A 57,671-nucleotide genomic window follows, 5' to 3' on the forward strand; every position below is an offset into this window, starting at 1 on the left:
TCGTCCAGTGATACCGGAAACAAACTGTCCTGATTGCGCGCCTCGCCTTGGATGTAATGCATAACCAAAAATGCCCATATCTCACGATATGGGCATTTTCTACATCTCCAGCTCAGACCGCCAGGTTTTCACACAGTCTGATTGAATGCCGGTTTTTTTATGGGCGTTGCGGTTAGGTCTTTTTCGGTAGCTGCACCATGCAGCTGCCGGAGTAGATGTCATGCCAGCTGCGTTTTTGTTTGTCGAACAGCATCCAGATAAAGCCCAGGCCGAAACACAGGAACGAGATGATCGCCAGCAGAAAGCGCAGCAGCGCCTGCCACAGATCGATCGCGCTGCCATTGGCGTTTTGCACGCGCACGCCCCACACCTGCATGCCCAGGGTTTGGCCGTTATGGGTCCAGAACTTGGCAAAAAAAGCGAACAGGCTGAACAGCAGCAAGGTCGACAGCAGTGGATCGCCATTCAGGGCGCCGGCATCGGTCATGGCCTTGAGTTGCGTCTCGCCATAAATCAGCTTGAGGCACATCAGGTAGGCGAAGGTCACCACCATCAGCAGAGCCAGGCTGAGCAGCGTGTCATAGGCCATGGCGGCCAGGCGTCGTGGCAGGCCGGCGTAGGGGAAATCGCCTTGCGGGCGCAGTAAGTGAGTGGGCATGACGGACTCGCGGCGAGGTAAAAGCGGCAATTCTACGGGCTCGGGTCGACAAAATCATGCGCAAAAAAAAGAGCCGGCGCAGGCTCTATGCCCTGCGCCGGCTCTTGCTTATGGCACTAAACCAGCTTCATCAGGGCTTCGCGGCTGAACGGCAGGATGTCCCCCTGGCGACCATCGCGCACTTTCACCGCCCAATCCGGGTCAACCAGCAGGGCGCGGCCAACCGCTACCAGGTCGAACTCCTGGTTGTTCAGGCGAGTCAGCAGGGCGCCAAGATCCGCCGGTTGGGCGACCTTGTCGGTGTTGACCATAAACTGCAGAAACTCGCCATCCAGGCCGACGCTGCCGACGGTGATGGTCGGTTTGCCGGTCAGTTGACGGGTCCAGCCGGCCAGATTTAGCTCGGAACCTTCGAACTCAGGCTCCCAGAAACGGCGGGTCGAACAGTGGAAAATATCCACACCAGCGTCTGACAGCGGCTGCAGAAACTCGCCGAGCGCCTCTGGGCTTTCTACCAGGCGGGCGCTGTAGTCCTGCTGCTTCCACTGGGAAAATCGCAGGATGATCGGGAAGTCCGCCCCTACGGCGGCGCGCACGGCCTGGATCAGTTCGATGGCAAAGCGCGAGCGGTTGGCCAGGCTGCCACCGTAGCCGTCGGTGCGCTGATTGCTGCCTTCCCAGAAGAACTGGTCGACCAAGTAACCATGGGCGCCGTGGATTTCCACGCCGTCCATGCCGATGGCCTTGGCGTCGCGGGCGGCCTGGGCGAAGGCGGCGATGACTTCGTCGATGTCGGTCTGGGTCATGCCATGGACGAGCACTTTGCCGTCCTTGATTTTTTCCATCGGGCCATAGGCCGGGACTTCGCCATCAGGCTCGGTGCCGAGTTTGCGTACGCTGCCGACGTGCCAGAGCTGCGGGACTATCTTGCCGCCTTCGGCGTGCACGGCATCGACCACTTTCTTCCAGCCGGCCAGGGCGTCTTCAGCGTAGAAGCGTGGCACGTTGGGGTAGCCGTTGGAGGCCTGGTGGCCGACCGTGGTGCCCTCGGTGATGATCAGGCCTACGCCTGCGGCGGCGCGGCGGCGGTAGTACTCGATCACTTTGCTGTTGGGCACGCCGCCCGGGGAGAAGGAGCGGGTCATGGGCGCCATCACCACGCGGGTCGGCAGGGTCAGGTTGCCCAGATGAAAGGGCTTGAACAGGGCTGCGGTTGGGGCGGTCATACATGCTCCTCTTGCCGGCCAGGCGACCGGTCGTCTCGTTAAATGGGTAAGTGGGAAAGTAGGTAGTAGGTAGTGGGTAAGTAGGTAGTGGGTCAGGCCTTGAGTAGGTGCTCAAGGCGTTGCACGAAATTTTCGATGGGTTGGGTCTGACTGCCAACTTTTAAGCGGGTCAGTACCCCTTGCCAGGCATTAGCGATAAAGCTGGCCAGGTTGCTGCAATCCTCATCGACGGGCAGTTCACCGGCCACCTGAGCTTGCTCCAGGCAGCGCTGCAGAATCAGCGCCGACTGTTGCAAAATCGCCTCAACCTGCTCGCCAATGGCCGGCAATAACTCGCTCATCTCAAAACTCAGGCTGCCGATGAAGCAGTGGTATTCCAGCCGTTGTTGCTGGCGAAAGTGCAGCAGCAATTCGCCGTAGTAGGCCAGGATTCGCGCCCGTGGGCTGAGCGCGGGGTTGCTCAAGGCTTCGCTATAACGGGCTAGGCGCGGCTGATAAATAAAGCTCAGGGCCTGCAGGGCGAAGTCTTCCTTGCTGGCGAAGTAGTGGTAGAAGGAGCCTTTGGGGATGCCTGCCGCCTGGACTATCTCCTGCACCCCGGTGCCGTGGTAGCCGCGACGGGTCATTACCGCGGCGCCTTTGGCGAGGATCAGGTCACGCTTGTCGAGTCGAATGCTATTCATGGGCTAAGCATATGACCGGTCGTCTCGCTTTACCCAGTACTATAAATACGCGTGATAGAGCGCTATGTAGCGGCAGGGTGGATGGAGTCTGGCGATAGCCGTCGAGGCGTTACAGCCAGGTGACGTGTTGCTCCAGCGGGAAGCGCAGGCGTGGGTTGTACACGCCTTTGTCGGTGGCTCGGCCGACGGCCAGCAGCATGATCGGCAGGGCGTGGCGCGGGATCTTCAGCACTTTGCGCAAGCGCACTTCGTCAAAGCCCTCCATCGGGCAGGTGGCGTAGCCGTGGCTCTGAAAGCTGAGCATCAGGTTTTCCGCCGCCAGGGCCGTGGACTTCACCGCCCATAAACGCATTTGCCCGTGGCTGTTGGGGCTGCGCATCAGCGGTTTGCGCAAGGCCGCCAGCCGCAGCAGTTGGCGTTTGCAAAACCCCAGCAGGCCGAGCGGGCCTTGGTTGTACTGAAAGGGCGCGGTCTTGCTGTAGAAGTGCCGGATGCGCTGCGGCACTTCGGCCTCGGGCCAGTAGCGGATGACGTTCGCGCAGGCCTGGCGCCAGGTGTCCGGGCGCGCCAGCACGGCGATGATCAGCGGCGCCTTAGCGGCATTTTGCTGCATGCACACGCCGTGCAGTCGTTCGAGCAACTGCGGGTCGCGGATCACCTGAAAACTCCAGGGCTGCAGGTTGCAGGAGTTGGGCGCCAGTACCGCCAGCTCCAGGCAGTCGCGAATCACCGCCTCGGGCACCGGCTCGCGGCTGAAACGCCGCACCGCCCGACGGCTTTCGATCAGCTCGCGCAGGGCGGCCGGGCTGACGGCAGGAGCAGGGGCGGAATTGACGGTGGCGCTGGTCATGGTCGGCATCCTGGGATAATTACGCGGCTCACTGCTCGAGGGAGTCGAGCAGTTGGCGAATGCCCTTGTCGTTGGGTGACAGTGCCAGCAGGGTCTGCGCCCAGCGCTTGGCGGCGCGCTTGTCGCCGAGGTCGCGGTTGAAAGTAATCAGCCCGAGCAGCACTTCCTGATCCTGCGGGAAGTCTTTATGGGCGGCTTCTAGCACCTTGATCGCTGCCGCCGCTTGACCGCTGCTGTTCAGCGCGACGGCGTAGACATAGCGATAACGCAAGTGCTCGGGCGCCAGTTGGCTGGCCAGGGCGAGTTCGCTGACGGCCTCGGGTAGGCGTTGTTGTCGCGCCAGGGCCAGGCCGAGTGTGTGATGCAAGGTCGGCTCTTGTGGGCTGCGGATCAGCGCATCACGCAGTACGCGTTCGGCCTGCGGTTCTTGGCTTTGGCTTTGATAGAGACTGGCCAGATTGACCGCGGCCGGGGTAAAGGGGTCCAGAGCCAGCGCTTGGCGGAAGTAGGCTTCGGCTTGGGCGACGTCACCGCGCTCGGCATACAGCGCGCCGAGATTGGTCAGCGACTCCGGGCGGTCGGCATTGAACAGTTGGGCGGCAATGTATTCATCCAGCGCCTGTTTGAATGCTTGGCGATTGGCCGGTTTGAGGCTGGCCTCGTGGGCGCCGGCCAAGGCGCGGGCGGCGGCCATGCGCACGCCGCGCACCGGGTCGGCGAGCAGCGGCGGTAGGGCTTGTGAGCTCATAGTGGGGGCAATGCGTACGACGGTTTCGACGGCGGCTTGGCGGACCATTTCATTGTCGTCATACAGGCCATCGACCAGCAGACTGAAGCTTTGCTGATCGCGGCTGGCGCTGAGCCGTGAAAGCGCGCCGGCACGGGCAATGGCCGGTTGCGTTACGTCCGCGATCACCGCTAACAAGCCGGCATCGGCGCCGGGCAAGCCCTGGCTGGCGGCGGCAAAGGCTTCGGCAAACCGCTGATGGCCGGCGGGCGGGTGGGGAAACCATTGTTGGACCTTGGCCGCCGCCCACTGTGGTTTTTTATCGGTGTGGCAACTGTTGCAGGCGTTCGGCGTGCCCAGGCTCACCGATAAATCGGGACGCGGGATACGCAGCGAGTGGTCGTTGCGCGGGTCAACCTGCATGTAGGTGGTGGTCGGCATATGGCAGCTCACGCACTGCGCGCCCGTTGAGCCTTGCGGGTGAAAGCTGTGTTTGGGGCTGTCGTATTTGTTCGGTAGATGACACTGGGCGCACACGCCATTGCCCTCGGCGCGCAGTTTCAGTGAGTGGGGTTCGTGGCAGTCGCTGCAGGTCACGCCCTTGGCGAACATTTTGCTCTGCAGGAAGGAACCGTGGTTGAACACTTCGTCGCGCTGCTGGCCGTCGGGCCAGTACAGGCCGTCGTCCAAGAGTGATGGGCGGTAGTTGTCGGCCAAACGTTGGCCGTGGACGAAAGTGTCGCTGGTCTGTCCGCGCCTCGAGTGACAGGTGGCGCAGGTTTCGATCTCTTTGCTGCTTTTACGCGGCTCGCTGCGGCTGGCATTGCCGGTTTTCAACTCGCTCAGCCAGCTGACGCCGCGGCGCTCATCGAGGACTGCCGCCAAACCTTTGCCGGCGCCGCTGAAATGTTCGCTGCCAGGTTCATGCTTGGCCCAACTCAGGTGGTTGGAGGCCGGGCCGTGGCAGGCTTCGCAGCCGACATTCAGCTCTGACCATTGGGTATTGAAGGTCTTGCTGGTGGCGTCGTAGTTCTTTTGCAGGTTGGTGGAGTGGCAGTCGGCGCACTGGTAATTCCAGTTCTGGTCGATGCTGGTCCAGTGTAGGGGGTTGCCGGCTTGGAGTTTTTGCTCGGGGTAAAGGTGAAACCAGCGTTGTCCGCCTTGAGCTTTGCTGCGGCTGTCCCAGGCGATGCCAAAGGCTTGCAGGCGGCCACCGGGAAACTCCACCAGGTATTGCTGCAGCGGGGTGACGCCGAAGGTGTATTTGATCTCGAAGTCCGCCAGCTTGCCGTCCGCTCCATCGGTGTTGACGAAGAATTTGCCGTCACGGGTGAAGAAGGTGCTGGTGATGCCGTTGTAGCTGAAAGTCGCGCGGTTGAAGTCGCCCAGCACGGTTTTATCTGTGGCGACTTGCATGGCCATGTCGTGGTGCGAGCCTTTCCATAGAACGTGCTGCTGGCTGTGGCAGCCGCTGCAAGTCTCGGTGCCGACGTAGCTTGGGGCGGCCTGGTCGGTGGTGGCTGTTATTGCTGGTGACTCTGTTGGCACCGGCGGTTTGCTGCTGGCGATAACTGTCTTGGGCGCCGGTGGCGGCTGCTGGAGGGCGAGATAGCCGGCGCTGGCGCCGATCAGCAGCACAGTGGCAGCTAGCAACCACCAACCCCAGCGTCGGCTGCTACCTGTTGAAGCTGAAGTGTTGCTGGTTGGCTGGGTTGCCGGGCTGACGGTGTTTGCGGGTGGGCTTTTTTTATTCTTGCGCAAAATTTGATCTGCCGACGGATAAGCGGGAAGGGCGCAGCCCTTACGGATGGCCCGAGTATTTCAGCTTGCCGTAACTGGCGTCTAGCGCGCGTGTAGGGGTGTTTCTGCGGGCGAAAAAAAACCGGAGCGAGTCCGGTTTTTTTTGACCTGTGCGGCTTAGCGTTTAAGCGCGGCCGACAGGTGTGGCTGGATGGCGGTCAGTACCGCCTTGAAGCACTTGGTGTTGCCGGTAACCAGATGACCTTTTTCGAGGAATTCGTGACCACCGTTGAAGTCGCTGATCAGGCCGCCAGCTTCTTGAATCAGCAGTACGCCGGCGGCCATGTCCCATTCGGTCAGGCCAAAAGCCCAGGCAGCATCGAAGCGGCCGGCGGCAATGTAGGCCAGGTCGAGGCTGGTGGAGCCGGCGCTGCGGATGCCGGCAACTTCGCCGCTCAAATCGCGCAACATGCCCAAGTGGCTGTCGAGGTTATCCAGTTGGCTGGGGCTGAACGGGAAGCTGTTGGCCAGCAGTGCGCCTTCCAGCCCTTTGCGAGCACTAACGCGCATGCGGCGGCCATTGAGCGCGGCGCCACGGCCACGGCTGGCGGTGAATTCTTCTTGGCGAACCGGGTCGAGAATGACTGCGTGCTCGAGGCGATCACGGTATTTGCAGGCGATGCTGGCGGAGAAGTTCGGTACACCACGCAGGAAATTGCCGGTGCCGTCCAGTGGGTCGATGATCCACAGGTAGTCGGTGCCTTCGCCTTTGCCTGCGGTCAAGCCGGTTTTTTCACCGAGAAAGCCGTGGGTCGGGTGGGCCTTGCTGAGTGCTTGAATGATGCTTTTTTCGACAGTGAGTTCAAGCTCGGCAACGAAATCCTTGGCATCTTTCTCGTCAGCCGAGATTACATCCAGGCGCTCGATGGAGCGGAAAATCAGTTCACTGGCGCTGCGGGCTGCGCGCAGTGCGACATTCAGCATTGGCTGCATGGAGGTTTCACCTGGTTGTATAAAGATAGCCGGCCATTCTAGCAGAAAAGCCTCGGGTAAAAAGAGTGGCGCGATAGCTTGCATGGTATTAGCGGGGGGGCTTCTGTAAGATTTCCTCCCTTTTAGCGTCTGCGTGGGCCTGCTTGTGCTGCAAAATATTCGTGTGGTGTTGGTCAATACCAGTCATCCCGGCAATATCGGTGGCGCCGCGCGGGCCATGAAAAATATGGGCGTGAGCCGCTTGGTGTTGGTTGCCCCGCGGGACTTTCCCAGCGTCGAGGCGGTGGCGCGGGCGGCAGGGGCAGTTGATATTCTCGACGGCGCCCGCATTGTTAGTACGCTGGAGGAGGCGTTGGAGGGTTGCAGTTTGGTGCTCGGCACCAGTGCGCGTGATCGGCATATTCCCTGGCCGCTGCTGGATCCGCGCGAGTGCGCGACGACCTGCATGGAGCAAATCGACCAGGGTTGTGAGGTGGCGCTGGTGTTCGGTCGTGAGGATTCCGGCCTGACTAATGACGAGCTGCAGCGTTGTCATTTTCATGTGCATATACCGTCGGATCCAGAGTTCAGTTCGCTGAATCTGGCCACTGCCGTGCAAGTGCTCACCTATGAGGTGCGCATGGCTTGGCTGGCGGCGCAGGGGCAGCCAACCAAAATGGCCAAGCTGGAAACCCATGCCGAGCAGAGTTCATTGCCGGTAACAGCGGATGAGTTGGAGCGGTTTTACACCCACTTGGAAAGCACCTTGGTGCAGATCGGCTTTCATGATCCGGACAATCCCCGCCATCTGATGCCGCGCTTACGTCGCCTGTATGGGCGCAGCAATATCAGTAAGCTGGAGATGAATATTCTGCGCGGCATCCTGACTGAAACCCAGAAGGTCGCCCGTGGTGAAGTTTATAAACGGAGAGATAACTAATGTTTGATCGTGTGCGCGAAGACATTCAAGGCGTATTTCACCGTGATCCGGCGGCGCGTAACACCTTTGAGGTGTTGACCTGCTATCCCGGCCTGCATGCCGTGTGGATGCATCGCTTAACCCATTTTCTATGGCTGGCTGGCTGGAAATGGCTGGCGCGCATGCTCTCCAGTTTTGCCCGTTGGGTGACCGGGATTGAGATCCATCCCGGGGCCAAAATTGGCCGGCGCTTTTTTATCGACCACGGCATGGGCATAGTTATTGGTGAAACCGCCGAGATTGGTAATGACGTCACCCTCTATCAAGGCGTGACCTTGGGCGGTACCAGCTGGAACAAAGGCAAGCGCCATCCGACTCTGGAAGATGGTGTGGTGGTCGGTGCTGGCGCCAAAGTATTGGGGCCTTTTACCGTCGGTGCTGGCGCCAAGATTGGCTCCAACGCGGTGGTGACCAAGGCGGTGCCGGCGGGGGCGACGGCGGTGGGGATTCCGGCGCGGATCATCGCCAAGCGCGATGCTCAGGACGATGAACAAGAGGCCAAGCGCCAAGCACTGGCGGACAAAATTGGCTTCGATGCTTACGGCATGAGTGAAGACATGCCGGACCCGATCGCTCGCGCCATTGGTCAGTTGCTCGATCATCTGCAGGCGGTCGATGGTCGCCTGGAAGGCATGTGTGGCGCGCTGAAGGCACTCGGCAGTGATTATTGCGCCAAGGACTTGCCGAGCCTGCGTGATGAGGATTTTGCCGAGGTCAAGGATGAGGCTGCTAAGTCAGCGCCTTAATGCGCGGATGGCGGTGCTTTGCTACCATGCGCGTCCACGTTGGCGCTAATCCCGAGTAAATTGATAGGTCTTATAGTTGACTTAAATACTCGGGAATCGGATAATTGGCGCAAATCAGCGATCCTGTGGGACCTGTTCATGCGCCTGACCACCAAAGGCCGTTACGCCGTTACTGCCATGCTTGACTTGGCGCTGCATGCACAGCGCAGCCCGGTGTCCTTGGCCGACATTTCTGAACGCCAGGGCATCTCCTTGTCTTATTTGGAGCAATTATTCGCCAAGTTACGGCGCGGTAATCTGGTCTCCAGCGTGCGCGGTCCCGGTGGCGGCTATCAGTTGGCTCGCGAGATGGCGGCTATTCAAGTGGCGCAGGTGATTGATGCGGTCAATGAATCAGTGGATGCCACGCGCTGCCAGGGGCAAGGTGATTGCCACGGCGGTGACACCTGCTTGACCCATCATTTGTGGTGCGATCTAAGTCTGCAGATCCATCAGTTTCTCAGCGGCATCAGCTTGGCTGACTTGGTCAGTCGACATGAAGTTCAGGAAGTTGCATCGCGCCAGGATCAGCGCCGCTGTAGCACTGGCGCTGCACGCTTGGACAAGATTGAAGCGGCCGCTATCGATTAAGTTGCACGTTTGCCTGAATACGGAGAAACGCTATGAAATTACCGATTTATCTCGACTACTCAGCGACTACGCCGGTAGATCCGCGCGTTGCGCAAAAAATGAGCGAATGCCTGCTGGTGGACGGTAACTTCGGTAATCCGGCGTCCCGTTCCCATGTCTTTGGCTGGAAGGCTGAAGAGGCGGTCGAGAATGGTCGTCGCCAAGTGGCTGATCTGGTTAATGCCGATCCGCGCGAAATCGTTTGGACCTCCGGCGCCACTGAATCGAACAACTTGGCTATTAAAGGTGCTGCGCACTTTTACTCGACCAAGGGTAAGCATCTAGTTACCACCCGTATTGAGCACAAAGCCGTGCTCGACACCATGCGTCAGCTTGAGCGTGAAGGCTTTGAAGTAACTTACATCGAGCCCGGCGAAGACGGCCTGATCACCCCGGCGATGGTTGAAGCGGCGCTGCGTGATGACACCATTCTGGTTTCGGTGATGCACGTCAATAATGAGATCGGCACCATCAACGATATTGCTGCCATTGGTGAGTTGACCCGTTCCCGTGGTGTGTTGTTTCACGTCGATGCGGCGCAGTCGACCGGCAAAGTAGTCATCGATCTGGCTGCGTTGAAAGTCGATCTGATGTCGTTTTCGGCGCACAAGACCTACGGCCCGAAAGGCGTCGGTGCACTCTATGTGGGCCGCAAGCCTCGCGTGCGTCTGGAAGCCCAGACCCACGGCGGCGGTCATGAGCGCGGCATGCGCTCCGGCACCTTGGCGACCCACCAGATTGTTGGCATGGGCGAAGCGTTCCGGATTGCTAAAGAAGAAATGCAGCAAGAAGGCGCGCGTATTACCGCCTTGCGTGAGCGTTTCTATAAGCAGGTCGAGAATCTCGAAGAGCTGTACTTGAACGGCAGCCTGACCTCGCGGGTGCCGCACAATCTCAACCTCAGCTTCAACTATGTTGAGGGTGAGTCGCTGATTATGGCGCTCAAGGATTTGGCGGTTTCTTCGGGTTCGGCGTGTACCTCGGCATCGCTTGAGCCGTCTTACGTGCTGCGCGCCTTGGGGCGTAATGATGAGCTGGCGCACAGCTCGATTCGTTTCACCTTCGGTCGTTTTACCACCGATGAAGAAGTTGACTACGCGGCGCAGAAAGTTTGCGAAGCGGTAACCAAGCTGCGCGAATTGTCGCCGCTGTGGGATATGTTCAAAGAGGGTGTCGATCTGTCCAAGGTTGAATGGGCGGCACATTAATAAGGCTTTCAGACTGCGTGGAGGCGTGCGAACGCAGCAGTTTTCACACAGTCTGAAAATGGCACCCGATTGAGAGAGGAGCACCAGCATGGCTTACAGTGAAAAGGTCATTGACCACTACGAGAACCCGCGCAACGTCGGCAAGATGGATGCAGAAGATCCAGATGTCGGCACCGGCATGGTCGGCGCTCCGGCGTGCGGTGACGTGATGCGTTTGCAGATCAAGGTTAACGAGCAGGGCATCATCGAAGATGCCAAGTTCAAGACCTACGGCTGCGGTTCGGCGATCGCTTCCAGCTCCTTGGCCACCGAGTGGATGAAGGGTAAGACCCTGGATGAAGCCGAAACCATCAAAAACACCCACTTGGCTGAAGAATTGGCCTTGCCGCCAGTGAAAATTCACTGCTCGGTACTGGCGGAAGACGCTATCAAGGCGGCCGTTCGCGATTACAAGCAGAAGAAAGGCTTGCTCTAAGGAGATTGTCGATGGCTATCAGCATGACTGTCGCGGCGGCTGAACATGTGCGTCGTTCGCTGGATGGGCGCGGCAAGGGTGACGGTATTCGCTTGGCGGTACGCACCACCGGCTGTTCCGGCTTGGCTTACGTGTTGGAGTTTGTTGACGAGTTCGGCGGTGAAGATCAGGTGTTCGAGAGTCACGGAGTTAAAGTGATTATCGATCCAAAAAGCCTGGCTTACCTGGATGGCACCGAGCTCGACTTCGTCAAGGAAGGTCTTAACGAAGGCTTCAAGTTCAATAACCCCAATGTGCGTGGCGAATGCGGCTGCGGCGAAAGCTTTAACGTCTGAGGCGCTTGTGGGTAGTCCTTGTCATTTTGCCCTGTTTGAGCTCAAACCTGCCTTTGTGCTGGATCTTGCACAGTTGGCCGCGCGTTATCGTGAGCTGGCGCGCAGTGTTCACCCCGACCGTTTTGCCGATGGCACTGAGCGCGAGCAGCGCCTGGCGTTGGAGCATTCGGCAAGCCTGAATGAGGCCTATCAGGTGCTGAAAAACACCTCGGCCCGCGCCCGTTACTTGCTGAGTTTGAATGGCGGTGAGTTGCCGCTGGAAGTGACGGTGCAGGATCCGGCGTTTCTCTTGCAGCAAATGCAGCTGCGCGAAGAGCTGGAAGATCTGCAGGACAGTGCCGATCTGGCTGGTGTCGAGGCTTTTAAGCAGCGGCTGAAACTGGCCCAGAATGAATTGAACCAACAGTTTGCGGGCTGCTGGGATGCGCCGGCCAGTCGTGAGCAGGCTGAGCGTCTAGTGCGGCGCATGCAGTTTCTCGACAAACTCTCCTATGAAGTGCGCCAGCTAGAAGAGCGCCTCGACGATTAACCTGCCCGTCGCTTATGCGGCGCGCCTAATAGTCAGACAAGCATGGCCTTACTACAGATCGCTGAACCCGGACAAAGCCCGCAACCGCACCAGCGCCGTCTGGCGGTGGGGATTGATTTAGGCACCACCAATTCGCTGGTCGCTGCTGTGCGCAGTGGTTTGGCTGAGGCGTTACCAGACGCCGAAGGGCGGTTGCTGATGCCATCGGCGGTGCGCTATCACGCCGAGCGAATCGAAGTGGGCCAAAGCGCCAAACAAGCCGCCGCCCAAGACCCGCTGAATACCGTGTTGTCGGTTAAGCGTCTGATGGGCCGTGGCCTTGCCGATGTTAAACAGCTCGGTGAGCAGCTGCCGTATCGCTTTGTCGGCGGCGAATCCCATATGCCGTTTATCGACACGGTGCAGGGCCCGAAAAGCCCGGTAGAAGTGTCTGCCGATATCCTCAAGGTGTTGCGCCAGCGTGCCGAAGCGACCCTGGGGGGTGAGCTGGTCGGTGCGGTAATTACCGTGCCGGCCTATTTTGACGAAGCTCAGCGTCAGGCTACTAAGGATGCCGCACGGCTGGCCGGTTTAAATGTGCTGCGTCTGCTCAACGAGCCCACCGCAGCGGCCGTTGCCTATGGTTTGGATCAGCAGGCCGAAGGCTTGGTAGCTATCTATGACTTGGGTGGCGGCACCTTCGATATTTCCATTCTGCGCCTGACTGGTGGCGTCTTTGAAGTGCTGGCCACTGGCGGCGACAGCGCGCTGGGTGGCGATGATTTCGATCACGCCATCGCCGGTTGGATCATCGCCGAAGCCGGCCTGTCGACCGATATTGCCCCGGGCCAGCAGCGTAGTTTGCTGCACAGCGCCTGCGTCGCTAAAGAAGCGTTGAGTGGCGCTGAGTCGGTGACGGTCAAGCATGGCGATTGGAGTGGCGAGCTCAGCCGCCAGCAATTTGTCGGGCTGATTGAGCCGATGGTGGCCCGCAGCCTCAAAGCTTGTCGGCGCGCGGTGCGCGATGCCGGGATTGAATTGCTGGAGGTCGAGGCGGTGGTCATGGTCGGCGGCTCGACGCGGGTGCCGCGGGTGCGTGAGGCGGTGGCGGAGTTATTTGCCCGTCAGCCGTTGACCGATATCGACCCGGATCAGGTGGTCGCCATTGGTGCGGCGATTCAGGCCGACACCTTGGCGGGCAATAAGCGTGATGGCGAAGAATTACTGCTATTGGATGTGATTCCGCTGTCGCTGGGCCTGGAGACCATGGGTGGCCTGCTGGAAAAAGTCATTCCGCGCAACACCACTATCCCGGTGGCGCGCGCCCAGGATTTCACCACCTATAAAGACGGCCAGACGGCCATGATGATTCATGTGCTGCAAGGCGAGCGCGAGCTGATCAGCGATTGCCGCTCGCTGGCGCGTTTTGAGTTGCGTGGCATTCCGCCGATGGTGGCCGGCTCGGCGAAAATTCGCGTGACCTTTCAGGTGGACGCCGATGGCTTGCTCAGCGTCGCGGCGCGCGAGCTGGGTTCGGGTGTCGAGGCGACTATTCAGGTCAAGCCATCCTACGGCCTGACCGATGGCGAAGTTGCCCGTATGTTGCAGGACTCGTTTAAGTTTGCCGGTGACGACAAAGTCGCCCGCGTGCTGCGTGAGCAGCAAGTCGATGCTGAGCGTTTGTTGGTCGCCGTGCAGGCGGCGCTGCAGATGGATGGCGAGCGTTTGTTGGAAGCGTGCGAGCGGGCTGAAATCGAGTTGCAGATGCGCTTGCTGAGTGAATTGATGGTGGGTAGCGATGGTGCGGCAATTGAATTGCAGACCAAGCGCGTAACTCAAGTAACTGACGCCTTTGCTGCACGTCGACTGGATGCCACGGTAAAAGCCGGGCTGGCCGGTCGTCGTCTGAATGAAATTGACGACTGATTTAGGAGTAACAGGATGCCGCAGATCATTTTTCTGCCCAATGCTGAACATTGTCCCGACGGTTTAGTGGTCGAGGGTGTGCCGGGTGAGACCATCATTGCTGCGGCGATGCGCAACGGTCTGGAGATCGAGCACGCCTGCGAGATGTCCTGCGCCTGCACCACTTGTCATGTGATAGTGCGTGAGGGCTTCGCCACGCTGGAGCCTTCCGATGAATTGGAAGATGACATGCTCGACAAAGCCTGGGGTTTAGAGGCTGAGTCGCGGTTGTCCTGTCAGGCGCTGGTGGGCTCGGCTGATCTGGTGGTGGAAATTCCCCGCTACACCCTTAATCAGGTTTCTGAAAAGCATTGAGGAGTCAGTCATGAGTCTGCAATGGAGTGATGTGCTGGATATCGCCATCGAACTGGCTGAAAGCAAGCCGGAGGTTGACCCGCGTTACGTCAATTTCGTCGATTTGCATCGCTGGGTGCTGGCCTTGCCGGATTTTGCCGATGATCCGCAGCGCGGCGGTGAGAAAGTTCTCGAGGCGATTCAGGCGGCTTGGATCGAAGAGCGCGACTGAGAGCCATCGCGCTAACTGATTCAGCGCTGCTGAGTCAGCGCTACGCATTTAACTGGAACCCGCGTATAATTTGCGGGTTTATTTTTCGCTGTAATTCTTAGAATTTGGAGTTTCACATGGCTGTTGAACGTACTTTTTCCATCATCAAACCCGACGCAGTTGCCAAGAACGTGGTTGGTGAGATCGTTAGCCGTTTTGAAAAGGCTGGCCTGAGCGTTGTTGCCTCGAAGATGGTTCAGCTGTCTGAGCGTGAAGCTGGCGGTTTCTACGCTGAGCACAGCGCTCGTGGCTTCTTCAAAGACCTGGTAGCTTTCATGGTTTCCGGTCCAGTGGTTCTGCAGGTTCTGGAAGGTGAAGGCGCCATCCTAAAAAACCGTGAACTGATGGGCGCTACCAACCCTAAAGAAGCGGCTGCCGGCACCATTCGTGCTGACTTCGCCGTTTCCATCGACGAAAACGCCGTGCACGGTTCGGATTCCGAAGCTTCCGCTGCTCGCGAAATTTCGTACTTCTTCGCCGCCACTGAGGTGTGCGCTCGCATTCGCTAAGCGAATCCAGCGAGGGTGAAACCATGACTGTATCTGTAGGCGCTGCCGTGACTGCAAAAGTCAACCTGCTGGGGTTGACTCAGCAGCAAATGGAAAACTTCTTCGACTCTATTGGGGAGAAGCGTTTTCGCGCCGGTCAGATCATGAAGTGGATTCATCACTTTGGCGTCGATGACTTCGACGCCATGAGCAATGTCAGCAAGGCTTTGCGCGAAAAGCTCAAAGACCTTGCTGAGATTCGCGGTCCGGAAATTGTCAGTCAGGATATCTCCGTCGATGGCACCCGTAAGTGGGTGGTGCGCGTGGCCTCTGGCAGTTGCGTCGAGACCGTCTATATCCCCCAAGGCAATCGCGGCACCCTGTGCGTTTCTTCGCAAGCAGGCTGTGCGTTGGATTGCAGTTTTTGCTCCACCGGCAAACAAGGTTTTAATAGCGATCTGACCGCTGCAGAAGTCATAGGTCAGGTCTGGCTCGCGAATAAGTCATTTAGCAGCGTCCCGGCCAAAATCGACCGTGCCGTCACCAACGTGGTGATGATGGGCATGGGTGAGCCGCTGCTGAACTTCGATAACGTAGTCGCCGCCATGAGCATCATGATGGATGATCTGGGCTACGGTATTTCCAAGCGCAAGGTAACCCTGTCGACCTCCGGTGTAGTGCCGATGATCGACAAGCTGGGCGAAGTACTGGATGTGTCCTTGGCGCTGTCGCTGCACGCACCCAATGATGAGTTGCGTAATCAGTTGGTGCCAATCAACAAGAAATACCCGCTGGAAATGCTGCTAGCGGCTTGCCGGCGCTATGTGTCGCGGCTTGGCGAGAAGCGTGTACTGACCATCGAATACACCTTGCTGAAAGATGTGAATGATCAGCCCGAGCATGCCGAGCAGATGATCGCGCTGCTGGCGGATTTCCCCTGCAAGATCAACCTGATCCCGTTTAATCCGTTCCCCTTCTCCGGTTATGAGCGGCCGAGCAACAATGCCATTCGCCGTTTTCAGGATTTGTTGTACAAGGCCGGGCACAATGTCACTGTGCGCACCACGCGCGGTGAGGATATCGATGCCGCCTGTGGGCAGTTGGTCGGTCAGGTAATGGATCGCACCCGCCGCAGCGAGCGCTATATTGCCGTGCGTGAGCTCAGTGCCGAGGCCGTTCAGCCGCTGGCCTCCACCAAACCCATCTGAAGGGATGTTCTCGATGACTCTGCGCGCTGTCTTGCTGCTGTTTATGTCCACGCTGCTGACTGCGTGTGTGACCACGGGGGATGTTAATCCGCTGAAAACTGACAAAGGTCAAGACGAGGCGAGGGATGCCTATATTCAACTTGGTATTGGTTATTTGCAGCAGGGCAACACGGGAAGTGCAAAAATACCGCTGAAGCAAGCCCTCGAGTTGGATCCCTCGAATGCAGATGCTCATGTGGCGTTAGCCGTAGTGTTCCAGTCGGAACTTGAAACAGAACTGGCCGATGAGCACTTTCGCAAGGCGCTTTCGTCGCGCAGTGACGACACGCGAATTCTGAATAATTACGGCGGCTTCTTGTACGAGCAAAAGCGTTATCCCGAGGCCATGGAGCGTTTCCAGCAAGCCTCAGTGGACAACCTCTATCAAGAGCGCTCACGGGTTTTTGAAAATATGGGTTTGACCGCGCTAATGCTGAAGCAGCGCGAACAGGCCAAGACTTATTTTGAGCGAGCCTTACGTTTGAATTCGCGGCAACCCACGGCGCTGTTAGAAATGTCGGTCCTCACCTATGAGGATAAAAACTATGTGCAAGCTAAGGGCTACTACGAAAATTATATCGTAGTGTCGGAGCACAACTCGCGCAGCTTGTTGCTTGGCAGTCGTCTTGCCGGGATTTTTGAAGATCGTGATAAGGCCGCCAGCCTTGGCCTGCAATTGAAGCGCCTGTATCCAGGTAGTCCTGAATATCAGCAATATGTGCTGGAGCAACGATGAAAGTGCTGGACCCTGAAATTCTTGCGTTCGCCGGTATCAACCCAGGCGAGACGCTGCGTAATGCGCGCGAAAATAAAAATTGGTCGCAGGCGGATGTCGCCGTCAAGCTCAATCTGACGGTGCAGGCGCTGGGGCACTTGGAGTCTGGCGATTTTGCCAAGTTGCCGGGAAATACCTTTGCTCGGGGGTACATTCGCACTTATGCAAAGCTGCTTGGTATTGATCAAGAACCTTTGGTTGTGGCTTTTGATCAGCTAACCGGCAGCAACGCTGCGGGCAGCAGTGTGCATGCGTTGGGGCGAATAGAAGAGCCAGCGCACGTTGCGCAAAATCTGTTGCGGGTGGTTAGTTTTCTATTGTTGTTGGCGTTGGCGTTGGCGAGCTATTTTTGGTGGCAAGACCGCTCCCAGGGTCAGCGTGCGGATACCTCGATTAGCAATGTACTGGAGCATATTGAGGTCGAGGGCGCCGATGGCAGTACGCAAATACACCCCCTCGATGAGCCTGAAGATCAGGCCGTAACCGCCGGGCAAGAAAGCCTTGAGTTAGCATTGCCTGAAGTTGCGCCTGAAGTGGCGGCGCAACCAGAGATCACGCCTGTTACTCCTCCCCCAAGTGCGGTTGCCAGTGGCCCAGCATCTAGCGCTGCTGTGCCGCTGTCGGCACTTCCGGCCGTCCCTGTGGTGGCACCTCAAGCGACTGCGGGTGATGGTTTGGTCAGTGTGCAGTTCACTGCCAACTGCTGGGCGCAGTTGACCGATGCCAATGGCAAGGTACTGTTTAGCGCCCTGAAACGCGCCGGTGAAACCCTTGAACTGGCCGGTAAACCCCCGCTCGAGTTGCGGTTGGGTTTCGCCCGGGGCGCACAGGTTAGCTATAACGGGCAGGTAGTCGACGTGGCGCCTTATACCAGCGGTGAGACAGCCCGCATGAAATTAGGTCAGTAATTGATGCAGTGCGAATCCCCTATTATTCGACGTGTCTCCCGCAAAATTTGGGTCGGCTCGGTACCGGTCGGTGGTGATGCGCCTATTGCCGTGCAGAGCATGACCAATACCGATACCTGTGATGTGGCCGCGACCGTCGCCCAGGTGCGGCGCCTCGAAGATGCCGGCGCCGATATCGTGCGTATTTCCGTACCGGACATGGACGCCGCCGAAGCCTTCGGCAAAATCAAGCAGCAGGTACGGGTACCGTTGGTGGCCGATATCCACTTCGACTACCGCATCGCGTTGCGCGTGGCCGAGCTTGGGGTAGATTGTTTGCGCATTAACCCGGGCAATATTGGTCGGGAAGACCGCGTCAGAGCCGTGGTCGATGCCGCCCGTGATCGCGGTATCTCGATTCGCATCGGCGTCAATGCCGGTTCGCTGGAAAAAGATCTGCAAAAGAAATACGGTGAGCCAACGCCTGCTGCTCTGGTCGAGTCGGCCTTGCGCCACGTCGAGCACCTGCAGCGGCTGAATTTTCAAGAGTTTAAAGTCAGCGTTAAAGCCTCCGACGTATTTATGGCGGTTGAGGCTTATCGTTTGCTCGCCAAGCAAATTGACCAGCCACTGCACTTGGGGATTACCGAAGCCGGTGGTTTGCGCTCGGGCACGGTGAAGTCGGCGGTTGGTTTGGGCATGCTGCTGGCCGACGGTATCGGCGATACTATCCGTATCTCGCTGGCGGCCGATCCGGTCGAAGAGATCAAAGTGGGTTTCGATATTCTTCGTTCGTTGCGCTTGCGCTCGCGCGGCATCAACTTTATTGCTTGCCCAAGTTGCTCGCGGCAGAACTTCGATGTGGTGAAAACCATGAACGAACTCGAAGGTCGGCTGGAAGATTTGCTGGTGCCGTTGGATGTAGCGGTAATTGGCTGTGTGGTTAACGGCCCAGGCGAAGCTAAAGAAGCCCATATTGGCTTGACCGGCGGCTCACCGAGTAACCTGGTGTATATCGATGGCAAGCCGGCCCTGAAGTTTACTAATGACAACCTGGTGGATCAGCTAGAAGCGCTAATTCGCCAGAAAGCGGCCGAAAAGGTCGCGGCCGACGCGGCTGTGATTGCCCGTGGCTAAGCCGCTAATGGCCCGTATTTGTAAGGATTTTTTGTGAGCAAGACGCTGCAAGCCATTCGTGGCATGAACGATATTTTGCCCGAGCAAACACCGCTCTGGCGCTATTTTGAAAGCACCGTGGCCAGCTTGTTAGATGGCTACGGCTATCGGCAGATGCGCATGCCGATCGTTGAGGCCACCGAGCTATTCAAGCGCTCGATTGGCGAAGTCACCGACATCGTCGAAAAAGAGATGTACACCTTCGACGATCGTAACGGCGACTCCCTGACGCTGCGCCCGGAAGGCACCGCCAGCTGCGTGCGCGCGGTGCTTGAGCATGGCATCACCGGCGGTGGCCAGGTGCAAAAGCTCTGGTACATAGGCCCGATGTTTCGCCACGAACGGCCGCAGAAAGGCCGTTATCGGCAGTTTCATCAGATTGGCGTCGAAGTGTTTAACCTCGATGGCCCGGACATCGATGCTGAGCTAATCATCATGACCTGGCGGCTGTGGGGTTTGCTCGGCATTCGACCAGCGCTAACTTTGGAGCTGAACAGCTTGGGCAGCAGTGCGGCGCGGGCTAATTACCGCGAAGCTTTGGTCGAGTTCTTATCGGCGCGCCTCAATCAGTTGGATGAAGACAGTAAACGTCGGCTGGCCACTAATCCGCTGCGGATTCTCGACAGCAAGGTGCCAGAAACTCAAGCCTTGCTGATTGATGCACCGAAACTGGTCGATCATCTCGACGACGATTCGGTCACGCACTTTGCCGGGCTGACTGCGCGCTTGGATGCTGCGGGTATTCCTTATGTGCTCAACCCCAAGCTGGTACGTGGCCTGGATTACTACGGCAAAACCGTATTCGAGTGGGTGACTGATCAACTCGGTGCTCAGGGTACGGTGTGCGCCGGTGGCCGTTATGATGGCCTGGTTGAGCAGATGGGCGGCAAGCCTACTGCGGGTGTTGGTTTTGCCATGGGTATCGAGCGCTTGGTCTTGCTGCTCGAAGCCTTGGAGCAGGTGCCAGCCGCACTGGCCCGACAGGTTGATGTGTATTTCTGCGCCTTGGGTGCGCCTGCCGAGCTTGCCGCGTTAGTCTTGGCAGAGCGCTTGCGCGATCAGCTGCCGAATTTGCGTTTACAGGTCAATGCCGGTGCTGGCAGCTTCAAGAGTCAGTTTAAAAAAGCCGACAAGAGTGGTGCGCTGTTTGCGCTGATTTTGGCGGAAGACGAGTTAGCCCAACAGACCGTCGCGCTCAAGCCACTGCGTGGTAATGGCGAACAACAACATATCAGCTGGACTGCTCTTGCCGAGCAGCTAGCGGCCTGCTTACAGGCTTGAGCATTCAGCGAAGTAAACTGGAGTATTTTGAGCATGGGTAGATGTTTAGTGACTTCTCTGGGGGCAGGCTTGAGCATTGAGCGAAAAGGAGTATTTGAGTGACCTCGCGTACCGAAGATGAAGAACTCGCGGTAATCCTTGATTGGTGGCAACGCAATGGCAAGCCGCTGCTGACGGGGGCCGCTTTGGCATTGGTGGTGGTCTTTGGCTGGCAGGCTTGGCAAAAATACCAAGTCAATCAGGCGCAAGGTGCCTCGGCGTTGTATCAGCAATTGCTGGAAACCAGCCTGGTTGCCAATGCCCAGCCGGATGCCAGCAAAGTGGCTGAGCTGACCGGCAAGCTCAAGAGCGAATACCCTGGCACGCATTACGCCCAGTACGGCAGCCTGCTGCTGGCCAAGGTCGCAGTGGAATCGGGCAAGCTCGATGACGCTGCTACTGAGCTGCAAGCGGTTCTAGACAAGCCGGCCGATGACACCCTGGCTGAGTTGGCGCGTCAGCGTCTGGCGCGGGTTATGGCGGTGCAAGGCAAGGCTGTCGAGGCGCTCAAGTTGCTTGATGGTGATGCCGAGTCAGCCTACTTGGCCAGTCGTGAAGAGCTTAAAGGCGATTTATTGGTCAAGCTTGAGCGCAGCGATGAAGCGTTAGCGGCCTATCAGAAGGCCAAGGCCGCGCTGAGTGCTGACGCGGCAGTGGGCGGTTTGCAAATCAAAATCGACGATCTAGCCAAAGGGGATGCGTAACGTGATGCGCTGGAAGAATGCCGCATTGCTGGCCCTGGCCGTTATGGTCGTGGGTTGCAGCAGCAACAGCAAAAAGGAATTGCCGCCAGCCGAACTGCCGGAATTCACCGCGGAAGTCGAGTTGAAGAGCGAGTGGAATCGTTCGATTGGTGAGGGGCAGGGCGAGTCCTATAACCTGCTGACCCCAGCGGTGGATGGTGATCATATCTATGCTGCCGATGCCGAAGGCGTCGTGGTGGCCATGGATCGTTTCAGTGGCGATGTGCTCTGGAAGCAAGACCTTGAGCGTCCCGTTTCCGGTGCTATCGGTGTTGGCTCGGGCTTGGTGGTGGTGGGCACCCTCAAAGGTGAAGTAATCGCCTTGGACCAGTCCACTGGCGAGCAGAAGTGGCTTTCGCAAGTGACCAGTGAAGTGCTATCCGCCCCAGCGGTGAATAGCGACATAGTGGTGGTGCAGACTCAAGATGACCGCTTGCTTGGTTTTGATGCGGCCACTGGTAACCAGCGCTGGATTTACGAAAATCCACCGGCGGTACTGACCTTGCGCGGTACCAGTGCACCGGTGCTGACGTCGCGTTTGGCCATTGCGGGTTTCTCCACTGGCAAGGTGGTCGCCATTGATCTTGAGCGTGGCGTGCCGGTTTGGGAGCAGCGGGTTGCCGTGCCGCAGGGCCGTTCCGAGTTGGATCGGGTGGTCGATATTGACGGCAACCTGATGCTGGCCGGCGACACCCTTTACGTTGTTAGCTATCAGGGCCGGGTTGCCGGTCTGGATGTCAACAGCGGCCGCGTGCTTTGGCAGCGCGAAGCGTCCAGCTACGTGGGTTTGGCCCAGGGCCTTGGCAGCGTCTATGTCAGCCTGGCCAGTGGCACAGTTGAAGGCATTGATGAGCGCTCGGCCTCGGCTTTGTGGAGCAACGATACCTTGGCGCGTCGGCAGCTGTCGGCGCCGGCAGTGTTTTCCAGTTATGTAGCTTTTGGTGATTTTGAAGGTTATCTGCATCTGGTTAGTCAGGTCGATGGTCACTTTGTTGCTCGCGAGCAGATCGATAGCGATGGCGTGCGGGTTCGCCCGCTGGTAGTTGGCGATTGGATGTATGTGTTTGGTAATAGCGGTGATTTGGTCGCATTGACCATCCGCTAAGAGCCTGTTCAACACCTCACTTGTTTATGCGGTGTTGAACAGCTTCTAAACTAAGTGTTTGGCCGCTGCCGTTTACGGCAGCGGCCTTTGTGTTTTTTAGATATTTTGCTGGAGGAGCCAATGGTTCCGGTAATCGCCCTGGTGGGCCGCCCTAACGTGGGCAAGTCCACACTGTTCAACCGCCTGACCAGAACCCGTGACGCCATTGTCGGCGATCTCGCGGGGCTGACTCGTGATCGCCAGTACGGTGAGGCCAAGTGGCAGGGGCGCACTTATATCCTGATCGACACGGGCGGCATCTCCGGTGACGAAGACGGCATGGACGCGAAGATGGCCGAGCAGTCGTTGCTGGCCATCGAAGAAGCCGATGTCGTGCTGTTTATGGTCGATGCCCGCGCCGGGCTGTGCGCCGCCGACCAGATGATTGGCGAGCACTTGCGCAAGCGCAACAAGCGCTCGTTCCTAGTGGTGAACAAGGTCGATAACATCGACCCGGATCTGGCTCGCGCCGAGTTCAGCCCCTTGGGCATGGGCGTGCCACTGGCGATTGCCGGCGCCCATGGCCGCGGCATTACCCAGATGCTGGAAGCCGCGCTGGTCGACTTCCCGCAAGACCCGGTCGAGTTGCAAGCGCTTGAAGGCGAAATCGTTGCCGAAGGCGAAGAGGCCAAGCTGATCCCTGGTCCGAGCGAGAAAGACGGGATCAAAATCGCCATTATCGGTCGGCCGAACGTCGGTAAGTCGACCCTGGTCAACCGCATGCTCGGCGATGATCGTGTCATCGTCTATGACGAGCCCGGCACTACCCGCGACAGTATTTACATCCCGTTTCAGCGCGACGAAGAGAAATACACCCTGATCGATACCGCCGGTGTGCGTCGGCGCGGCAAGATCTTCGAAGCGGTGGAAAAGTTCTCGGTGGTGAAAACCCTGCAGGCGATCCAAGACGCCAACGTGGTGATCTTCGTCATGGATGCCCGCGAGGGCGTGGTCGACCACGACCTAAACTTGCTCGGCTTTGTGCTGGAAACCGGCCGCGCGCTGGTGATTGCCCTGAACAAGTGGGACGGCATGGAGCCCAGCGAGCGCGACTATGTGAAGGTCGAGCTGCAGCGCCGATTGTTCTTCGTCGACTTCGCCGATATTCACTTTATCTCGGCGTTGCACGGCACCGGCGTCGGCCATCTGTACGGCTCGGTGCAAGCCTCGTTCAAATCTGCCATCACCCGCTGGCCGACTAACCGCCTGACCCAGATTCTGGAAGATGCGGTCAGTGAGCACCAACCACCGATGGTCAATGGTCGACGGATCAAGTTGCGTTATGCCCACTTGGGTGGCGCCAACCCACCGATAATCGTGATCCACGGTAACCAGGTCGACAAGATTCCGCGGGCCTATTCGCGCTATCTGGAAAACACCTATCGCCGTGTGTTGAAGCTGGTCGGTACGCCGATTCGGATCGAGTACAAGGGCGGCGAAAACCCGTTCGAAGGCAAGAAAAACTCCCTCACCGATCGCCAGGTCAACAAGAAACGGCGGATGATGACCCACCACAAAAAAGCCGATAAAAAGCGCAAAGACAAACGTTAACTCGCGGCACAGTCGCAAGGGAAAGGCGCGGGGCTTTAGCTACTGCGCCTTTTTTATGGCTGTTTTATTCTGAGTTTGCGCGACACTGATTAATCGATAACCGCCTGAAACGTCGGAGAATTGCATGCTGCAGAGCAAGCTGCCAAATGTTGGCACCACGATTTTTACCCGTATGTCGCAACTGGCCGCTGAGACTGGCGCGCTGAATCTGTCGCAAGGTTTCCCGGATTTTGCCAGCCCGCCGGCCTTGCTGGCCGCCGCCGTCAAGCATCTGGGTGCGGGGCATAACCAGTACGCGCCGATGATCGGCTTGCCACGGCTGCGCGAGCAAGTAGCGCTCAAAGTGGCGGCTCTTTACGGCCGCGCAGTTAGTGCCGAAAGCGAAGTGACCATAGTGCCGGGCGCTACCGAGGCGATCTTCTGCGCGGTGCAGGCGCTGATCCGTCCCGGCGACGAAGCCATAGTGCTCGACCCCTGCTACGACAGCTACGAGCCCTCGGTGGAATTGGCCGGTGGTCGCTGCGTGCATGTGCCACTCAATCTGCCGGATTTCTCGGTCGACTGGCAGCGCCTGGCCGATGCCATAACCCCGCGTACCCGGCTGATCTTTATCAACTCGCCGCACAATCCCAGCGGCGCTTTGCTCAGTCGCGCCGACCTGGATCAGCTGGCGGCGCTGATCCGTGATCGCGACATTTATCTGATCAGCGACGAGGTCTATGAGCATCTGGTCTTTGACGGGGTGGCGCACGCCAGCGTGCTGGCCCATGACGAGCTGTATGCGCGGGCTTTTGTGGTCAGCTCCTTCGGCAAGACCTACCACGTCACCGGCTGGAAGACCGGCTATGTAGTGGCGCCGCCAAGTCTGTCGGCCGAGCTGCGCAAGATCCACCAGTACGTCAATTTCTGCGGGGTGACGCCGCTGCAGCATGCACTGGCCGACTTTATGGCCGAGCACCCTGAGCACATCAGCGAATTGCCGGCGTTCTATCAGGCCAAGCGCGACCTGTTTTGCGATCAACTGGCCGGCTCACGCTTCAGCTTTACTCGCGCGCCCGGCACCTACTTTCAGCTGGCCGATTATTCGGCGATTCGCCCGGATCTGGATGATGTGGCCATGGCCGAATGGCTCACCCGCGAGCACGGCGTGGCGGCGATTCCGGTGTCGGTGTTCTACCAACAGGCGCCTACCGACATGCGCTTGGTGCGTTTTTGTTTTGCCAAACGTGAGGAAACCTTGTTAGTTGCGGGGGAGCGGCTGTGCGCGATATAAGCCTGTTGCCGGATCTTAAGCTGGCACTGATTCAGACTCATTTGGTTTGGCAGAACGCGGAGGCCAATCGCGCGCACTTCGAGTCTTTGCTTGCGCAAGCCCGGGGTGCAGATTTGATCGTACTGCCGGAGATGTTCAGTACCGGCTTTAGCATGCAGTCCGCAGAACTCGCCGAAGCCGAAGACGGCCCCACGACTCAGTGGCTGCGCGAGAAGGCGCAGCGCCTGGATGCGGTGATCGCCGGCAGCCTGATTATCCAGGCCGCCGATGGCAGTTATCGCAATCGTCTGCTGTGGGCGCGCCCGGATGGCAGCCTGGCTTACTACGATAAGCGCCATCTGTTTCGCATGGCCGGTGAGCACAAGCATTACCGCGCCGGCGAACAGCAGGTGGTGCTGAAGGTGAAGGGCTGGCAGGTGCGGCCGCTGATTTGCTACGACTTGCGCTTCCCGGTCTGGAGCCGCGATGGGCAGGACACTGATCTGCTGCTCTATACCGCCAACTGGCCGGCCTTGCGCCGGCAGCACTGGAACCGCCTGCTACCGGCGCGGGCGATTGAAAATCTATGTTATGTGGCGGCGGTCAACCGCATTGGCGAAGATGGCAAGGGCTTCGTTTACAGTGGCGACAGCCAGGTGCTGGATTTCCAGGGTGATACCCAGCTGGCGGCCGAGGCTGCGGATGGGGTATTCCAGGTGACGCTCAAAGGTAACGAACTGGCCGCTTACCGCGAGCGCTTTCCGGCCCATCTGGATGCCGATGAGTTCCAGTTGAGTTCATCGTGACCAACAAAAACGCCGGGCAATGCGGCTGTGTGAAAACTACTGCGCTCGGTTATGCGGCGTTAAAAACAGGCTCGGACTGCTCATTTACAACTCGTAAACTCCGCGTCCTCGCCTGTTTTTGCCTTGCCTAACCTTCGCTCGCTACGTTTTCACACGGCCTGAATGTCCGGCGTTCTTGTGTCTGGTGGAGGTTAGCCCAGAGTGGGGTAGTCGGTATAACCCGCTGCATCACCGCCGTACAGCGTGTTGCCATCCAGCGGATTAAGCGCAGCGCCGGACTTGAAGCGCGCCAGTAGATCCGGATTGGCAATATAGGGACGGCCGTAGGCGATCAGGTCGGCCAGCCCTTCGGTAATCGCTTGTTCGCCACTTTCGGCAGTCTGCCCACCAGCGATGATTATCGTGCCCTGGTAGATATCGCGCAGGGCGCGCAGCAGGTTGTCGAATCCTTCGAATGTGCCGCCCAGCCAGTCTGGTCGGTTGATGTGCAGGTAGGCCAGTTTGCGGCTGTTCAGTTGCGCGACCAGGTAGCTGAAGGTTGCCAGCGGGTTGGCATCCAGCACATCGCCAAAGGTGCCCATGGGCGAGATACGAATGCCGACCTTGCGGCTGTCGCCCAGAGTTGCGACCACCGCATCGACCACCTGCAGCACCAGACGTGCGCGGTTCTCGGCGCTGCCGCCGTAAGCATCAGTGCGCTGGTTGCTGTTGGAGCAGAGGAACTGATCCAGCAGATAGCCGTTGGCGGCATGCACTTCCACGCCATCGAAGCCGGCGCGAACGGCGTTGGCGGTGCCGTGGGCGTAGGCTGCGACTATGCCGGGCAGCTCGTCTAGTTGCAGGGCGCGGGGTTTGCTGGTGGCGGCCTTGTGATGGCTGCCGTCGGCTTCCTGAACATACACCTCGGCGTTGGCCTGGATTGCCGAGGGGGCGACCGGGTCGCCGCCATTGGGTTGCAGCAGCGGATGCGAGATGCGCCCGACATGCCACAGTTGAAGAAAAATCCGACCGTTCTCTGCATGCACGGCGTCGGTGACTTTCTGCCAGCCGACCACTTGTTCATCGCTGTGAATGCCGGGCGTCCAAGCATAGCCCTGGCCTTCTGGGCAGACCTGCGAGGCTTCGCTGATGATCAGGCCGGCATTGGCTCGTTGGGTGTAATAGGTGGCGTTCAGTTCGCTGGGGATATTGCCGGGTTGTAGGCTGCGCTGGCGGGTCAGCGGGGCCATGACCAACCGGTTGGGTAGGTGCAAGTCGCCGAGTTGCAGGGGAGAAAGCAGGTGCTGAAGAGACATGTAACCTCCACAAAGGTCGTTGGTAGGACCGAGATAGGCCATGGCGGCTATTATGCGCGTGGCAATCTTTTTGGAAAGTACGTACGATTTAGACAGTCACTTACTTTGTGGTAACCAAGCATGAGCGAAATCTGTACAGTAACCGCCAGCGACAAGCGTCTGGTGGATGGCGACAAGGTCTACAACACCCCGGTGGAGCTGACGCTGGAGGTGATCGGCGGCAAGTGGAAGTCGGTGTTGGTCTATCACCTGCTGCAAGGGCCGTTGCGTTTCTCCGAGCTGAAACGCTTGGTGCCGGACATCACCGAGAAGATGCTTACCCAGCAGTTACGCGAGTTAGAGCGGGTGGGTGTGCTGACGCGGACCATCTTCGCCGAAGTGCCACCGCGGGTTGAGTACCGCGCCACCGCCCACGGGCAAACCTTGCAGCCGGTGCTGGAGGCCATGTGCGCCTGGGGCCGCAGTCACTGGCAGCAGCAGGGCGAGTAGTGCTGCGCTATTTCAGGTAGCTGTCGTAGATGGCTTGGTAGCGACCACTGGCTTTTAATTGTGCGAGGCCGGCATTGAAATCGTCGCGAATCTTCTCGCTGCGAAACACCGGGCGATAATCATTCGGGTCGACTTCGGTGAACGCCTGCATGTCGACCGCTTTGGCCTTGAACAGGCTGTTGCGGGTCAGCTGCAATTCAAAGTAGTGGAAGATATTTTTATCGCTTAGCACCACATCGAAGCGGCCTTTGTTTAACCCGGCCACCTGCAGTTCCTGATTGTTTTGTTCAAAATAGTGGCCGGCTTGATCAACTGCGGTTAGCCATTCGGGGTAGCGTTTTAGCGCGCCCGGAAAGGCCACCACCACCAAGCCGTCCAGGTCTGCTGGTTTACTGATCTTCAAGGCGCGCTGGGTCAGGGTGACGAAGACATTGTCATAGAGTACGGCGGGGTTGCCGAAGTAACCGCCTTGGGCGCCGGCACCGAGGTCGGTCATGGCCGCGTCGACATGCGCCATCTTGAACTCCAGCGGCACCCGCGCCAGTGGATAGTAACGCGGGATTAGTTTATGGCCCTTGAACGCCAAGGACTCACCGATAACTTCCAGCTCGATGCCGCTGTCACTTTCTGGAAAGCAAAATGGCGGGATTTTCTCGCCGAAAGCCATCACCACCTCCTGCGCACTGGCGGTCAATGGCAGGCCGCAGAGCAGCATCAGTAGCGCGCCACGAATCAGTGCTATTAGTTTGCGCATATAGAGTGTCCTCTGAGCGATATCGATGTCTTGAGTCTAGGCCTTAGCTGCGCCAGCGTGGGGCAATCTGACTTGCTGTAAAAAACATCATTAAGGCAATGCGTCAGCTGGCGCTGCTTGTCGCAACCGCTGCGCCGCACTCAGTTCTAAGCGGGCTTTCTCGCTGCGTAAAAATTTGCGCAGTGCCTGCAGGCTGGTGATCTTTGCCTCGATTTGCGCCAGTTTTTTACCGACCAGCAGCGCGCCTTGGGCGCAGTCGAGTTGTTGTTCGCGTTGGGCTTGGAGCATTTCGCGGATTTCGCCGAGGGCAAAACCCATGCCTTGCGCCTGCTGGATAAAGGCTAAATCGCTCAGGCTGCGTGGGCTGTATTCACGGTAGTTGTTGCCTTGGCGCTGCACGCTGAGCAGGCCGATGCTCTCGTAGTAACGCAAGGTATGGCGACTGGCGCCGCTCTTTTGCTCAAGTTCACCAATGCGCATAAAAGCCTCTTGACTATCGAGTATGCTCGATAGTTTAGGCTGTTTTAGTCGCTTGTCTATTGAGGCTAAAACATGAACGAAAATTGCTTTGTCACCGGCGGTACCGGCTATATCGGCCAGCATTTACTGGCACTACAGACCGCCAAGGGCCACCCGGTCACGGTATTAATGCGCAAGCCCGAGGCCTTACCTGCGTTGCAATTGTTGGTTGAGCAACATGGCGGTAATGGCAGTTTGTTGCGCGCCGTGGCAGGGGATTTGGCTAAGCCGGACTTGGGGCTGGATGCGGCCGGGTTGCTGCTGGTTGGTCAGGCTAAGGTGCTGTTTCACCTTGGGGCGCAGTTCGCCTGGGGGCTGACCCTCGAGCAGGCGCGGGCGGTCAATGTCAACGGTGCGCTGGGCGTCGCGCAACTGGCGGCCAAACAGGGCAGCCGGCTGCTGATGGTCAGCGGTTTTATGCTGGAGAACCAGGGGCATTTGCAGCGCGTCGGTGTCGATCTCGCGCAACCGGCGCGCACCGATTGGCCGGCAGTGTATCGGCGGGTCGGCGGCTATGAAGGCAGTAAGTTGGAGGCGCACTTCAAGGTGCTCGAATGCATGCAGGCGTTGGGTGGCGAGCTGACCGTAGTGCATCCGGCGACAGTCTGCGGTCACAGTCAAACTGGCCACATCCTGCCGGCGCAACCACTGGCCGAGCTGATCAGTAATCTGGCTCGCGGCAAGCTCAGCGCCATCCCCGGCACGCCGGCGCATTGGTTGCCGCTGGTGACCGTGGATTTCTTGGTTGAGTTGATGGTTGCAGCCGCGTTCGACCCAAGCCAAGTCGGCAAGCAAGTGCTCGCGCTGGATGAGCGCACCCCGAACTTGCCGGGCATGTTGGCGGTGCTGGCTGAGTCGCTAAACCGCCAAGCGCCACGGCGCTTTATGCCGATCAGCGTGTTGCGTTGGCTGCTAAAAATTCCGGGCCTGCCGAAGCTGCTGAGCACCAGCCCCGAGTCGCTGGACTTCATCCAAACCACCCGCTTCGATACCTCCGCCACCAAGGCTCTAGCGCTCAAGCATCAGTTGGTTTGGCCGGACATCCAGCAGGCCATGCAGGCGACTGTGCGTTATGCCGAACCTGAGAGCGCCCAGGCTTAACGCCGGGGGCTGGGCAGAGGTTTCAGGCCGCTTGTTCGGCAGCCGCTGCCAGCGCCCGATTGAGGGCGCTAAACAGCGCGCGAAAGCTCGCCGTGGTGAGGTTTTCATCGATGCCGACGCCATGCAGGGCGCGCTCGCCGTTAACCCGCAGCTCGATGTAAGCGGCGGCCTTGGCGTTGGTGCCGGCACCGATGGCGTGCTCGGCGTAGTTGATGATCTCCACAGCCACCGGCAAGCCGGCCACCAGGGCTTCCAGCGGGCCTTTGCCGATGCCGCGCCAGTGCTGGCTGGCGCCGGCGCTGATGACTTCGACGTCGACGGCCGAGGTGCCGTGCTCTTCTTGCAGCTTGTGGCTTTTCAGCGCGTAAGGCGTGCGGGCTTGCAGGTATTCGCTGTTGAGCAGGCTGTAGATCTGCTCGGCAGTCATCTCCAGGCCGAGGCGGTCGGTTTCCTTCTGCACCACCTGGCTGAACTCGATCTGCATGCGCCGTGGCAGGCTGATGCCGTATTCCTGCTCCAGCAGGAAGCTGATGCCGCCCTTGCCCGACTGGCTGTTGACGCGAATTACCGCCTCGTAGCTGCGGCCGATGTCGGCCGGGTCGATCGGCAGGTAGGGCACCTCCCAAATGCCATTCGGGTCTTGCTGGGCGAAGCCTTTGCGGATCGCATCCTGGTGCGAGCCGGAGAAGGCGGTGTGCACCAGGTCACCGACATAGGGGTGGCGCGGGTGTACCGGCAGCTGGTTGCATTCCTCGACCACCTTGCGCACCCCGTCGATGTCGGAGAAGTCCAGTTGCGGGTCGACGCCCTGGGTGTAGAGGTTCAGCGCTACTGTCACCAGGTCGACGTTGCCGGTGCGCTCGCCATTGCCGAACAGGCAGCCTTCGACCCGGTCGGCGCCGGCCAGCAGGCCCAGCTCGGTGGCGGCCACGCCGGTGCCACGGTCGTTGTGGGTGTGCAGGCTGATCAGCAGGCTGTCGCGCTGATTGATATGGCGGCAGAACCACTCGATCTGGTCGGCGTAGTTGTTCGGCGTGGCGGCCTCGATGGTGGTCGGCAGGTTGAGGATCAGCTTGCGCGCCGGGGTCGGCTGGAACACCGCAATCACCGCGTTGCAGACCTCGACGGCGAAGTCGATTTCGGTGGAGCTGAACACCTCTGGCGAATACTCGAAGCGCCACTCGGTCTGCGGGCGCTGGGCGGCCAGGCGTTGAATAATCTGCGCGGCCTGCACGGCGATCTCGATCACCCCGGCTTTATCTTGGTTGAAGACGATACGGCGAAAGCTCGGCGCCGTGGCGTTGTAGTAGTGGACGATGGCTTTTTTCGCGCCCTTGAGCGACTCGAAGGTGCGAGTGATCAGGTCTTCGCGGGCCTGGGTCAACACCTGGATAGTGACGTCGTCGGGGATGTGGCCGCCTTCGATCAGCTCGCGAACGAAGTCAAAATCGGTCTGCGAGGCGGACGGAAAACCCACCTCAATTTCTTTGACGCCGACCGCCACCAGGGTCTTGAAGAAGCGCATTTTTTTCGCCGCATCCATCGGCTCGATCAGCGACTGGTTGCCATCGCGCAGATCCGATGACAGCCAGATCGGCGCCGTGCTTATCACTTTATTCGGCCAGCTGCGGTCGGGGATGTTGATCGGGGTGAAGGCGCGGTATTTGCTGGACGGGTCTTTAAGCATGCTCATGGCGGCAATCCTGGATGCGGGGCCGGGTGGCGGCCGGCCGAAAAAATAAGCTGTTTATCGTCTGGATGCTGATAACCCTAGAGATGCTGGTTAAAGCGTGCAAGCACTGCGTAAAAATTGGCAGGGTTCTTCTCTATTTTCAGTTTGGTGGTGATTTATTGCGCTGACTGGCGACTGGCTTGGCTGCAATTGCGCTGGCTGTTTAGCGCTTTGGTAGCGGCATTAAGGCTGGAAGGCACCGATAAAAATCGCCGGATCGACCCGGGCGTCGTTCAGGCTGATGTTCCAGTGCATATGCGGCCCAGTAGCGCGGCCGGTTGCGCCGACCCGGCCGAGCACGGCACCACGGGCCAGTTGCTGGCCGAGCACCGCGTCGATCTTCGACAGGTGACAGAACATGCTGATAAAGCCCTGACCGTGATCGACAAACACCGTGTTGCCGTTGAAGAAATAGTTATTGATCAAAATAACTTTGCCCGCCGCCGGGGCTTTGATCGGCGTGCCAGCCGGCACGGCAAAATCCAGCCCAGCGTGGGGGTTGCGCTCCTCGCCATTGAAGAAGCGCCGCAGGCCGAAGCGGCTCGACAGCGGGCCGTTGACCGGTTTGTCCAGGTGCAGATTACTCGGCGTGCCGGGGCTGAACTGCTGGTAGGCGCGGGTTTGCTCGGCCAGTTCCCGTTCGATACGTTTGAGGTTGCTGGTGTCGGGGTTAACCATCTGGGGGTTTTTCAGGGTAATGCGCTGCTCGGTGTAATGTTTGCTGCCGACCTCGAAGCTGAGCTGGCGGCCTTGGCTGCTGATCTGTTGGGGGCCGGGTTTTAGCGTCAACGGCAGCCCGACTATGGCAATCCAATGGTTCTGATCCTCATGGATCACCAGCACCGGCTTGCCTTGAAAGCTGGCGCTGGGCGCACTGGCGGCCGCGCCTAAGTCAATAACTGCAACGCCGCCGGGCACTGGATGATTCAGTAGCCGGGTCAGATAACCGACGGCTTGGGCGGGCAGGGCGAGACACAGCAGCAGGGCGAGCAGGATACGCATGGACAATTCCGTAGTGGGGCGGCTGCGCTAGTCGCCGCCGATTCAGTCGAGCAACGACAGGGTGACGGGAGTCAGGTGATTGTCTTCCACCCGCAGTTGCAACTCGCCTTCGCCGAGCTTGGCGCGCAGCTGCTGACCGGGTTGGGTTTGCCCGGCGCGGTGAATGGCGCGACCCTGATCATCGAGCAAGATGCTGTAGCCGCGACTGAGGGTGGCCAGCGGGCTGACGGCGTTAAGGGTCTGCACCTGGCTGTGTAACAGCAGTTGCCGGGCTTTTAGGCCTTCACGCATGGCCCGTGGCAGGCGCTCGGCCAGGCTCTCCAGACGCAGGCGCAACAGGGCCAAACTGCGCCCCGGATGTTGCGCGGCCAGGCGTGCATCAAGACGCGCCAAACGCTCACGGTGCTGCTTGAATTGCTGCTGGTAGGCGCGGCGCAGGCGCATGTCCAAATCATCCAGACGCTGGGCCTGTTGGCGCAAACGTTCGCCGGGATGGCGCAGGCGCACGCGCAGGCCCTCCAGACGCATGCGTTCGCGAGCCAGACGCTCCTGCATGCGCAGCAGCAACCGGCGCTGCAGATTGCTCAGGCGTTGGACTAACTCGCTGTTGTCGGGCGCCAGCAGTTCGGCGGCGGCCGAGGGCGTGGGGGCGCGCACGTCGGCGACAAAATCGCAGATGGTTACATCGGTTTCATGGCCGACGGCGCTAATAATAGGCGTGCGGCAGGCGGCGACGGCGCGCACCAGCGGCTCCTCGTTGAAGCACCAGAGGTCTTCCAGGGAGCCGCCGCCACGGGCCAGAATCAGCGCGTCGAAGCCAAAGTCGTCGGCCAGTTGCAGCGCGCGAATAATCTGTACGGTGGCGTCGCGGCCTTGCACGGCGGTGGGGATCAACGTCAGTTGCACCTGCGGCGCGCGGCGGCGAAACACGCTGATGATGTCGCGAATCACCGCGCCGGTGGGCGAGCTGATGATGCCGATGCGCTGCGGATGGGCCGGCAGCGCTTGCTTGCGCTCGACGGCGAACAAACCCTCGGTGCTGAGTTTGGCTTTCAGCGCGTCGAAGGCTAAACGCAGGGCGCCATCGCCGGCCGGCTCGACGCTGTCGAGAATCAGCTGATAGTCACCACGGCCCTCAAACAGCGAGACCTTGCCGCGCACCGTGACGGCCAGCCCGTCGCGTAGCGCCTCGCGTACCCGTGCCGCGCTTTGCCGGAACAGTGCGCAACGCACCTGGGCCTGCTGGTCCTTGAGGGTGAAATACACATGACCGGAGGCCGGCTTGGATAGATTGGAGATTTCTCCGGACACCCAGATCTGGGCGAACACGTCCTCCAGCAAACCGCGGGCGCGGCCATTGAGCTGGCTGACAGTTAAAACCTCACGGTCGAGGTTAAGGCGTTGGAACGGGTCTTTGATCATGGCCGACAGCATAAAGGCTTTGCGCGGTAGGCCAAAGGCTGCTGTCCACTATGCTGATGATTAACGCGCAGTCATCAATACTTGACCGCAGGGTTGCCGGCTTTAAGCTGCGCGGCTTTTCAAATAAAACAAGGGGCGAGCCATGATCAATATGCAGAGCATCATAGTGCCGCAGATTTCCACCTATCCGGCGCCCGACGCGCGTGCGCGCAAGGTGCTGGCGTGGTTGACGGCGCAGCAGATAGTCGAGGAGCAACTCACCACCTGCGCCCTCAGTGGCAATCGCATGGGCTACGGGATTGCGCAAGGCGCACGCCAAGTGATGGAGATGGATGGGGCGCCGGATGACTGCCTGCCCTTTGGGCGCAGCGTGCATGGTTTGGAAATCGTTACCCAGCGCTGCATCTTCACCCCCGAGCAGGGCTTTGAAAAACGTGCGCGCTGCCCCGAGTGCCGCAAACAGGTCGGTGAAGTGCTGCTGGAAAGCCTGGAAAGCTGGATGCCGGGCGAGACGGAAAACTTCATCTGCCCCCATTGCGACCACGAGGACGACATCAACGCCTTTCCCTTTACCCAGCCGTGCGGGTTTTCCAATCTGGGTTTTATCTTTAATAACTGGGACGGTGCGTATTTCAAACCGAGCTTTCTGGCGGAGTTTGCCGAGCGCCTAGGGCGGTCGATCGCCTTGGTGCGGGTGCGGCTTTAGGCGTGGCAGGCTTGCATGTTGTGGCTTCTGGGTAGGCAGGTTTTTAGTCGCGGTCACAGTGAAGTATGGCTGGCTAGATGTCGGTTATTTTCAGCGGTTTGTCTGTCTTGAGTTGACAATGCTTATGCCTGTCAAGATGATCAGGCTGCTATCTACATGGCAGCAACGGATTGCGAATTGGCCCGTGTGGCCGTGTAGTTTTTTGATAAAATCCTAATTTGGGTGGTACTCGATATGTCGATCATAAGTGGGTCTATAACAGCTGGCGATGACGTCCTTGTCTATGATGGCGCCGATGATACTGTCGATGCTCTCGATGGTAACGACTCGATTGATGGTGGTGCCGGCAATGACTCACTCACTGGAGGTCTCGGTGACGATACTCTTATCGGTGGTCTTGGTATCGACACCCTTATTGGGGGTGAAGGCAGTGATGACTATGTGGTCGATAATGCATCTGATGTCGTGACTGAAGACGGCACGGGTGAATTTGACACGGACACCGTTCATGCCTCGGTAAATTACACATTAGGTGCAAATCTCGAAAATCTGGTGCTGACGGGTTCAGCTCTTGATGGCACTGGCAACGCCCAGGATAACGTCATTACAGGTAATACCGGCAACAACACCCTGGATGGCGGCGCAGGCAACGATACCCTTATTGGTGGTCTCGGTAATGATATTTATGTGGTCGATAGTATTGATGATCTAGTGACCGAAGACAGTACAGAAGTTACCGAGCTTGATAGCGTTCAGTCTTCTGTGAACTACACCCTTGGCGAAAATATTGAAGCGCTAGTTTTGACTGGTGCTAATGACATCAATGCTACTGGCAATGTGTTGAACAACACATTGGACGGGAATGGGGGTAATAACATTCTCGATGGCGGCATTGGTGATGACACCCTGACAGGCGGCCTCGGCAACGATACCTATGTTGTTGATAGTGCTAGTGATCTTGTAGTTGAAGCTAGCACCATTGTCAGCGAGCTCGATACCGTGCAGTCCTCTGTGAACTACACGCTGGGTGCTAATCTCGAAAATCTTGTACTGCTCAACACTGCTGTTGAAGGTACGGGTAACGAGTTAGCTAACACGCTTACCGGCAATGCTGTTGCGAACATCCTCGACGGTGGCGCGGGACTAGACACGCTTATCGGCGGCGCGGGTAACGATACCTATGTGGTCGACACCGCCACAGACACTATTATCGAAACCAGCACGCTGGTGACTGAGCTTGATACCGTGCAGTCATCGGTTACCTATACCTTGGGCGCTAACCTTGAGAAGTTAGTGCTGACTGGGGGTGGGGATATCGATGGTGCCGGCAACGAGTTGGCCAACACGCTTACGGGTAATGGTGGCTTAAATACTCTGACCGGTGGCTTGGGTAATGACACCTATGTAATAGGAGTCGGCGACACTGTTGTCGAAACCAGTACTTTGCTTACTGAAGTTGACACAGTGCAGTCGGCTATGAACTACACGCTTGGTGCTAACGTCGAAAAGCTTGTGCTTCTTGAGGGGTCTGCCCTGCTGGGCACTGGTAACGCACTGGGTAACACCATTACCGGGAACTCGCTGGGTAACACCCTTGACGGTGGCACCGGTAGTGACACTTTGATAGGTGGCTTGGGTAATGACACCTACGTAACCGATGGTGGCGACACCATTACCGAAACCAGTGCTTTGACCGCTGAAATTGACACTGTGCAATCTTCGGTCAGCTATACTCTGGGTGCAAATCTTGAGAGTTTAATTCTGACCGGGGGCGGCGATAGTAATGGCACCGGCAACAGCCTCAACAACGTCCTGACCGGTAACTCAGCCATCAACGTGCTTGATGGCGCCGCAGGCAACGACACCCTAAATGGTACCGGCAACGACACGCTGATCGGTGGTTTGGGTAATGACACCTATGTAGTAAATGTGGCCACGGATGTAATCAGTGAAACCGGCACGCTGGTGGCTGAAATCGATACCGTGCAATCGGCCGCAACTTATACTTTGGGCGCCAATCTCGAGAAATTGGTGCTAACCGGCTCAACCGCCATCAACGGCACCGGCAACACTTTGGCTAATACCCTGACCGGTAACGTCGCCGCAAACGTGCTGAATGGTGCTACTGGTAGCGACATATTGATTGGCGGTTTGGGTAATGACACCTATGTAACTGATGGTGGCGATACCATTACCGAAACCAGCACGCTGCTCACTGAAATCGACACCGTGCAATCCTCTGTGGTCTACACCCTTGGTGCCAATCTTGAGGCGCTGGAGCTGACAGGCTCTGCAGCGATCAATGGTACCGGCAACACCTTGGCTAATACGCTCACTGGTAATAGTGGTGCCAACCTCCTAAATGGCCTAACTGGTAGCGATACGCTAATCGGCGGTCTGGGTAATGACACCTATGTAACCGATGGTGGCGATACCATTACCGAAACCAGTACGCTGCTCACTGAAATCGACACCGTGCAATCTTCCGCGACCTTCACTTTGGGTGGCAATCTCGAAAATCTAACCCTTACGGGGTCAGGTGCGATTAGCGGCACTGGTAACGCGCTGGCCAACTCCATTGTCGGCAACAGCGCGGCGAATAGCCTTACTGGTGCGGCTGGCAACGATACGCTCAACGGCGGCAGCGGTGTTGATACGTTAATTGGCGGTGAAGGCAGCGACACCTATGTGGTCGATAGCACTACGGATGTTTTGAGTGAATTAGGTACGGGTGTTACTGATATTGATACTGTTCAGTCCTCAGTGACCTACACCCTCGGTGCAACCTTAGAGAATCTGCTGCTAACGGGCGCTGGCGCTGTCAACGGTACTGGCAACGCATCTGCCAATAGCCTTACCGGCAATGCGGGCGCCAATATACTAAACGGCCTCGCGGGTATCGATACGCTAATCGGCGGCCTCGGTAACGACACCTATATAGTCGACAATACCAGTGACGTGGTTACTGAAACCAGCACGTTGCTCACTGAAATCGATACTGTGCAGTCCACTGCGACCTTTACGCTGAGTAGCAATCTTGAAAATCTAACCCTTACGGGTAGCGGTGTCGTTAATGGTACCGGCAATAATTTGGCCAACCTTATTACCGGTAATGCCGCGGCTAACGTTCTCACTGGTGGTGCGGGTAACGATACTTATATAGTTGGTGCTGGCGACTCTGTCATTGAAACCAGTACGCTTACCACTGAAATCGACACGGTGCAATCTTCGGTTACCTTCACGCTCGGCAATAATATCGAGAAACTCACTCTGACCGGAACTTCGGTAATCAATGGTACTGGTAACGCGCTGGCTAACACGCTCACGGGTAATGGCGCTGCTAACGTTTTAAATGGTCTAACTGGCAGTGATACGCTCATTGGCGGTCTGGGTAATGACACCTATGTAACGGATGGTGGTGATACCATTACCGAAGCCAGTACAAGTCTGACTGAAGTTGACACTGTGCAATCTTCTGTGACCTATGCTCTTGGTGCTAACCTTGAGGATCTGACCCTGACGGGGTCTGCACTCATCAATGGTACTGGTAACGCTTTGGCTAACCGTCTCGACGGTAGTCTTAATAGCTCGGCGAACGTTCTCACTGGTGGTGCGGGTAACGATATCTATGTGGTTGCTGCTGGAGATACCGCGGTTGAGACCAGTACGCTGAGCACTGAAATTGATACCGTGCAATCTTCGGTCACCTTTGCCCTGGGTAGTAATGTCGAGAAGCTCACCCTGACCGGCGGTGCGCTAATTAGTGGTACAGGCAACACGCTGGCTAATACCCTTACTGGCAATGCCGTGGCTAACACCCTTAATGGTGGCTCGGGTAACGATACGTTAATCGGCGGTCTGGGTAATGATATTTATATAGTCGATAGCGTGGCGGATGTTGTTACTGAAACCAGCACGCTGCTCACTGAAGTTGACACTGTGCAATCCTCTGTCACATTCACCCTCGGTAACTATGTTGAGAATCTAACCCTTATGGGGGCTGGGGTAATCAATGGTACGGGTAATGCGCAAGCCAACACTATTACCGGTAACGCGGCGGCGAACATTCTTAGTGGCGGTTCCGGTATTGATACGTTAGTCGGCGGCCTTGGTAATGATACCTACGTGGTTGATAATATTGCCGATGTTGTTACTGAAGCTAGTACTCTGGTTTCAGAGATTGATACCGTGCTGTCCTCTGTGACATACACGCTGGGTGCTAATCTCGAGAAATTAGTATTGACCGGCACGGGTGCTGTTAATGCTACTGGTAATGGATTGAATAACACCCTTGCCGGGAATCTAGGCGCTAACATTCTCAATGGTGGTTTGGGTAACGACACCATGATCGGTGGTGACGGAAACGACACTTATATTGTCAATGTCGCTACTGATGTTGTCAGCGAGACGAGCACTGTGGCTACTCAGATCGATACCGTTCAAGCCGAGGTAAGCTACACGCTCGGCGCCAACCTTGAGAAATTGCTGTTGACCGGATCGGCCGCCATCAACGGCTTTGGTAACGGTTTGAATAACACGCTGACAGGTAATATTGGGGCGAACACGCTTAATGGCGGTGCAGGCAATGACACGCTCATAGGTGGCGCGGGTAATGATATCTATGTGGTTGACAGTGTTGCCGATGTTGTTTCTGAGGCCAGTACGTTAAGCACTGAAATCGATACTGTGCAGTCATTCGTGAGTTGGACTCTTGGTACCAATCTCGAAAATCTAACTCTGTCGGGCTCTGTCCTCATTAATGGCACGGGCAACGCATTGGCTAACACCATTACTGGTGGCGCAGGCGCTAATATCCTGAATGGTGTCGCTGGCAACGACACGATTCTTGGTGGTGATGGCAATGACACCTTAATTGGCGGTGCCGGCACGGATCAGTTAACCGGTGGAGCGGGGGTTGATACCTTTGATTTCAATGCGTTGAGCGAGATGGGCTTGGGGGCGCTGCGTGATGTGGTGTCGGATTTTGTCAGCGGTACAGACAAAATTGATCTTTCGACCCTGGATGCAAGTACTTTGGTTGCAGGTGATCAGGCCTTCACTTTGCTTGCGCTTAATGCTGCGCTTACCGGGGCTGGCCAGTTAAGCTACAACACAACTACTCATATCCTGTCTGGTAGTATTGATGCTGATGCCGCTGCTGAGTTTGAGATACAGTTGCTGGGCGCTGGATCGGGGACTTTCACGGGCACTGATTTTATTGCCTAAGTTAGTCTGATAATGAACTGTAGCCCTTGACCGGGCTGCAGTTTAAATCGGTAAAGTCTGTTATCGCTCTTAATTTCGCGTCAAATTAAAATCCCTCCTGTAATCCGAATCGTCCAATAAACCTCTGTTGTGCTGTGTGCTTTATCGCATGCGGCTTGACTGTTCCTGAGTGCAAAGTGACGGCCGCAGGTAAGTAATGTTGGCATTTATTCAGGGGCGCTGTTTCGGGCTTGCAAGTACAGCGGGCAACAGTTGCGTCCGCTTCTTATCGCCTACCTAGGTGTCATATAAGGTTTGGTTCACGAGGTGCGTTCAGGTTTCATGCGCCAAGCTAGCTAACAAGCCAGTAGACTGCATTAGGGGGTTGAATTGATTGCGCTTGATTGGGCTGGTGCGCGGCATTGAGCCTGTCTCCAGGCTGCGCTGCTGCGCAATAGTGATGCTGCTTGGTGATCTGGCGAATACTTTGCATTGAGCCAAAGGGGCTGGATAGGTATACTGGCGCGCTTCCTTTTCCCGCTCGGGAGCCCCCGCATGCTGCGTATCAGCCAAGAAGCTCTGACCTTTGATGATGTCCTGTTAATCCCCGGTTATTCCGAGGTTTTGCCCAAGGACGTTAGTCTCAAGACCCGCCTGACTCGTGGTATCGAGCTGAACATTCCGCTGATCTCCGCGGCGATGGACACCGTCACCGAAGCGCGCTTGGCGATTGCCATGGCGCAAGAAGGCGGCATCGGCATCATCCACAAGAACATGACCATCGAGCAGCAAGCGGCCGAAGTGCGCAAGGTCAAAAAATACGAGGCCGGTGTCGTTAAGGACCCGATCACTATTGAGGCCGAGGCCAGCGTGCGTGATCTGCTTGAGTTGACCCGTCTGCACAACATCTCCGGCGTGCCGGTGCTGAGCAAGGGCGAATTGGTCGGTATCGTTACCTCGCGCGACGTGCGTTTTGAGAATCGTCTCGACGCCCAAGTGCGCGACGTGATGACGCCCAAAGAGCGGCTGGTCACTGTTGGCGAAGGCGCCGACAAAGACACCGTGCGCGAGCTGCTGCATAAACACCGCATCGAGCGCGTGTTGATCGTTGATGCCGAGTTCAACCTCAAAGGCATGATGACGGTTAACGACATCGAAAAAGCCAAAGCTTATCCGCTGGCCAGCAAAGATGACCAAGGTCGTCTGCGCGTTGGCGCGGCTGTGGGCACCGGTGCCGATACCGAAGATCGCGTGGCGGCTCTGGTGGCTGCCGGCGCCGACGTGGTGGTGGTTGACACTGCCCACGGTCACTCCAAGGGTGTGATCGACCGCGTGCGTTGGGTTAAACAAACTTTCCCGCAAATTCAGGTGATTGGCGGCAACATCGCCACCGGCGAAGCGGCCAAGGCCTTGGCTGACGCCGGCGCTGACGGCGTGAAAGTTGGCATCGGCCCTGGCTCAATCTGCACCACGCGTATCGTTGCCGGTGTCGGCGTGCCGCAAATTTCCGCCGTGGCTAACGTTGCTGCAGCTCTGGCGGGCACCGGTGTACCGCTGATTGCCGACGGCGGCATCCGCTTCTCCGGCGATCTGTCCAAGGCGATTGTGGCCGGTGCATCCTGCGTGATGATCGGCTCGATGCTGGCCGGCACCGAAGAAGCGCCGGGCGAAGTCGAGTTGTTCCAGGGTCGCTCCTACAAAGCCTATCGCGGCATGGGTTCACTGGGCGCCATGGCGCAGTCGCAAGGTTCCTCGGATCGTTACTTCCAGGACTCCTCGGCCGGTGCCGAGAAGCTGGTGCCGGAAGGCATCGAAGGCCGCGTGCCGTACAAGGGCGCGATGAGCGCTATCGTCCATCAAATGATGGGTGGCCTGCGTGCCTCCATGGGCTACACCGGTTGCGCGACCATCGAAGAGATGCGCAGCAAGCCGCAGTTCGTGCGCATCACCGGCGCCGGCATGGCCGAGTCCCATGTGCACGATGTGCAGATCACCAAGGAAGCGCCGAACTACCGGGTAGGTTAAGTGCAGTCCGTAGGATGGGTGGAACGCAGCGATACCCATAGTTTCAAGGCGACGCGTTAGCACGCAGGTTTAGCCAGCGCGGGGATAGAGTTTGATGGGTATCGCGATGCTCAACCCATCCTACGAGTCGCGAACTTGCAACACGGCAAGTTGTTGAAGATTTAAAGTCCGGGGCTGTGACTGTTGTTAACAGGCCAGCCCCGCATCATTTGTGCATTCCGCTACGAGAGACGGTCATGGCCCACGACATTCACGCGCACCGCATCCTTATCCTCGACTTCGGTTCCCAGTACAGCCAACTGATTGCCCGCCGTGTGCGCGAGATCGGCGTGTACTGCGAGTTGCATCCTTTTGATATGGACGACGCCGCGATCCGGGCGTTTGCCCCGCGCGGCATCATCCTCGCCGGTGGCCCGGAGTCGGTGCACGAAGCCGACAGCCCGCGCGCGCCGCAGGCGGTGTTCGACTTAGGCGTGCCGGTCTTCGGTATCTGCTACGGCATGCAGACCATGGCTGAGCAATTGGGCGGCAAGGTCGAAGGCTCTGACCTGCGCGAATTTGGTTATGCCCGTGTCGATATCGTTGGCAAGTCACGCTTGCTTGACGGCATCGAAGACAGCGTGGACGTTGATGGCCTGCTCGGTCTCGATGTGTGGATGAGCCATGGCGACAAGGTCACCAGCATCCCCCAGGGTTTCCATATTCTCGCCAGCACCCCGAGCTGCCCGATTGCCGGCATGGCCGACGATGGGCGCGCTTACTACGGCGTGCAGTTCCACCCGGAAGTGACCCACACCAAGCAAGGCGGGCGCATCCTCTCGCGCTTCGTGCTGGATATCTGTGGCTGTGCCGCGCTGTGGACGCCGTCGAATATCGTTAACGATGCCATCGCCAGCGTGCGTGCCCAAGTCGGCAGCGCCAACGTGCTGCTCGGCTTGTCGGGTGGGGTGGATTCCTCGGTGGTGGCGGCCTTGCTGCACAAGGCGATTGGCGATCAGCTGACTTGCGTGTTCGTCGATAACGGCCTGCTGCGCCTGCACGAAGGTGAGCAGGTGATGGCCATGTTCGCCGAGAACATGGGCGTTAAAGTGATTCGCGCCAATGCCCAGGATTTGTTTCTGAATAATCTGGCCGGCGAAGCCGATCCGGAGAAGAAACGCAAAATCATCGGCCGCACCTTTATCGAAGTCTTCGATGCCGAGTCGTCGAAACTCGACAACATCAAGTTCCTCGCCCAGGGCACCATCTACCCGGATGTGATCGAGTCGGCCGGTGCCAAGAATGGCAAGGCCCATGTGATCAAGTCGCACCACAACGTCGGTGGCTTGCCGGATGAGATGAACCTCAAACTGGTCGAGCCGCTGCGCGAATTGTTCAAAGACGAGGTGCGCAAACTCGGTCTGGAACTCGGCCTGCCGTACAACATGGTTTACCGCCACCCGTTCCCGGGCCCGGGCTTGGGTGTGCGCATCCTTGGTGAAGTGAAGAAGGAATACGCCGATCTGTTGCGCCAAGCCGACCATATCTTTATGGAAGAGCTGCACAACTTCGATTGGTACCACAAGACCAGCCAAGCCTTCGTGGTGTTCCAGCCGGTTAAGTCGGTTGGCGTGGTGGGCGATGCCCGTCGTTACGCCTGGGTCGTGGCCCTGCGTGCGGTGGAAACCATCGACTTTATGACCGCTCGCTGGGCCCATCTGCCCTACGAGCTGCTGGAAAAAGTCAGCAACCGCATCATCAACGAGATCGAAGACATCTCCCGCGTCACCTACGACGTATCGAGCAAGCCACCCGCCACCATCGAGTGGGAGTGATCCCGCCGTTCGGTTGATTCGCCACCAGGGCAGCGCAAGCTGCCCTGGTCGTTTCTGCCCTGCGGTAATGGCGATTTTCGTTAGTTAGATATTTGGGTTGCGATGGCAGTGCCAAGTAGTGATCCTAAATTTTGCCTGATACGGATGGATCTGAATGACGCCGCTTATGGATGAAGAAACCCAATCTGCACTTGTGCATGCCTCCCCTGTAGATGAGGGACGGGCAGGTCCTGATCGGGCAAATTATCTTGCTCTGGCGGATGCTGATTTTGAAACCCTCCTGTACAGCATCTACAAAGAGCGCGCGGCTGAGTTGCCTTGGTACAGCAATGTTCGCTTGATGGTCACTGGGGCTGATCAAGGGCGGGATGTTTGGCTCACGAAGGATGAACGGCCAGTTGGGCTTATTCAGTGCAAAAAGGTTAAGGCTGGTTTCACCCGGCCGGACACGCTCCGTGAGGTAATCAAGTTCCTTCTAAATGTAGTGCTTGAGCCGGCGCTTATGCCAGACCCGGCTGGTTTCCGATTTATTCTTGCCCTTGCTTCGGATCCTGCCAGCACTACAGCCGATTTTTTCGATGCGCCACAGACTTGGCTAACTGCCAATGAAGCAGAGCTTTTAGGTCTGGTTGCCGACGTCATTAAAAAGTATGAGGCATTCTCGACACTGAAGATCGAGGCGGTCATGCCAGGCATCGGTACGGCTCTGAAGAGCTTGAAATATGAGCTTATTAGGCCAGTCGACCTCGACGCGTTACTGGAGCGCATTCCTGCTGTCCGCCAGCAGTTTTTCAAAGTTCAGCTTGTCGTGGCTGTGGAGGATGCCGAGGCCATGATTGAGGCTCGGTTCGCTGCAGTCGGCTTGGTTTCAAAGAGCACACAGATATTCACCAGAGCTGATGTTGAGGAAGACATTACGCGTGGGTCACGCGGTCTGGCTGACTGGCCTCAAAAGATTTGGGGGCAACATATAGAGCGGCCAGAGTTTGACGATCTGCTCCAGCGGATCAATCGGCAGCCAGCAGGCTCCACGCTGGTCATCGGAGGTGCAGGGACTGGAAAGTCAGCACTTCTGGCTGAAATCTACTGCGTACTCAAAGCTCGCGGTCAGACTGTGCTGGCGATAAAAGCCGACATGCTTAGCCCAGATATTATGGATTTCTCCGATCTCGCTCGCGATCTTGGTATGTCAGGCGATATCGAGCAGGAGCTTCTCTCGCTGGCGGTTGAAGCCCCAGCGGTACTGATCATCGATCAGCTTGACGCTGTCAGTGAAGTGATGGATCAGAGTTCGCAACGTATGCAGGTCTTATTGCGTCTTGCGTCACGGTTGCAGGAGGCAAAGGGGCAAGAGGGCAATAAGCTCCCAATTCATGTCATCGTTTCCTCGCGACCTTTTGAGGCCAAGTTCGACGCTCGATTTATGTTGCTTGGTGCGGATGAGTTACTACTTTCCCAGCCTCCGTTTGAGCGGGTATCCGCGCTGCTCGGTGAGCTCGGTATCGACGCGACGGTGGTGCCGGATAGCCTCAAAGAGACGCTACGTACTCCTTTTGCTCTCGGTTTATATGTAGATCTTGCCAAATCGGGCTTGAATCCCGCTGATCTGACCGCTGCAAATTTACTTGAACGGTGGCTCCACAAGAAGCTCACCGCAGGTGCTGAGCGGGTTTCGTGTATGGCCTTCTTGCGCCAGCTTGCAGCTGACATGACGCAACACGAGAGCCTCTGGCGGCCGGCTGCTCACTATGATCAGGACTACAGCGAGATGCTGCGTTGGGCCGAGTCGATTGGCATCGTCATCCGCGAGGATGCCAGCATCGGCTTCAGTCATCAGTCTTGGCTCGATGATTTCCAGGCTAAGACGCTCCGAACTGCACAAGGGCTAGCTGATTACGCTTGGAGTCGACAGGAAGGGTTGTTTGCGCGGGGAACAATCTTACGCGGCCTTGAGCACATGCGTCGGGTCGATGTGGCTTCTTTTGAGATGGCTATTCGCTTGTTGCTTCCAAATCCCAAGACGCGCAGACATTTACGTCATCTTGTGGCGGATTATTTGGCGAGTGCTGATGATCCAAGTGCAAGCGATATTGCTTGGGTCGATTGGATGGCGCGTAACGATCATGCACTTGCGAATCGGGCATTTAGGCAGGTAGCGATACGATGGCCGTGCTGGCGATCAGGATTACTGCCGTTGTTGCCTCTCCTTTTGCAGGATGAACAACATCGCTGGAATGCGACCATGTTGCTCATTCGAGAGGTCGTTGAGGACTCGAGCCAAGTGATGGATTTGGTCGAGCGCTATTGGTCGGATGCTTCACATGACAGAGACGTGTTTAGTCTCTGTGAGCGTTCTGGTATTGCGACTGATCGAGCAATCGTTCATGTCCGCAAGATATTGAGTCGAACGGTGTTGGCAGATTGGGCGATATCCCATTACGCCAGGACGTTGCATGAGAATGGTAATACCTGCATTGCTTTGGATTTCATCTCATTTTGGGCGGAGTCACAGACCGGGGATCGGCACAACGGCATCAAGGTTTATGGTGTTGAAAATATTGCGGCAGCTGCACCGCTCTATTGTGCCGAACGGCTTCTACCTTGGTTTGTCGGGGTGGCGTCGCGAGAGGTTGGTGAAGGTCGGCCTGGGCATCGATATCCGCAATCGATATCTATTCCCTACGATTGGAAAGATGACCCTGGCGAGGGGCATTTGACGCAACTTCTGCGGAGTGCGCTCGAAGAGTCAGCGGTTTCTGATCCGGTAGGGGCGCGCACCTTGCTTGCCACTGTTGTGGCTGTAGAAGTTGACGAGGTTCAGTCGTTGGTTGCCGACATCCTAGCGGCGAATCCGGTGACTTTTACTGAGTATGCGCTTGCGTTTCTCCTCGCCGATCAGCGACGCCTTCATCTAGGTAGTGACATGTTCGACGATGAAAGGGGCGTCAGTCAGATGATCTGTGGTTGGTCATCAAGCAATCTGATCGCCCAGATCATTCCTGGCCTCTCTACCGCTGATATTGAGCGCCTCCGCGACTATATCGAGTCCTGGGAACCTTGGAGGGAGGACTTGCAAGAAGAGCGGGATCCTGCCCAGAGAAGGAATTTGCTTCGTTGGTCTGATGAGCGGAGATTGCGTTTGCTGGCCGAACTACCAGCGCAAAGTTTGGCCGCACGTCGTCGTAGGCAGGTTGAGGAGTGGAGGGTCGAGAAACCTGCACTGCAAGCAAAGCACCGAGGTCGGATGCGGGTTCGGGGAGTTGAGTCCCCTATGAGCCATGATCAGATGGCAAAAGCAAATGACGATGCGATTATCAAAATGCTCAATGAAGTCAACGACCAGTCTGGTCGTCATGAGCATCCGAAAGATTGGTTGAAAGGCGGTGTTAGTCAGTTATCTCGGGCTTTTGCCGCGCTTTCTAAATCGTCTCCAGATCGCGCTCTTCGTATCATTCCTCAGCTCCAATCCGGCCTGCACGAGCAAGTCGTGGGCGCAGCCATTCGAGAGTTGTCAGTAATCGAAGCGGTCAACGCCTCGATGCTTAAGGCGTTGATTTTGGATCTTCATGCCCGCGGTTTCTCTTCGAACGATTTCTGCCACGATGCTGCCAGTGCTATGACGGAACTCGCAAAGCGCATGAAGGGTCTTGAAGATCACGACATCAAACTGCTTCGTAGCTGGCTGCAGCGTGATCCCAATGTGTTGGCCGCTGAAACAGCGCGTCATGCCGAGCAAAGCAGGTCCAATCGCGAGCGGAATGAGAAACCAGATCAGCGCCCTGAGTCCATGATATTTGGCCGAGGTGGTGGAATGCGTGCTCTCCCTCAGTGCAATTTCACGCTGCTGTCAGCGATCACCGCAGGATATGTCCACCGTGATGGTGTGGGTTATGATGGTTGGCTTGCGGAGTTAGAGCTACATGTTACTCATCCTGAAGATCCAGAGGTTTGGAGTGCGATCCTAATGTACAGGTCGCATGTGCTCTGGTGGGCGGACGCCGCAAGAGTAGGGGGGCTGATTGAGGCGGTCTGGCGGAAATTTCCGGCGGCGTTTGAGGATGCTGCTGTAGTCCAATCGTTGTGGCGCCTACGTGCTCGCATGTGTACGAGCCTACAGCAGGAGATAGTTAACTTTTGGCTCAGTCATAGCGATCATAAGCTCAGACAAATCGGTGGTGAGTTCTCTGCGGCTAGCGTGATTGTCGATAGCGCTGCTGCTGGTGGTATGGGCGAGATAGTCGAAGCGGTGATGGCAGGTAGTGATATTTTCGCCAGGTCCGGCGTGTTGTTTGCCGCTGCTGCGGGATGGAGTGAGCCTGATCTCGATATCCGAAGGCGCTCGCACTCCTACCTCATTGCTGTCGCCAGCATTGTCAGTGGGTTCGAGGCTCATGCTCTATCTACAGCTGTAGATCGTGGAGAGCAATTACCTCCCGATGAGATGACGCGAGCCCTGCTGGCTTCTGTTGCAGTCAATATTGATCTGCTCAAAGAGTCGATGGCGCGTCTATTTGTACGCTCGCTTCAGCACCTGTTGCTTTATCCAGGCTTTGAAATGCTGGTGCTTGAAATCGCAGAAGCTGCAACTGAGCTTGCACGTACATCGCCAGAAAGAACCGTTGGAGGGTTGTACGACGGCGAATTTATCGGGCTTGTGATTGCACTTCAGCGCTCACCAATAGAGATCAAAACTCGTGCGATGACGATCTATGAGCGCCTGCTTGACGCGGAGGTCTATGGCGCTGAGGACGCTGCAGAATTTGCCTTGCGCCGTTGAGCGCCCTGGTCGTTTCAGCCCTGCGGCAATCGGTCCGCCGGCCAGGCTCGCCTTGTCTGGCTTTTGAATGAGAAGATATCGCAATTGTCCGCCCGGAGATGTTCCGGACTGGCGTCTTCCCGGATGGCGTCCGGGCTATGGGAAACCTTATGTCTTTTACCCGCAGACAAATTCTCGCCGGCTTGGTCGGTCTCAGTGCGGTTGGCCTCGGCGCCGGTGGTGTGCGTTATTGGTTGGGCCGGCCACGGGCGGGTAATACTCATGATTATGAGCTGATCGCCGCCCCCCTGGATCTTGAGCTGGTACCTGGTTATCAGACGCCTGCCTGGGCTTATGGCGGACAGGCGCCGGGCATGGAGTTGCGGGTGCGGCAGGGCGACTGGCTGCGGGTGCGTTTTATCAATCATCTGCCGATAGCCTCCACCATCCACTGGCACGGCATTCGGTTGCCGTTGGCGATGGATGGCGTGCCTTATGTTTCGCAGTTGCCGGTGTTGCCCGGCGAGTATTTTGACTATCAATTCCAAGTGCCGGATGCCGGCAGTTTTTGGTATCACCCGCATATCACCAGCAGCGAGCAGCTGGGCCGCGGCCTGGTCGGCCCGTTGATAGTTGAGGAGCGTGAGCCCAGTGGCTTCGTGCATGAGCGCACTCTGTGCCTGAAGAACTGGCATGTGGATGAGCAGGGCGCATTCGGCGCGTTCAGCATCCCCCGCGAGGCCGCCCGCGGGGGCACGCCGGGGCGTTTGTCGAGCATCAATGGCGTGCATGCGCCGACCCTCGATTTACCGGCCGGGCAGGTGGTGCGCCTGCGTTTGCTGAATGTCGATAACACCCTGACCTATCGCCTGAACTTGCCGGATGCCGAGGTGCAGATCTATGCCCTGGATGGCAACCCGGTAGAGCCACGCCCACTGGGTAAAGACTATTGGTTGGGCCCAGGCATGCGCATCGATTTGGCCTTGAAAGTGCCGGTCGCCGGCACTGAGCTAGCTCTGCGCAATGGCCCGGTACGACTGGCGACTTTGCGCGCCGCTGATCAGCCGCTGGTTGCCGGTGGCAGCGAGTGGCCACCGGCGCTGCCGGCCAACCCGATCAGTGAACCGGATTTGGCCAGTGCCGAAACCCTGCGCTTTAGCTTTGAATGGGTCGGTAGCCTGTCGGAAAACACCGCCAATGGCGCGCCGCGCAGTTACTGGCAGATCAATGGCGAGGCCTGGGACATTAACGACAAAAACTGTGCCGACAAGCCCATCGCCACGTTGCAGCTGGGCAAGAGCTATGTCTTCGAGCTGCGCAATATGGCCCAGTACCAGCACCCGATTCATCTGCACGGCATGAGCTTTAAGGTGTTGTCGTCCAATCGCCACAAGGTGATTCCCTACTTCACCGACACCTACTTGCTGGGCAAAAACGAAAGCGCGCGCATCGCCCTGGTGGCGGATAATCCGGGCAGTTGGATGTTCCATTGCCACGTCATCGACCATATGGAAACCGGCTTGATGGCGGCGATTGAAGTGGCGGGTTGAACTGATGAAAAAACCGCAAATTATCGACCGCAGCCAGGACCAGCACTTTATGCGCGAGGCCCTGGCCTTGGCGGCAGCCGGCGCCGCCCTTGGCGAAGTGCCGGTGGGCGCCTTGCTGGTGCAAGACGGTGAAGTGATTGGTCGTGGTTTCAATTGCCCGATCAGCACCCATGACCCCAGCGCCCATGCCGAGATGGTCGCCATCCGCGACGCGGCCAAGACGCTGGCCAATTACCGCCTGCCGGGCAGCACCCTGTATGTGACGCTGGAACCCTGCAGCATGTGCGCCGGCCTGATCGTGCATGGGCGGATCGCCCGGGTGGTGTTTGGTGCCAGCGAACCCAAGGCTGGGGTGGTGCACAGCCGTGGCGAGTTTTTCACCCAGGGTTTTCTCAATCATCGGGTGTTGGTGGAAGGCGGGGTGCTGGCGGATGAGTGCAGCGCGGCCCTCAGTGCCTTTTTCAAAGCACGTCGCCAGCAGGGCTGAGATTGGTGGGGCGGCGTGTAGGGTGGGCTTCAACCCAGCCTACAAAGACGTGAGCTACAGCGGCGCTAGCACTTCCGCCGGCGGGGTTTTGTTGATGCCCGGCAGGTGCAGGTTGTTGTCGGCGATCTGGCGGTCTTCCAGTTGTGGCTGAGTGACCCAGGTGAGGATGTCGTAGTAGCGGCGGATGTTTTGCACAAAGTGCACGGTCTCGCCGCCACGGGCATAGCCGTAACGGGTCTTGCTGAACCATTTTTTCTGCGCCAGGCGCGGCAGCATCTTCTTCACGTCCAGCCACTTGTCGGGGTTCAGCCCTTCGGCCTTGGCCAGCTTGCGCGCGTCCTCAAGATGCGCGCCGCCGATGTTGTAGGCGGCCAGGGCGAACCAGGTGCGATCCGGTTCGAGCAGGCTTTCGGGCAGTTCTTGTTTGATCTGCGCGATGTATTTGGCGCCGCCGCGAATGCTTTGTTTGGCATCCAAACGGTTGACCACACCCATGGCTTGCGCGGTGTTTTGCGTCAGCATCATCAAGCCGCGCACGCCGGTTTTCGAGGTGGCGTCCGGTTGCCACAGCGACTCCTGATAACCCATGGCCGCCAGCAGGCGCCAGTCCAGTTGCAGCGGTTTGGCGGCTTGTTGGAAGTGCTGCTCGTAGCGCGGCAAGCGCTCTTGCAGGTGCTTGGCAAAGGTGTAGGCGCCGACATAGCCAAGCACGTCGACGTGGCCGTAATAGCGCTCTTTCAGGCGTTGCAGGGTGCCATTTTCCTTAGCTGTGTCGAGAAAGGCGTTGGCTTCATCCTGCAGGCTGTGGTCTTCCCCCGGCGCCGCGGCCCAGCCAACGCGGGTGGCATCGCCAAGGTCGAAGCCGACCCGCACGTTGGGGAAGTACACCTGGTTCATCGCCAGCTCGTTGGAGTCGACCAGGGTCAGATCGACTTGCCCTTCGTCGACCATGCGCAGCAAGTCGACCACCTCTTCGGCGTCGGACTCTTCGTAACTCAGTTGGGGGTATTGCAGCTTCAGCGCGGCCAGTTGTTCGGCGTGGCTGCTGCCCTTGAGCACCACTATATGTTTGCCGAGCAGATCGTCGACGCTGCTTGGGCGTCCCGCGCCGTGGCGGTAAATAACCTGCGGGGTGACATCCATATAGGCGTGGGAGAAGTTGGCGCGGGCTTGGCGGCCGGGGCTGATCACCAGCCCGGCGGCGCCCAGGACGGGGCCGTCTTTAGCGTTGAGGCGATTGAACAGATCGTCGAGGTTGTCGGCGGTTTCGATTTTCAGCTCAACGCCCAAGTCTTCGGCGAAGCGCTTGACCAGTTCGTACTCAAAGCCGGTTTCGCCGTTGCGATCCTGGAAGTAAGTGGCGGGGCTGTTACGGGTGACCACGCGCAGCACGCCATCCGCCTTGACCCGCTCAAGGGTGGTGGGTTGAACATCATCAACACCACAGCCACTGAGCAGCAGGAGGAAGCCGGTCGCTGTCAGCCATTGGCAGCAGCGCGAGCGGAACAACGTTTGGGCAAGCATTGGCGCAGTATACGCAAAGCATTGGGGTCGCCATATCTCGACAGTCGCGCGCTTCTCTGCTAGCTGCGCTGCGCAATCCGCTTAGGGTCTGTTGCCATTTCTCGCGGCAACGCGGCTCGCGATGAAACGGCAACAGACCCTAACGTGCGGCGGGTGCCCTGACAGGCGCTTTAGGCTAGAATGCTCGGCCTTAAGAATCTGCTCAAAATCCGCTGCGCTGGCGCCGATTTTGAGCCGGTTCAACGCATTCTCCCTTCCCGAGGCTGTCCCGAAGATGTTGATCCTGCGCGGCGCTCCTGCCCTTTCTGCCTTCCGCCACGGCAAGTTACTCGAGCAACTGACCCTCAAGGTCCCCGCCATCAGCGGTGTGTACGCCGAGTTTGCCCATTTTGCCGAGGTCACCGGTGTGTTGACCGGCGAAGAGGAGACGGTGCTCGCGCGCCTGCTCAAGTACGGCCCGAGCGTGCCGGTACAAGAGCCCGCTGGTCGGCTATTTTTGGTGCTGCCGCGTTTCGGCACTATTTCACCCTGGTCGAGCAAGGCCAGCGACATTGCCCGCAACTGTGGTCTGGCCAAAATCCAGCGTCTGGAACGTGGCATTGCCTACTACGTGGCCGGCGATTTTACCGAAGCCGATGCCGAACTGATCGCCGCCAGCCTGCACGACCGCATGACCCAGTTGGTACTCGACAACCTCGAGCAAGCCGCCGGTCTGTTTAGTCACGCACAACCCAAACCCCTGACCGTGATCGACATCCTCGCGGGTGGCCGCGCCGCCCTTGAGCAGGCCAACGCCAGCTTGGGCCTGGCCCTGGCCGAAGATGAAATCGACTACCTGGTGACCAGCTTCAATGACCTGGGGCGCAACCCCCACGACATCGAGCTGATGATGTTCGCCCAGGCCAACTCCGAGCACTGCCGGCATAAAATCTTCAATGCCAGCTGGGATATCGACGGTCAGAGCCAAGATAAATCGCTGTTTGGCATGATCAAAAACACCTTCCAGATGCACGGCGAAGGGGTGCTGTCGGCCTATAAAGACAACGCCGCAGTGATAGTCGGTTCGGTGGCGGGGCGCTTCTTCCCCAATTCGGAGACTCGCGAATACGCGGCGGTTGAAGAGCCGATCCATATTCTGATGAAGGTCGAAACCCACAACCACCCAACCGCCATAGCGCCATTCCCGGGTGCCGCCACCGGTTCCGGCGGTGAGATTCGCGACGAGGGCGCCACCGGTCGCGGTGCCAAGCCCAAGGCGGGCTTGACCGGTTTTACCGTGTCCAACCTGCAGATTCCGGGTTTCGAACAGCCGTGGGAAGTGCCGTACGGCAAGCCCGAGCGCATCGTTACCGCGCTGGATATCATGGTCGAAGGCCCGCTGGGCGGCGCGGCGTTTAACAACGAGTTCGGCCGTCCGGCGCTGACCGGCTACTTCCGCACCTTTGAGCTGAAGATTCAAACCCCGCACGGCGATGAAGTGCGCGGTTATCACAAGCCGATCATGTTGGCCGGCGGCATGGGCAACATCCGCGCCGAGCACGTACAAAAGGCCGAAATTATCGTTGGCTCCAAGCTGATCGTGCTGGGCGGCCCGGCCATGCTGATTGGTCTGGGCGGCGGCGCCGCTTCATCGATGGCCACCGGCACCAGTTCAGCGGATTTGGATTTTGCCTCGGTACAGCGGGAAAACCCGGAAATGGAGCGCCGCTGCCAGGAGGTCATCGACCGTTGCTGGCAGCTCGGCGAGCAGAACCCGATCAGCTTTATCCATGACGTCGGCGCCGGCGGTTTGTCCAACGCCTTCCCCGAGTTGGTGAATGACGGCGGCCGTGGCGGGCGCTTCGAACTGCGCGCGGTACCCAATGACGAGCCGGGCATGGCCCCGCTGGAAATCTGGAGCAACGAGTCGCAAGAACGCTATGTGATGGCGGTCGGCCCGGCCGATTTTGAACGCTTCAAAGCCATTTGTGAGCGCGAGCGTTGCCCGTTCGCAGTGGTCGGCGAGGCGACTGCCGAGCCACAGCTGACCGTCACCGACAGCCACTTTGGCAACAACGCCGTGGACATGCCGCTGGAAGTCTTGCTCGGCAAGGCGCCGCGCATGCACCGTTCGGCCACTCGCGAAGCCGAGTTGGGCGATGACTTTGCCGCCGCGAGCGTTGAGCTCAGCGAAGCGGTCACCCGCGTATTGCATCACCCGGCCGTGGCCAGCAAAAGCTTTTTGATCACCATTGGTGATCGCAGCATCACAGGGCTTGTGGCCCGTGATCAGATGGTCGGCCCTTGGCAAGTGCCGGTGGCCGATTGCGCGGTGACCTGCAGCGATTTCGACGGCTACTTCGGTGAAGCCATGGCCATGGGCGAGCGCACTCCGCTGGCTTTGCTCGACGCCCCGGCGTCCGGGCGCATGGCCATCGGTGAAACCCTGACCAACATCGCCGCCGCGCGCATCGAGAAAATCGCCGACATCAAATTGTCGGCCAACTGGATGTCCGCCGCCGGTCATCCGGGTGAAGACGCGCGCCTGTACGACACAGTGCAAGCGGTCGGCATGCAGCTGTGCCCGGAGCTGGGCATCACCATCCCGGTCGGCAAAGACTCGATGTCGATGCAAACCCGCTGGAACGATGAGGGCGTGGATAAGAGCGTGACCTCGCCGCTGTCGCTGATCGTCACCGGCTTTGCCCCGGTGGTGGATGTACGTCAGACCCTGACCCCGCAACTGCGGCTGGACAAGGGCGAAACCGACCTGATTCTGATCGACCTGGGCCGTGGCCAGAACCGCATGGGCGCCTCGATCCTGGCCCAGGTGTACGGCCAGCTCGGTCGCCAAGCGCCGGACCTGGACTCGGCCTCCGACCTGAAAGCCTTCTTCGCGGTGATCCAGGGCCTGAATGCCGACGGCCTGCTGCTGGCCTACCACGACCGCTCCGACGGTGGCTTGCTGGTGGCGGCGGTGGAAATGGCCTTCGCCGGCCACTGCGGCTTAGACCTGTACCTCGACGGGCTGGCTGACAACAGCAGCGAGCTGAACGCCGTATTGTTCAACGAAGAGTTGGGCGCGGTGATTCAGGTGCGCCAAGACGCCACCCCTGAGGTGTTGGCGCAGTTCAGCGCCGCCGGTTTGGGCGACTGCGTGGCAGTCATCGGCCGGCCGGTGAATGGCAGCGAAGTGGCCATCAGCTTTAACGGTGAGTCGGTGTTCGCCGAGCAACGCCGCCTGCTGCAACGCCAGTGGAGCGAGACCAGCTACCAGATCCAGAAGCTGCGTGATAACGCCGCGGGTGCCGAGCAAGAATTCGACGCCTTGCTGGATGAAGACAATCCGGGCCTGAGCATTAAGCTCAGCTTCGATGTGAATGAAAACATCAGCGCGCCGCACATCAAGAAGGGTGTGCGTCCGCAAATCGCCGTGCTGCGTGAGCAGGGCGTCAACGGTCAGGTGGAAATGGCCGCGGCCTTCGACCGCGCCGGCTTCTCGGCGATTGACGTGCACATGAGCGATATCCTCGCCGGCCGCGTCGATCTGGAGCAGTTCAAAGGCCTGGTAGCCTGCGGCGGTTTTTCCTACGGCGACGTGCTGGGTGCCGGCGAAGGCTGGGCCAAGTCGATCCTGTTCAACAGCCGTGCGCGGGACGCCTTTCAAGCCTTCTTCGAGCGCAAAGACAGCTTCGCTCTGGGCGTGTGCAACGGCTGCCAGATGATGAGCAATCTGCACGAGCTGATCCCCGGCAGCGAGTTCTGGCCGCACTTCGTGCGCAACAAGTCCGAGCAGTTCGAGGCGCGGGTGGCCATGGTCCAGGTGCAAGAATCGGCGTCGATCTTCCTGCGCGGCATGGCCGGCACCCGCATGCCCATCGCCATCGCCCACGGTGAGGGCCATGCCGAGTTCGAAAGCGAAGAGGCCTTGCTCGAAGCCGACCTGTCCGGTTGCGTGTCGATGCGCTTTGTCGACAACTACGGCAAGGTCACCGAAGCCTACCCGGCCAACCCCAACGGCTCGCCCCGTGGCATTACCGGCCTGACCAGCCGCGATGGCCGTGTGAGCATCATGATGCCGCACCCGGAGCGGGTGTTCCGCGCCGTGCAAAACTCCTGGCAGCCGGATGAGTGGCAGGAAGATGCCGGCTGGCTGCGGATGTTCCGCAACGCCCGCGTCTGGGTGGATTGATCGAGCTATCGATCAAACACGGGGCCGCCGATGGATAAGTCAGCGGCCCCGGTTGTTACTCGTTTAGCTGACCCCCGCCACCCCGAGGTGCGCCAGGTTCTCCCCGGCGCAACCTTGCATCTGTGCATCTGTGCCCGCTCGGGCCAACTCCCCGATTGCCCCACCGATTGCCCACAAGGCCTGCGCCTGACCATCACCCGTGCCCAGCATCTGCTGCTCTGCCGCTGTGGCAAATCCAAGCGCCTACCTTATTGCGACGGCAGCCACCAACCACCGGCACTGGGGTTGAAGGCCAAGTGGTTGCGGTTTTTTGCCAAGGGGTAAGGGCCAAGGGCCAAGGGGTAGGGCGGTTGGCGTCAGGTTTTGGATGTTGCTTGAATCCGCAGCCAAGAGCTGAGGGTCAGGCCGTGGAAATATAGATCCGCCCCCTTTTCCGTCGCCTTTTTCCGTTTAGATCCCGACCAGTTTCGGCTGCTCATAGCTTGAAAATTGGCATTTGGATTATGTCAGTGCGACGAATCTGAGCGATCTGGCGACGACTTTATAGCCTTGAGCAGTTGGTCAAGAAAGTCGTCAATAAAGGGTTGTTTTTTGCACTCTCTACAGAACGAAACGATCGTGCGTGAGTCAAGTACTTATGGCCACGTCCGCTGAAAGCGGTAGGGGGCGATGGCATCTGCCAGACGGCCTGTTTACAACAACATTTATCCAAGGATGATTTTCGATGAAAAAGAAAAACAATATTCGTAGGGTTGTTGGTTCTCTCGCTCTAGCCGCTTCCACCGCCACGCTTGCCGCCTCACCCGATGAAAGCCAGCGCTTCAATGATTATTGGAGCCCTGGCAAGCCGAGTCTTTCGGCCTGTAAATCGCCGCTATTGGTGGGCACACCACTGGTTTTGCCACGCTGCATGCAGGCCAGCAATGTGCTGATCCGGCTGCAGAAGTTGCAAGATATCGCCACCATGAATGACGGCAATCGGGCGGCCGCGCAGCCGGGCTATCAGGCTTCGCTCGATTACGTGCGCAGCACCCTCGAGCGTGCCGGTTATCGCGTAACCATTCAGGCATTTCCTTTCACGTCTTACGAACCCAAGGGGCCGGGTACGCTCAGCGCGCTCGCGCCGGTACCGGCCAACTACATCTGGGATGAGGACTTCACTTACCTGTCGCAAACCGAAGCCGGTGATGTAAGTGCCGCCGTGGTGCCGGTCGATCTGGCGCTCGGTGCAGGCAATACCTCCAGCAGTGGTTGCGAAGTGGAAGATTTCGCCGCCTTCCCCGCTGGCTCGATCGCCTTGATCCAGCGCGGTACCTGCAACTTTCAGCAGAAGGCCGAGAACGCCGCCGCAGCGGGCGCAGTGGGTGTGGTCCTGTTCAATCAGGGCAATGCCGAGGATCGCATGGGGTTGATGAACGCGACCC

Annotated in this window: 46 protein-coding genes (1 of these 46 running past the window's edge); 33 read left to right on the top strand and 13 right to left on the bottom strand. The window is 58.3% G+C overall.

Going from position 1 to position 57,671, the window contains the following annotated elements; translation table 11 throughout:
- Positions 1-172 precede the first annotated feature (172 nt).
- The 6 genes from Q8R10_RS17540 to Q8R10_RS17565 form a co-directional block, all read right to left on the bottom strand.
- Entirely contained in the window at positions 173-658 is a 486-nt protein-coding gene (locus Q8R10_RS17540; protein ID WP_305655149.1) for an RDD family protein, read from the bottom strand.
- A gap of 116 nt (positions 659-774) precedes the next feature.
- Positions 775-1,884, bottom strand: coding sequence for an NADH:flavin oxidoreductase (locus Q8R10_RS17545; protein ID WP_305655150.1), 1,110 nt, complete (start codon positions 1,882-1,884; stop codon positions 775-777).
- A gap of 92 nt (positions 1,885-1,976) precedes the next feature.
- Complete coding sequence (locus tag Q8R10_RS17550) at positions 1,977-2,567, bottom strand: TetR/AcrR family transcriptional regulator (protein WP_305655151.1); 591 nt, start codon at positions 2,565-2,567, stop codon at positions 1,977-1,979.
- A 109-nt stretch (positions 2,568-2,676) separates the two neighbouring features.
- A complete protein-coding gene (locus tag Q8R10_RS17555) occupies positions 2,677-3,417 on the bottom strand; it encodes a nitroreductase family protein (RefSeq protein ID WP_305655152.1) in 741 nt (246 codons plus the stop codon).
- 28 nt (positions 3,418-3,445) lie between these two features.
- Positions 3,446-5,797 carry a tetratricopeptide repeat protein gene (locus Q8R10_RS17560; RefSeq protein WP_305655153.1) on the bottom strand — a complete coding sequence of 784 codons (2,352 nt, stop codon included), beginning with the start codon at positions 5,795-5,797 and terminating at the stop codon, positions 3,446-3,448.
- Between the two features lie 264 nt (positions 5,798-6,061).
- A complete protein-coding gene (locus tag Q8R10_RS17565; protein ID WP_305655154.1) occupies positions 6,062-6,877 on the bottom strand; it encodes an inositol monophosphatase family protein in 816 nt (271 codons plus the stop codon).
- A gap of 145 nt (positions 6,878-7,022) precedes the next feature.
- On the opposite strand from Q8R10_RS17565, the gene trmJ reads away from it, so the two are divergent.
- From trmJ to Q8R10_RS17670, 21 genes are all read left to right on the top strand, one after another.
- Positions 7,023-7,796 (top strand): tRNA (cytosine(32)/uridine(32)-2'-O)-methyltransferase TrmJ, encoded by a 774-nt coding sequence (trmJ, locus tag Q8R10_RS17570; RefSeq protein ID WP_305655211.1) that lies wholly within the window; start codon positions 7,023-7,025, stop codon positions 7,794-7,796.
- Complete coding sequence (gene cysE, locus Q8R10_RS17575) at positions 7,796-8,581, top strand: serine O-acetyltransferase (protein WP_305655155.1); 786 nt, start codon at positions 7,796-7,798, stop codon at positions 8,579-8,581. Before trmJ ends, cysE begins: the two co-directional genes overlap by 1 nt.
- A gap of 138 nt (positions 8,582-8,719) precedes the next feature.
- Positions 8,720-9,211: a Fe-S cluster assembly transcriptional regulator IscR gene (iscR, locus tag Q8R10_RS17580; RefSeq protein ID WP_305655156.1), complete on the top strand. Its 492-nt coding sequence runs from the start codon at positions 8,720-8,722 to the stop codon at positions 9,209-9,211.
- 32 nt (positions 9,212-9,243) lie between these two features.
- Positions 9,244-10,458, top strand: a complete 1,215-nt coding sequence (locus Q8R10_RS17585; protein ID WP_305655157.1) for an IscS subfamily cysteine desulfurase — start codon at positions 9,244-9,246, stop codon at positions 10,456-10,458.
- Positions 10,459-10,546: 88 nt separating this feature from the next.
- A complete protein-coding gene (gene iscU / locus Q8R10_RS17590) occupies positions 10,547-10,933 on the top strand; it encodes a Fe-S cluster assembly scaffold IscU (protein WP_305655158.1) in 387 nt (128 codons plus the stop codon).
- Positions 10,934-10,944: 11 nt separating this feature from the next.
- Positions 10,945-11,268, top strand: coding sequence for an iron-sulfur cluster assembly protein IscA (gene iscA / locus Q8R10_RS17595; protein WP_305655159.1), 324 nt, complete (start codon positions 10,945-10,947; stop codon positions 11,266-11,268).
- A gap of 7 nt (positions 11,269-11,275) precedes the next feature.
- Entirely contained in the window at positions 11,276-11,797 is a 522-nt protein-coding gene (gene hscB / locus Q8R10_RS17600) for a co-chaperone HscB (RefSeq protein WP_305655160.1), read from the top strand.
- A 42-nt stretch (positions 11,798-11,839) separates the two neighbouring features.
- Positions 11,840-13,702, top strand: coding sequence for a Fe-S protein assembly chaperone HscA (gene hscA, locus Q8R10_RS17605; protein ID WP_305655161.1), 1,863 nt, complete (start codon positions 11,840-11,842; stop codon positions 13,700-13,702).
- 15 nt (positions 13,703-13,717) lie between these two features.
- Entirely contained in the window at positions 13,718-14,056 is a 339-nt protein-coding gene (gene fdx / locus Q8R10_RS17610; RefSeq protein ID WP_305655162.1) for an ISC system 2Fe-2S type ferredoxin, read from the top strand.
- A gap of 10 nt (positions 14,057-14,066) precedes the next feature.
- The gene (iscX, locus tag Q8R10_RS17615) at positions 14,067-14,267 is read left to right on the top strand and encodes a Fe-S cluster assembly protein IscX (protein WP_305655163.1); all 201 of its coding nucleotides are present in this window, start codon (positions 14,067-14,069) and stop codon (positions 14,265-14,267) included.
- Positions 14,268-14,383: 116 nt separating this feature from the next.
- Entirely contained in the window at positions 14,384-14,815 is a 432-nt protein-coding gene (ndk, locus tag Q8R10_RS17620) for a nucleoside-diphosphate kinase (RefSeq protein WP_305655164.1), read from the top strand.
- Between the two features lie 23 nt (positions 14,816-14,838).
- Positions 14,839-16,002 carry a 23S rRNA (adenine(2503)-C(2))-methyltransferase RlmN gene (rlmN, locus tag Q8R10_RS17625; protein WP_305655165.1) on the top strand — a complete coding sequence of 388 codons (1,164 nt, stop codon included), beginning with the start codon at positions 14,839-14,841 and terminating at the stop codon, positions 16,000-16,002.
- 13 nt (positions 16,003-16,015) lie between these two features.
- A complete protein-coding gene (gene pilW, locus Q8R10_RS17630) occupies positions 16,016-16,777 on the top strand; it encodes a type IV pilus biogenesis/stability protein PilW (RefSeq protein WP_305655166.1) in 762 nt (253 codons plus the stop codon).
- Positions 16,774-17,724, top strand: coding sequence for a RodZ family helix-turn-helix domain-containing protein (locus Q8R10_RS17635; RefSeq protein WP_305655167.1), 951 nt, complete (start codon positions 16,774-16,776; stop codon positions 17,722-17,724). Before pilW ends, Q8R10_RS17635 begins: the two co-directional genes overlap by 4 nt.
- Positions 17,725-17,727: 3 nt before the next feature.
- Positions 17,728-18,840 carry a flavodoxin-dependent (E)-4-hydroxy-3-methylbut-2-enyl-diphosphate synthase gene (ispG, locus tag Q8R10_RS17640; RefSeq protein WP_305655168.1) on the top strand — a complete coding sequence of 371 codons (1,113 nt, stop codon included), beginning with the start codon at positions 17,728-17,730 and terminating at the stop codon, positions 18,838-18,840.
- A 33-nt stretch (positions 18,841-18,873) separates the two neighbouring features.
- Complete coding sequence (gene hisS / locus Q8R10_RS17645; protein WP_305655169.1) at positions 18,874-20,160, top strand: histidine--tRNA ligase; 1,287 nt, start codon at positions 18,874-18,876, stop codon at positions 20,158-20,160.
- A 98-nt stretch (positions 20,161-20,258) separates the two neighbouring features.
- A complete protein-coding gene (locus Q8R10_RS17650; protein WP_305655170.1) occupies positions 20,259-20,903 on the top strand; it encodes a tetratricopeptide repeat protein in 645 nt (214 codons plus the stop codon).
- Positions 20,896-22,047 (top strand): outer membrane protein assembly factor BamB, encoded by a 1,152-nt coding sequence (gene bamB, locus Q8R10_RS17655; protein ID WP_305655171.1) that lies wholly within the window; start codon positions 20,896-20,898, stop codon positions 22,045-22,047. Before Q8R10_RS17650 ends, bamB begins: the two co-directional genes overlap by 8 nt.
- Positions 22,048-22,167: 120 nt before the next feature.
- Positions 22,168-23,637 carry a ribosome biogenesis GTPase Der gene (gene der, locus Q8R10_RS17660; protein WP_305655172.1) on the top strand — a complete coding sequence of 490 codons (1,470 nt, stop codon included), beginning with the start codon at positions 22,168-22,170 and terminating at the stop codon, positions 23,635-23,637.
- A gap of 124 nt (positions 23,638-23,761) precedes the next feature.
- Positions 23,762-24,910, top strand: coding sequence for a pyridoxal phosphate-dependent aminotransferase (locus tag Q8R10_RS17665; protein ID WP_305655173.1), 1,149 nt, complete (start codon positions 23,762-23,764; stop codon positions 24,908-24,910).
- Entirely contained in the window at positions 24,898-25,695 is a 798-nt protein-coding gene (locus Q8R10_RS17670; protein ID WP_305655174.1) for an amidohydrolase, read from the top strand. The genes Q8R10_RS17665 and Q8R10_RS17670 overlap by 13 nt, the downstream gene beginning before the upstream one ends.
- A 191-nt stretch (positions 25,696-25,886) precedes the next feature.
- Here the strand turns inward: Q8R10_RS17670 and Q8R10_RS17675 are convergent, their stop codons facing one another.
- Positions 25,887-26,990, bottom strand: a complete 1,104-nt coding sequence (locus Q8R10_RS17675; protein ID WP_305655175.1) for an alkene reductase — start codon at positions 26,988-26,990, stop codon at positions 25,887-25,889.
- A gap of 120 nt (positions 26,991-27,110) precedes the next feature.
- On the opposite strand from Q8R10_RS17675, the gene Q8R10_RS17680 reads away from it, so the two are divergent.
- Positions 27,111-27,479, top strand: coding sequence for a helix-turn-helix domain-containing protein (locus Q8R10_RS17680; RefSeq protein WP_305655176.1), 369 nt, complete (start codon positions 27,111-27,113; stop codon positions 27,477-27,479).
- Between the two features lie 7 nt (positions 27,480-27,486).
- On the opposite strand, the gene Q8R10_RS17685 is transcribed toward Q8R10_RS17680, so the two are convergent.
- Both Q8R10_RS17685 and Q8R10_RS17690 read right to left on the bottom strand, forming a co-directional pair.
- Entirely contained in the window at positions 27,487-28,233 is a 747-nt protein-coding gene (locus Q8R10_RS17685; RefSeq protein WP_305655177.1) for an ABC transporter substrate-binding protein, read from the bottom strand.
- A 90-nt stretch (positions 28,234-28,323) separates the two neighbouring features.
- Positions 28,324-28,713, bottom strand: coding sequence for a MerR family transcriptional regulator (locus Q8R10_RS17690; protein ID WP_305655178.1), 390 nt, complete (start codon positions 28,711-28,713; stop codon positions 28,324-28,326).
- Between the two features lie 72 nt (positions 28,714-28,785).
- Here Q8R10_RS17690 and Q8R10_RS17695 point away from each other — a divergent pair, with 72 nt between their 5' ends.
- Positions 28,786-29,853: an SDR family oxidoreductase gene (locus Q8R10_RS17695; RefSeq protein ID WP_305655179.1), complete on the top strand. Its 1,068-nt coding sequence runs from the start codon at positions 28,786-28,788 to the stop codon at positions 29,851-29,853.
- Between the two features lie 22 nt (positions 29,854-29,875).
- Here Q8R10_RS17695 and leuA read toward each other — a convergent pair whose 3' ends face one another.
- From leuA to xseA, 3 genes are all read right to left on the bottom strand, one after another.
- The gene (gene leuA, locus Q8R10_RS17700; RefSeq protein WP_305655180.1) at positions 29,876-31,546 is read right to left on the bottom strand and encodes a 2-isopropylmalate synthase; all 1,671 of its coding nucleotides are present in this window, start codon (positions 31,544-31,546) and stop codon (positions 29,876-29,878) included.
- Positions 31,547-31,768: 222 nt separating this feature from the next.
- On the bottom strand, positions 31,769-32,587 hold the full coding sequence (locus tag Q8R10_RS17705; protein ID WP_305655181.1) for a peptidoglycan DD-metalloendopeptidase family protein: 819 nt from the start codon (positions 32,585-32,587) through the stop codon (positions 31,769-31,771).
- A 42-nt stretch (positions 32,588-32,629) separates the two neighbouring features.
- A complete protein-coding gene (gene xseA, locus Q8R10_RS17710; RefSeq protein WP_305655212.1) occupies positions 32,630-34,009 on the bottom strand; it encodes an exodeoxyribonuclease VII large subunit in 1,380 nt (459 codons plus the stop codon).
- A 145-nt stretch (positions 34,010-34,154) separates the two neighbouring features.
- On the opposite strand from xseA, the gene Q8R10_RS17715 reads away from it, so the two are divergent.
- From Q8R10_RS17715 to tadA, 7 genes are all read left to right on the top strand, one after another.
- The gene (locus Q8R10_RS17715) at positions 34,155-34,715 is read left to right on the top strand and encodes a sugar ABC transporter ATPase (RefSeq protein ID WP_305655213.1); all 561 of its coding nucleotides are present in this window, start codon (positions 34,155-34,157) and stop codon (positions 34,713-34,715) included.
- A 234-nt stretch (positions 34,716-34,949) separates the two neighbouring features.
- The gene (locus Q8R10_RS17720; RefSeq protein WP_305655182.1) at positions 34,950-39,941 is read left to right on the top strand and encodes a calcium-binding protein; all 4,992 of its coding nucleotides are present in this window, start codon (positions 34,950-34,952) and stop codon (positions 39,939-39,941) included.
- A gap of 534 nt (positions 39,942-40,475) precedes the next feature.
- Positions 40,476-41,945: an IMP dehydrogenase gene (gene guaB / locus Q8R10_RS17725; protein WP_305655183.1), complete on the top strand. Its 1,470-nt coding sequence runs from the start codon at positions 40,476-40,478 to the stop codon at positions 41,943-41,945.
- A 236-nt stretch (positions 41,946-42,181) separates the two neighbouring features.
- Positions 42,182-43,759 carry a glutamine-hydrolyzing GMP synthase gene (gene guaA, locus Q8R10_RS17730; protein ID WP_305655184.1) on the top strand — a complete coding sequence of 526 codons (1,578 nt, stop codon included), beginning with the start codon at positions 42,182-42,184 and terminating at the stop codon, positions 43,757-43,759.
- Positions 43,760-43,925: 166 nt separating this feature from the next.
- Positions 43,926-48,536 carry an ATP-binding protein gene (locus Q8R10_RS17735; RefSeq protein WP_305655185.1) on the top strand — a complete coding sequence of 1,537 codons (4,611 nt, stop codon included), beginning with the start codon at positions 43,926-43,928 and terminating at the stop codon, positions 48,534-48,536.
- Positions 48,537-48,685: 149 nt separating this feature from the next.
- Entirely contained in the window at positions 48,686-50,065 is a 1,380-nt protein-coding gene (locus tag Q8R10_RS17740) for a multicopper oxidase family protein (protein ID WP_305655186.1), read from the top strand.
- Between the two features lie 4 nt (positions 50,066-50,069).
- The gene (gene tadA, locus Q8R10_RS17745; protein WP_305655187.1) at positions 50,070-50,552 is read left to right on the top strand and encodes a tRNA adenosine(34) deaminase TadA; all 483 of its coding nucleotides are present in this window, start codon (positions 50,070-50,072) and stop codon (positions 50,550-50,552) included.
- Positions 50,553-50,606: 54 nt separating this feature from the next.
- Here the strand turns inward: tadA and mltF are convergent, their stop codons facing one another.
- Positions 50,607-52,076: a membrane-bound lytic murein transglycosylase MltF gene (gene mltF, locus Q8R10_RS17750; protein ID WP_305655188.1), complete on the bottom strand. Its 1,470-nt coding sequence runs from the start codon at positions 52,074-52,076 to the stop codon at positions 50,607-50,609.
- Between the two features lie 274 nt (positions 52,077-52,350).
- On the opposite strand from mltF, the gene purL reads away from it, so the two are divergent.
- The 3 genes from purL to Q8R10_RS17765 all read left to right on the top strand — a co-directional run.
- Complete coding sequence (gene purL / locus Q8R10_RS17755) at positions 52,351-56,247, top strand: phosphoribosylformylglycinamidine synthase (RefSeq protein ID WP_305655189.1); 3,897 nt, start codon at positions 52,351-52,353, stop codon at positions 56,245-56,247.
- A gap of 30 nt (positions 56,248-56,277) precedes the next feature.
- Positions 56,278-56,571, top strand: a complete 294-nt coding sequence (locus Q8R10_RS17760) for a CDGSH iron-sulfur domain-containing protein (RefSeq protein WP_305655190.1) — start codon at positions 56,278-56,280, stop codon at positions 56,569-56,571.
- Positions 56,572-56,971: 400 nt separating this feature from the next.
- Positions 56,972-57,671: the start of a M28 family metallopeptidase gene (locus Q8R10_RS17765; protein ID WP_305655191.1), read on the top strand. Its footprint extends 908 nt past the window's final position; only the first 700 of its 1,608 coding nucleotides appear in the window; its start codon is at positions 56,972-56,974; the stop codon falls past the right edge of the window.

The sequence above is a fragment of the Pseudomonas sp. genome (assembly GCF_030698175.1).
In the GTDB taxonomy this organism is placed as follows: domain Bacteria; phylum Pseudomonadota; class Gammaproteobacteria; order Pseudomonadales; family Pseudomonadaceae; genus Aquipseudomonas.

Excerpts from the sequence above, each read along its gene's own strand:
- Q8R10_RS17540 (WP_305655149.1), bottom strand. The coding sequence starts at position 658 with ATGCCCACTCACTTACTGCGCCCGCAAGGCGATTTCCCCTACGCCGGC.
- Q8R10_RS17705 (WP_305655181.1), bottom strand. The coding sequence starts at position 32,587 with ATGCGTATCCTGCTCGCCCTGCTGCTGTGTCTCGCCCTGCCCGCCCAA.
- mltF (WP_305655188.1), bottom strand. The coding sequence starts at position 52,076 with ATGCTTGCCCAAACGTTGTTCCGCTCGCGCTGCTGCCAATGGCTGACA.
- der (WP_305655172.1), top strand. The coding sequence starts at position 22,168 with ATGGTTCCGGTAATCGCCCTGGTGGGCCGCCCTAACGTGGGCAAGTCC.
- iscR (WP_305655156.1), top strand. The coding sequence starts at position 8,720 with ATGCGCCTGACCACCAAAGGCCGTTACGCCGTTACTGCCATGCTTGAC.
- Q8R10_RS17545 (WP_305655150.1), bottom strand. The coding sequence starts at position 1,884 with ATGACCGCCCCAACCGCAGCCCTGTTCAAGCCCTTTCATCTGGGCAAC.
- guaA (WP_305655184.1), top strand. The coding sequence starts at position 42,182 with ATGGCCCACGACATTCACGCGCACCGCATCCTTATCCTCGACTTCGGT.
- Q8R10_RS17695 (WP_305655179.1), top strand. The coding sequence starts at position 28,786 with ATGAACGAAAATTGCTTTGTCACCGGCGGTACCGGCTATATCGGCCAG.
- hscA (WP_305655161.1), top strand. The coding sequence starts at position 11,840 with ATGGCCTTACTACAGATCGCTGAACCCGGACAAAGCCCGCAACCGCAC.
- Q8R10_RS17555 (WP_305655152.1), bottom strand. The coding sequence starts at position 3,417 with ATGACCAGCGCCACCGTCAATTCCGCCCCTGCTCCTGCCGTCAGCCCG.
- Q8R10_RS17585 (WP_305655157.1), top strand. The coding sequence starts at position 9,244 with ATGAAATTACCGATTTATCTCGACTACTCAGCGACTACGCCGGTAGAT.
- xseA (WP_305655212.1), bottom strand. The coding sequence starts at position 34,009 with ATGATCAAAGACCCGTTCCAACGCCTTAACCTCGACCGTGAGGTTTTA.
- guaB (WP_305655183.1), top strand. The coding sequence starts at position 40,476 with ATGCTGCGTATCAGCCAAGAAGCTCTGACCTTTGATGATGTCCTGTTA.
- iscA (WP_305655159.1), top strand. The coding sequence starts at position 10,945 with ATGGCTATCAGCATGACTGTCGCGGCGGCTGAACATGTGCGTCGTTCG.
- cysE (WP_305655155.1), top strand. The coding sequence starts at position 7,796 with ATGTTTGATCGTGTGCGCGAAGACATTCAAGGCGTATTTCACCGTGAT.
- Q8R10_RS17685 (WP_305655177.1), bottom strand. The coding sequence starts at position 28,233 with ATGCGCAAACTAATAGCACTGATTCGTGGCGCGCTACTGATGCTGCTC.
- Q8R10_RS17740 (WP_305655186.1), top strand. The coding sequence starts at position 48,686 with ATGTCTTTTACCCGCAGACAAATTCTCGCCGGCTTGGTCGGTCTCAGT.
- Q8R10_RS17690 (WP_305655178.1), bottom strand. The coding sequence starts at position 28,713 with ATGCGCATTGGTGAACTTGAGCAAAAGAGCGGCGCCAGTCGCCATACC.
- iscU (WP_305655158.1), top strand. The coding sequence starts at position 10,547 with ATGGCTTACAGTGAAAAGGTCATTGACCACTACGAGAACCCGCGCAAC.
- purL (WP_305655189.1), top strand. The coding sequence starts at position 52,351 with ATGTTGATCCTGCGCGGCGCTCCTGCCCTTTCTGCCTTCCGCCACGGC.
- Q8R10_RS17680 (WP_305655176.1), top strand. The coding sequence starts at position 27,111 with ATGAGCGAAATCTGTACAGTAACCGCCAGCGACAAGCGTCTGGTGGAT.
- Q8R10_RS17760 (WP_305655190.1), top strand. The coding sequence starts at position 56,278 with ATGGATAAGTCAGCGGCCCCGGTTGTTACTCGTTTAGCTGACCCCCGC.
- iscX (WP_305655163.1), top strand. The coding sequence starts at position 14,067 with ATGAGTCTGCAATGGAGTGATGTGCTGGATATCGCCATCGAACTGGCT.
- ndk (WP_305655164.1), top strand. The coding sequence starts at position 14,384 with ATGGCTGTTGAACGTACTTTTTCCATCATCAAACCCGACGCAGTTGCC.
- Q8R10_RS17675 (WP_305655175.1), bottom strand. The coding sequence starts at position 26,990 with ATGTCTCTTCAGCACCTGCTTTCTCCCCTGCAACTCGGCGACTTGCAC.
- Q8R10_RS17735 (WP_305655185.1), top strand. The coding sequence starts at position 43,926 with ATGGATGAAGAAACCCAATCTGCACTTGTGCATGCCTCCCCTGTAGAT.
- ispG (WP_305655168.1), top strand. The coding sequence starts at position 17,728 with ATGCAGTGCGAATCCCCTATTATTCGACGTGTCTCCCGCAAAATTTGG.
- Q8R10_RS17635 (WP_305655167.1), top strand. The coding sequence starts at position 16,774 with ATGAAAGTGCTGGACCCTGAAATTCTTGCGTTCGCCGGTATCAACCCA.
- fdx (WP_305655162.1), top strand. The coding sequence starts at position 13,718 with ATGCCGCAGATCATTTTTCTGCCCAATGCTGAACATTGTCCCGACGGT.
- tadA (WP_305655187.1), top strand. The coding sequence starts at position 50,070 with ATGAAAAAACCGCAAATTATCGACCGCAGCCAGGACCAGCACTTTATG.
- rlmN (WP_305655165.1), top strand. The coding sequence starts at position 14,839 with ATGACTGTATCTGTAGGCGCTGCCGTGACTGCAAAAGTCAACCTGCTG.
- Q8R10_RS17550 (WP_305655151.1), bottom strand. The coding sequence starts at position 2,567 with ATGAATAGCATTCGACTCGACAAGCGTGACCTGATCCTCGCCAAAGGC.
- leuA (WP_305655180.1), bottom strand. The coding sequence starts at position 31,546 with ATGAGCATGCTTAAAGACCCGTCCAGCAAATACCGCGCCTTCACCCCG.
- Q8R10_RS17565 (WP_305655154.1), bottom strand. The coding sequence starts at position 6,877 with ATGCAGCCAATGCTGAATGTCGCACTGCGCGCAGCCCGCAGCGCCAGT.
- Q8R10_RS17665 (WP_305655173.1), top strand. The coding sequence starts at position 23,762 with ATGCTGCAGAGCAAGCTGCCAAATGTTGGCACCACGATTTTTACCCGT.
- bamB (WP_305655171.1), top strand. The coding sequence starts at position 20,896 with ATGCGTAACGTGATGCGCTGGAAGAATGCCGCATTGCTGGCCCTGGCC.
- Q8R10_RS17720 (WP_305655182.1), top strand. The coding sequence starts at position 34,950 with ATGTCGATCATAAGTGGGTCTATAACAGCTGGCGATGACGTCCTTGTC.
- pilW (WP_305655166.1), top strand. The coding sequence starts at position 16,016 with ATGACTCTGCGCGCTGTCTTGCTGCTGTTTATGTCCACGCTGCTGACT.